Origin of the sequence: Pseudomonas sp. CNPSo 3701, from assembly GCF_028674975.1 — a bacterium.
GTDB classification, from domain to species: Bacteria; Pseudomonadota; Gammaproteobacteria; order Pseudomonadales; family Pseudomonadaceae; genus Aquipseudomonas; species Aquipseudomonas straminea.
The window spans coordinates 794,395-852,065 of record NZ_JAQZSI010000001.1 but is presented as its reverse complement, the minus strand read 5'-3'; the positions used below and the strand labels follow the sequence as shown (position 1 = coordinate 852,065).

Below are 57,671 nucleotides of genomic sequence, written 5' to 3'. Positions count from 1 at the left end.
ACGGCCGATCACCGGATCGAGCTTGCCCTCTTCAGCGCGCTTGGTCAGGTCGACGGTGTACTTGTCGAGCGCCTGGCGCGACTCTTCGATGTTCGGGTCGTTGACCGCATCGCCGCCGCGCAGGTTGTTCACCGCGTTTTCCAGTGCCTTGCGACTCACGCCCTGGGCGAGCAGTAGCTTGCCCAATTTGGTGTTCTCGTCCATGGCGGCGAGCAGCACCAGCTCGCTGGAGATGAACTGATCGCCCTTCTGCTGTGACAGGCGGTCGGCCTGGTTGAGCAGGCGCGCCAGATCCTGGGACAGGCTGACATCGCCAGTGGGGTTCTGGATCTTGGGCAGATGGTCGAGCTCTTTGCTGAGTGCCTGACGCAGGCCGTTCACATCGAAGCCCACCTGCATCAGCAGCGGACGAATGGAGCCGCCCTGCTGGTCGAGCAGCGCCTGCATCAGGTGCAGCGGCTCGATGGCGGAATGGTCGTGGCCGACGGCCAGGGACTGGGCGTCGGAAAGGGCAAGCTGCAACTTGCTGGTCAAACGGTCGATTCGCATGGCGTCATCCTTCCTTTAAAGGCAGGCCGGCGCGGTGCATGCGCCTGACGATAAAACCTGCCGAGATGGAGCATAGATGAGGCCGATTGTGCGGGTTTCAAGCGGAGAGGTTTTGCGGTGGATCAGGGGCTGCGTCGAAAGTGCCGCCCCTGATGACGCGCCGCTCGACAGCGGCGCCCGTGCTGACGATCACTTAGGACCTATTCAAGGTCTTTCGGCCCGACTTCAGTACCTTGTTCCGGCCACGGTCTTGTAGGAGCGGCTTTAGCCGCGAGCTCTTTAATTGTCCTGATAACAAGCTCGCGGCTAAAGCCGCTCCTACGCAATTGCTGAGTGTCTAGCGATCCGCCAGCCAGATCAGCGACGCGAAGCGCCCGGTCTGGGCCGCGCGTCGGTAGGAGTAGAAGCGCGAATCGCTGACCGTGCAGAAGCCGCCGCCATACACGGCGGTAACACCACGAGCCGCCAGGCGGATGCGCGCCAACTGGTAGATGTCGGCCATAAAGCGCCCGGCATTCTGGCTCGGCATAAAGGCACCAGCCGCCTGGGCATGCTGGCCGACGAAGGCTTCACGTACCTCGGCGCCCACCTCGAAGGCCTGGGGACCGATGGCCGGGCCAAGCCAGACGAGGATTTCCCCCGCGTCCAGCGCCAGCGCATCCAGCGTGGCTTCCAGCACGCCGTTGGCCAGGCCGCGCCAGCCAGCGTGAGCAGCCGCGACACGGCTGCCGGCCCGATCGCAGAACAGCACGGGCAGGCAGTCAGCGGTCATCACCGTGGCGGCGATGCCGGGCGTCGCCGTCCAGCTGGCATCGGCCTCGACGACGACTTCCGGGTCAGCTTCGGCGACAGCAACGCCGTGCACCTGTTGCAGCCAGGCCGGCCGGCAGCCGAGCTGGCTGACCAGGCGCTGACGATTCTTGGCCACCGCTGCCGGGTCATCCTCGACATGGGCGGCCAGGTTGAAGCTGTCGTAGGGCGCCTGGCTCACGCCACCGGCGCGGGTGGTCACGCAGGCGCGCACCCAGTCGGGCGCCGGCCAGTTGGGCGTCAGCCAGTCGTGGGCCTTGTCACTCATCCGATGAACGCCTCGCGATCCTGACGCAGGAGACTCAGCAACCAGACGAAGTCATCGGGCAGCGGCGACTGCCACTTCATGCGCTCACCGGTAATCGGGTGATCCAGCTCGAGGAAACGCGCGTGCAGGGCCTGGCGCGGAAACGCCTTGAGGTTCTGCACCATGGTCTGGCTGGCGGCCGGCGGAATGCGGAAGCGGCCGGCATACACCGGGTCGCCCACCAGCGGGAAACCGATATGGCTCATGTGCACGCGAATCTGGTGCGTGCGGCCGGTTTCCAGTTTGACGCGGGCGTGGGTGTGCGAACGGAAGCGCTCTAGCACACGGTAGTGGCTGACCGCGGGCTTGCCGCCATCGGTCACCGCCATGCGCTGGCGCTGGGACGAGCTGCGGCCGATGGGCGCGTTGATCTTGCCGCCCGAAGTGATCACCCCGATGACGATACATTCATAGATGCGACTGACGGTGCGCTTCTGCAACTGATCGACCAGGCGGGTCTGCGCTTCGATGGTCTTGGCGACCACCATCAGGCCGGTGGTGTCCTTGTCCAAGCGATGCACGATGCCGGCGCGCGGCACGTTGACGATGTCCGGCACGTGGTGCAGCAGCGCATTGAGCAGCGTGCCGTCGGCATGCCCGGCCGCCGGGTGCACGACCAGGCCGGCGGGCTTGTCGATCACCAGGATCTGCTCGTCCTCGTAAACGATGTTGAGCTCGATGTCCTGAGCGATCCACTCACCCTGGGCTTCCTGCTCGGCCGACAGCGCCAGCACGGCGCCGCCGTGGACGATATCGCGCGGGCGCAGCACCTGGCCGTCGACGGTCAGGTTGCCCTCCTTGATCCAGCCGGAAAGGCGCGAGCGCGAATGCTCGGCGAACAGCTGGGCGGCGACTTGATCGAGGCGCTGGCCGCCCAGATCGGCGGGGACCTCGGCGGTTAATTCAATGGCCTGCTTATTGATAGATGACATGCTCGGCAACGGCGGGGGCATAGCCTTTGGTTTCGGCTACACGCTTGTGGTTAAATACGGCGTCTTTGCCCCAGGGGTACCGGGGGCGCTCATCATAACAGGACGGCCCTGCCCAAGACAGCCGCCGTCCCAGGGACGCAAGCCGCCATGCCAGTGAAACACCTGCTGCTGATCGCCATCCTCGCACTTACCGCCGCCTGTTCCTCCAAGGAAGTCCTGGACGAAAACCTGAGCGAGGCAGAACTCTACCAGCAGGCTCAGCAAGACCTGGATAATGGCAGCTACACCAGCGCCGTCACCAAGCTCAAGGCTCTGGAATCGCGCTACCCCTTCGGCCGTTACGCCGAGCAATCCCAGCTCGAGCTGATCTACGCCAACTACAAGAACGCCGAGCCGGAAGCCGCGCGCTCCGCCGCCGAGCGTTTCATCCGTCTGCACCCACAGCACCCGAACGTCGACTATGCCTACTACCTCAAAGGCCTGGCCTCGTTCGACCAGGACCGCGGCATCGTCGCCCGCTTCCTGCCGCTAGACATGACCAAGCGTGATCCGGGCGCGGCCCGCGACTCCTATAACGAGTTCGCCCAGCTCACCAGCCGTTACCCAAACAGCCGTTACGCACCGGATGCCAAGCAGCGCATGATCTACCTGCGCAACCTCCTGGCCGCCTACGAAATTCACGTCGCCCACTACTACCTGCGCCGCCACGCTTACGTGGCTGCGGCCAACCGTGGCCGCTACGTGGTGGAAAACTTCCAGGAGACCCCGTCGGTCGGCGACGGCTTGGCCGTAATGGTCGAGTCCTACCAGCGCCTGACCCTGGACGACCTGGCCGCTACCAGCCTGGAAACCCTCAAGCTCAACTACCCCGATCATCCGAGCCTGGAAAACGGCGAGTTCGTGCCACAGGAAGAGGCCGCCGACGAACGCTCCTGGCTGGCCAAGGCTACCCTCGGCCTGATCGAAAGCGACGCGCCACCACCTCCAAGCCAGACCCAGGCCAGCCAGGACGTGCAGCGCCAGTACCAGGAAGCAGTCGACCAGATGCCGGCAGAGCTGAAATCCGGCGAGCAGGGCGAGGCGCAAGGCCGCAAACGCTCCTGGTTCAGCTACATGACATTCGGCCTGTTCGACTGAACTCTGTCTTCACGCCAGCCTGATCACGATGCCAGTCAATCGACTGGCATCGTGCTTTCTGGCCTGGCAAAAACGCGTGCCGGGTAACTGTGCGGGCAAGTCGTCGTTAGCTACACTGCCCCATCCCTCGACACGAAGAGAGCGCCATGGGCCTGTTCCGCCTGCTGTTCTGGATTGCCATCATTTTTGCCGTCATCTGGGTATGGCGGCGCTATGTCAGTGCCCCGCGCCAGCGCCAGAATGCAACCCCAACCGCAGACAGCCCGACGCCGATGGTGCGTTGTGCCCATTGCGGCGTGCACACACCGCAGCAGCACGCCCTACAGCTGGCGCAGCGCTGGTACTGCAGCCAGGCCCACCTGGAACAAGGCCCCAAGCCCGGTGCCCAATAGCGCGCTAGCGGTACGCGGCCCCCAGGGCCACCGTATCTTCCGGCTGTATCACCTCTATCGCCTGATCATCGGCGTGGTGCTGGTGCTGCTGGTTTCCGCGAACCTGGACTCCGAACTGCTGGAGCTGGCCCACGTGCCGCTGTTTCGCGGTGCCAGCTGGGTCTATTTGATTCTCAACATCCTGATCGCGCTGACGCTACACACGCCCAACCGCCTGCTGCCGGTATTCGCCGTGGCGCTGGGCGACGTGATCATGCTCTCGGCGCTGTTCTACGCCGGCGGTGGCACGCCAAGCGGCATCGGCAACCTGTTGATCGTCTCGGTCGCGATCGCCAATATCCTGCTGCGCGGACGCTTCGGCGTGCTGATCGCCGCCGCCGCGTCGATCGGCATGATCTACCTGACCTTCTACCTGAGCCTGCATCACTCACAGGCCAGCGCCCAGTACGTGCAGGTCGGCGCCCTGGGCGCCCTGAGCTTCGCCGCCGCGCTGTTCGTGCAAGGTGTGACCCGCCGCCTGCAGGCCAGCGAGAGCCTCGCCGAACAGCGCGCCGCCGATGTGGCGGATCTGGAAACTCTCAATAACCTGATTCTGCAGCGCATGCGCACCGGCATTCTGGTAGTGGACGAGCAGCGCCGCGTGCTGCTGGCCAACCAGGCAGCCCTCGCCCTGCTGGATCAGCAGAACCTGGCGGGCAAGATTCTCGACCCGCACTGCACTGAACTGGTCAAACGCCTGCAGCAGTGGCAGGAAAATAGCAGCCTGCGCCCTGCCAGCCTGCAGACGCTCAGCGACGGGCCGACCTTGCAGCCCAGCTTCATCCCACTGCAGCGCGGCGGCCAGCGGCACATTCTGATCCTGCTCGATGACATCTCGCAGATCGCCCAGCAGGCGCAGCAGCTTAAGCTGGTCGCCCTGGGACGACTCACCGCCGGCATCGCCCACGAGATTCGCAACCCACTAGGCGCCATCAGCCATGCGGCGCAGCTGCTGCAGGAATCCGAAGACCTGCAGGGGCCGGATCTGCGCCTGGCGCAGATCATTCAGGATCACTCGCGGCGCATGAACCTGATCATCGAGAACGTACTGCAGCTTTCGCGCCGCCGCCAGGCCGAGCCGCAACTGCTGGATCTCAAATACTGGCTGCACCGCTTCGCCGCCGAATTTCGCAGCACAGCGCCGGCCTCCAAGGTGCTACACCTGGCCATCGAAGGCAGCAGCATCCAAACGCGCATGGATCCCAACCAGCTCAACCAGGTCATCACCAACCTGGTGCAGAACGGCCTGCGCCACAGCGCCAAGATCAACCCACAAGGCCAGGTGTGGCTGAAGCTGTTCCGCGATCCGCGCAGCGATCTGCCGGTGCTCGAAGTGCTCGACGACGGCGCTGGCGTGCCGGCAGACCAACTGCATCACATCTTCGAGCCTTTCTACACCACGGAAAACAAAGGCACCGGCCTGGGCCTGTATATTTCCCGCGAGCTTTGCGAAAGCAACCAGGCTCATCTTCACTATCAACCACGCGAAGGCGGCGGCGCCTGCTTCCGTATCACCTTCGCGCATCCGCGAAAACTGAGCTGAACGACCTGATGAATCGCCAGAGAGCCCTGATCGTCGACGACGAACCCGATATCCGCGAACTGCTGGAGATCACCCTCGGGCGCATGAAACTCGACACCCGCAGCGCCCGCAACGTCAAGGAAGCGCGCGAGTGGCTGGCCAAGGAGCCGTTCGACCTGTGCCTGACCGACATGCGCATGCCCGACGGCACCGGGCTCGACGTCGTGCAGCACATCCAGCAGCGCTACCCGCAAACGCCCGTGGCGATGATCACCGCGTTCGGCAGCATGGATACTGCGATCAACGCCCTCAAGGCCGGCGCCTTCGATTTTCTGACCAAGCCGGTCGACCTCGGCCGCCTACGCGAGCTGGTCGATACGGCGCTGCGCCTGCGCAGCCCTGAAGATGAAGAAGCCCCCGGAGCCAGCCGGCTACTGGGCGAATCGCCACCGATGCGCGCCCTGCGTGCACAAATTCAGAAGCTCGCCCGCAGCCAGGCGCCGGTGTACATCAGTGGCGAGTCGGGCAGCGGCAAGGAGCTGGTCGCGCGGCTGATCCACGAACAGGGCCCGCGCCGCGAGCGCGCCTTCGTGCCGGTCAACTGCGGCGCGATTCCCTCGGAGCTGATGGAAAGCGAATTCTTCGGCCACAAGAAGGGCAGCTTCACCGGCGCCGTCGAAGACAAACAGGGCCTGTTCCAGGCCGCCAACGGCGGCAGCCTGTTTCTCGACGAAGTGGCCGATCTGCCGCTGACCATGCAGGTCAAGCTGCTGCGCGCCATTCAGGAAAAGGCCGTCCGCGCCGTAGGCGGCCAGCAGGAAGTGGTGGTCGACACCCGCATCCTGTGCGCCACCCACAAGGATCTCGCCGCCGAAGTGGCGGCCGGCCGCTTCCGCCAGGATCTTTACTACCGCCTCAACGTCATTGAGCTGCGCGTACCGCCGCTGCGCGAGCGCCGTGAAGACATTCCGCTATTGGCCGACGTGATGCTCAAACGCCTCAACGAAGGCATCGGCCTGCCGCCGGTCAAGCTCGACGGCCCCGCCTTGGAAAAGCTCAAGAGCTACCGCTTCCCCGGCAACGTACGCGAGCTGGAGAACATGCTGGAGCGCGCCTACACGCTGTGCGAAGGCGACGTGATCTGCGCCGACGACCTGCGCCTGGCTGACGCCGCGCCCGCTGGCGAAAACGGCGACGCCAGCCTGGCACAGATCGACAACATCGAGGATTACCTCGAAGACGTCGAACGCAAACTGATCATGCAGGCGCTGGAAGAAACCCGCTGGAACCGCACGGCAGCAGCGCAGCGCCTGGGCCTGAGCTTCCGTTCGATGCGCTATCGCCTCAAGAAACTGGGCATCGACTGAGAACGTAGCCTGCGGTTGAACCTCCAGTGAGCACACAGCCCTCGTAGCCTGAGGTTGAGCGAAGCGATACCCAGGTTCAGCGGCCCCGCCCCAAAGCACGTCGCCTACCTACAAACCCCCTGCCGGCGAGTAAGGCGCCGGATCAATGATCGGCTCACGCCCCAGCATCAGATCCGCCAGCAACCGGCAGGATGCCGGCGCCAGCACCAGTCCATTGCGGTAATGCCCGCAATTCAGCCACAAGCCCTGATGCTCCGGCACCTCACCGATAAAGGGAATGCCCTCGGGCGAGCCGGGCCGCAATCCAGCCCAGTGCCCTACCACTTCGGCGTCGCGCAATGCCGGCAGCAACGTTTCGGCAGACGCCCGCAAGCTGGCCAGCGCCTCGTCGGTCGGCGTCTTGTCGAACCCAGCATGCTCCAGCGTACTGCCTACCAGAATATGGCCATCACGCCTCGGAATCGCGTAACGCCCACCGGCCAGCACCATGCTGGGCAGAAAGTCCTCGGCGCACTTGAAGAGGATCATCTGCCCCTTGACCGGCTCCACGGGCAGACTCATTCCCAGGCTGTGCAATAGCTCGCCACTCCAGGCACCGGCCGCAACAACCACCTGCTCGGCCAACAACTCGCCCTCGGCAGCGCGCAACCCGGTTATTCGTGCACCATCGCGCACGAAATGCGAAACCGGGCTGTGCTCGAGCAGCGTGACGCTCGGCAACCGCTGCAAGGCGGCGCGCAACGCTTTGACCAGCCGCGGGTTGCGCACATTGGCCACGCCGGCCATATAGATGGCGCGCTCGAATCCCGCACCCAGTACGGGAACCTGCGCATAGGCAGTCTCGACCGGCACCTCTTGCAACGGCCGCCCCTGACGCTGCGCCCAGGCCAGCGCCTCGGCCTGGTCGTCCAGGTCCAACCAGTACAGCCCGGTCACATGCACTTCAGGGTCGATGTCAGTATCGGCCAACAACCGTTCGCCCAGACCCGGGTAGTAATCCTGGGACCAATGCGCCAGCGCCGTCACCGCCCGGCTGTAGCGCCAGGGATAGAGCGGCGACACGATCCCGCCCCCCGCCCAGGACGCCTCCGAGCCAACGGAGCCACGATCCAGCAAGGTGACCCGCTTGCCCGCCATCGCCAGCTGATAGGCCGACAACAACCCGATAACCCCGCCACCCACCACGATCACATCAGCACGCACAGCTCACCCCAGTAACGAAAACGGCAAGCCTTGACATCGACACCTCAGGGTCTAAACAGAAAAGGCAGGCCAGGAAGGCCGCCAATCATACGCGCATAGGGATATGCATCATGAATAGAGATCAACAGAAGGCCGTAGGCCTGGTGGAGTTGCTGTTTGTGGTTGCTCTACTGGGCATTTTGCTTAGCCTGGCCATTCCCGCTTTCGCTCGCTTCCAAGAAAACAAGCGCCACGAATCGACTCGCGACCTTCTCGCCAGCCATATTCAGAAAACTCGTACGAACGCCATAACTCAAGGTCGCCCACACAAACTATGCGGTTCGAGCGATGGCGCAATCTGTGACGGCGACTGGAGCAGCTATTGGCTTATCACAACGGCAGGCGATGAGCCGACGATATTGAGCCAACAGGCAGCCCCGACTGGGAATATTTGCAGGATAGGTTTCGGCAGCGACAGTGTCAGCTTTCATCCCAATGGAACCAGCTGGGTTAGCAACGGCACGATTTTCATATGCAACAGCAATGGGCCTCACCAACTGTTGACACTCAACCGCCAAGGGAGACTGAAACTTGGCACCAGTCACACTTCTCAATGCTGCTAGACCAGTCATCCGCACTTCAAGGCCGATCATCTACAGCCTGAAGACAGCTATCAGGGAAGCCGTCAGGATTTGCATGTCTTCCTGTATCTAGACTGGACAACCATGCCAAGACTCTCGGATAGCCTGCCATCGGCGTACTCGCATACGCAACGTGGCTTCACCCTGATTGAGCTGATGATCATCATCGCTCTGGTCGGGATAATCGCCGCCATCGCCATTCCGAACTTCACCCAATTCATCAATAAGAGTCGCACGCAGTCGCTGAACAACGAGATGCTGGCACTGGTGCAGTACGCACGCACTACTGCAGTCGAGCAAAAGACCTTCATGAGGGTTTGCAAGGAAAGCGGTCGCTGGACAGTGAAAAAAACCTGCACCGATGCAGCTGAAGTACAGCGAAGACTGGATATTCCGCCTGGCAGCACGGTGAATCCAGTTGTTACTTCCGTCACTGAAATACTGTTCAGGTACAACGGAACCAGTACCGATACGACTTTGCTTACCTGCCAAGGTACTGACTACGCCAACGGTTTTACCATCGACGTCAAAGCCAGCGGCAGCGTCCGAAGTTGGCCAAGAGGCATGACTAGTTCCACTACCAGCATGACAGCCTGTCAGTAGTACCGAGGAAAGGTGATGAAAAACGTGCAAAAGGGATTCAGCCTGATCGAAGTACTCGTAGCTTTGCTGCTAACCACCGTTGGAGTGCTCGGCATGGTCGCCCTACAAGGCCGCAGCGTGCAGTACTCGCAAGACTCCGTGCAGCGCAACGTGGCAGTAGATTTAGCTAATGAGCTAGTTGAAATCATCCGTGCCAACCCCAGCGAAACCTTTAGCAATGCAGCGCCGCAGTTCCCGATGAATAACGGGCTCAAGTCCAGTTCGATCTTCTATAAAGCCAAAGCGTCGGACTTCTCCAGCCCAGCCGATTGTGTCGCCAGCACTACCGTCGTGCCCAAGACCGCCGCCGAACAACGTGACTGCTGGGCCAGCAAAGCAAAGGCGTTACTGCCGGGCGGCTCGACCGTTTTCGTCAGCGACTCATATATCTGTCGTAGTAGCAGCGCCGGCAACTGTAATGGCCAAGGCTCCATGATCGAAATCCGTCTTGCCTGGCAAGTGCGTGAAGGCGCCTGCCTGGATGCGGCTGACACCAGCAATTCTTCGACCATCTGTACCTATACCGTGCGAGTGCAACCATGAATGACATGAAGCGCCAAAGCGGTTTGTCGATGATCGAACTGCTGATCGCGCTGGCGATCAGCAGCTTTCTGATTCTGGGTATCACCCAGGTATACATCGATAATCAGCGACATTATCTGTTTCAGCAGAGCCAAAGCGGCAATCTCGACAGTGGCCGATTTGCAGCGCTGTTGCTCGATCAATATCTGGGCAAGGCCGGCTATCGCCGCACTCCCTCAAGCCTTCTGGAAATGTCTTTCCCGGAGCGCGCAGCATCAGATGGCTGCATGGCCTTTAGCGCAGGTGCGTCAGTTACCAATTTGGCTACAACTGAAGGAATAGGCTTCTGCCTGCGTTACCAGCCTCAGGTAAGCGGCGACCTCGACTGCCAAGGCGTGGCAAGCAGCACCACATTCACACAAGCCTTTCCTTCGAACCTGACCTCAAGCGACCTGATCATTCTTGCCTTCAAATATGAGCCAGGGGCTTCGAACGCACTTCAGAACGGCAGGCTTCTGTGCAAAAGCCTGAACGCCACTACCCCTCAATTCACAGAGCAACTCACAGGCATCGCCGATATGCGCGTGGACTTTGGTGTTGGTAGCAGCGATGTGCTCTCCAAAGAGGTGACGTCTTACGTACCACAGAAAGACTGGACGACCAGCTCGGGAGCTATCCGCAGCGTGCGTTACTCCCTGCTGATGGCAAGTGCAACCGGGCAGCGGGATAGCGACGACTCCAAAGTACTTACCGATTGGCTCGCGGTGGCGCCTGACGCGACCAAAACGCGCCTGCAAACAGGCGACAACAAGCGTATTTACCAGGTCGTCGGAAGCACTCAGACCGTCAGGAATCTAATGCCATGACCCATCTATCTGATCGCCACTCACAAAACGGCGCTGTCCTGGTCGTCGCCCTGGTCATGTTGCTGGTACTGACACTGATGGCCGTAGGCAGCATGCGAGGCACCACGTTGGAAAGCCGCATCACGGCAAACCGCGCCCACGACACGCAACAGCAAAGTGCAGCTGATGCAGCGCTGCGTGAGGCAGAATTTCGCTACTACGGCCCGGCAAACCTAATCGATAAACTTGAAGGTAACGCAGCCAATTGCACGACAGCCAATACAATCAAGAGCAACGGCCTGAATAAACCGTGCTTGCTCGCAATCAACGATGGAAATCTGCTCAACTTCGTTGACAAACCTTGGTTGATCACATCAGCTTTTTTCAAAAGCGAGTCCACGAATAGCTTAGTGTGGATGCCTTATAGGGGTACGGATGCGGTAAACCAAACGACCGCTGGAAATAGAGAAATGGCCAACAATCAGACCACCCTTTGGAACAGCACTCGGGCGGTAACCGTCAGTAACAACGCGGTCAATGCAGAGTATGGGATGGTTGCCCAAGGCCAAGGCACCTACTACTACCTGAACAATTCCAAAGCTGACGATCAGGTCTATCTGCAGTCAACGCATGCCAATATATATATGGGCCTGAACAATTGAGATCCAGCATAATGAAAAGCAATCAGTACACCAAACTATTCTTTTACGGTGCGTTTAGTGCAACGCTACTGCACGGAGCCAATAGTTATGCTGCTGTCTCGCAAAGCCCATTAAGCCTCACAATTGGCGTTCCTCCCAACATGCTTCTGACGCTTGATGACTCAGGCAGCATGCGGTTTGGGTTTGCACCCGATGCTATTAGTGCAACATCAGCCACTCGACGCGCCAAATCCAGCGCATTCAACCCGCTCTACTACAACCCAACCGCAAAATACAAATCTCCCACGATTTTCAAAACAGATGGAACTGAGCAAGCACTAACAACAAGCTTCACCAAAGCTTGGCACAATGGATTCAACACCGATATCAACTCGATCGATCTAAGTAAAGCCGAATACCGTGCAGCTTGGGACGTACCTATTACAGCTCCGCCCAGCAACTACAGCTACAACAACTCCACAAACTATTCAGGCACCGGGGTAGTTAGCCGACTAAGTCAGAACCCTGACTCAGACTTTGAACTAACTTTCAACATGAACCGCGATGGCACCGAGATAAGAACGATCAGTGATAGCGGTATTACATTCACAGTTATTAGAACCACTGACCGTCGAAGCACAACGTGTAGCGCAACAGCCAGCCACACATCATTTGCATCGCCAATTACAGCAAGCTGCAGCGTAAATGGTGCAGCAACCACGGTAACCGCGAGCCTGACGAAACAGCCGGTGCCCGCATATTATTATATTTATGACACATCACTCGCCACCAACTGCAACTTATCAGTAGATGCCTGCTACAAACTGCGTTTTGTCGGTCCTAACGAACAGCAAAATTTTGCTAATTGGTATTCTTTCTATCGAAACCGCGCATTGGCGACCATTTCAGCTGCTGCGCTAGCGTTTTATGATGTTTCCCCGGCGGTCCGTCTAAGCTGGCAAGGACTGAACCGCTGTACAACATTCAACGGATCAGATGCTGATTGCGGCAATAACGCTTTCAAAGCCTACAGCCCGACTCACAAAGGCCAGCTTTACAACTGGCTTCGCACGATGACATTCGACAATGGCACTCCATTACCTGTAGCTATGCGAAGGGCTGGCGACTTTTACCAAACCGCTACCGCTTGGCAAGCGTTTCCCAATGCCGCGGGTAATACTACTCAGAACACCTATGCCTGCCGAGCCAGCTACCACATCATGATGACGGATGGCGTCTGGAATACCGCGGCATCGGCGCCTAGCGATTTCAAGGATGATGCGAGGACCTTCGAGCTCCCTGATGGTACAGCTTTTTCGCGAAGAGCCCCCTACTACGACAGCACCTCAAATACCTTAGCTGACTTGGCGATGCATTACTGGGCAACTGATCTTAATCCTAACCTGACTAATAAGCTGGCTGCCTATACCCCCTTCAAGAGTGGAAATAGCACGACTGATTATTGGGACCCGCGAAACGACCCCGCCACATGGCAGCATATGACCAATTTCACGATGGGCCTTGGTCTTACTCAGTCGCTTAATCAAAGCAATATTCCATGGGCAGGAAGTACGTTTGCCGGTACCGGATATAGCGCCCTGGCCGCAGGTACGGCGAATTGGCCCGCCGCCGGCCCCAATGCCACTAATGAAAACGTCTACGATCTTTGGCATGCGGCAATTAATTCCCGGGGTGAGTTCTTTAGCGTGGACAGCCCCGAAGATATGGTCCAAGCCTTTGCCGATATACTTTCACGCATCGCCGATCGCAAGTCCACAGCTGCACGCCCAGCGATTAACTCAGGGCAGGTTAGTGTCGATGAAAATAATAACGGCACAGTTAAAACAGTGTCGTATCAGACATCCTATGCCAGTGATGACAACTGGTCTGGTGATGTAAAGCGCTTCGAAAAAGGCTGGAACGCTCAAACCAGCACAATCGAGACCATGGAAGTTTGGAGCGCCAAAGCCAATGTCCCCGGCATCCGCAACATTAAAATTGCGGGAGCAGGAAACTTGGGGCTCGTGGACTTTAACGCTGAAAATGCAGCACTTACTAGCTACTCAGGTACTACGCTGCTCAACTATTTGAATAGAAATCCAGAAAGCGCTAACGTCGCCGACACTAAAGCTCCGGAACGTATCAATTACCTACGAGGTGATCGGACTGGTGAAGGCTCCACTTTCAGACGTCGAAGCGGGGTGCTGGGCGACTTCTACTCCTCCACACCTGCTGTGGTATTAAATACGCCACGTTATCTGGAGCAGTTTACCAATCGACTAGAAGGCAACCAAAAATATACTGAGTTCAAGAACGCCATTGCCAATCGTCCCTCCCGCGTATATGTGGGCGGCAATGACGGCATGCTGCATGGTTTTGATGCACAAACGGGGATCGAGAGATTCGCATTCATTCCTTCTGCAGTTTTCCCTAAACTCAACAAACTGACTGGCTCCAACTACAGCCACGAATTTTATGTCGATGGCTCCCCCACTGTTGCCGACGTTTACACTGGTACCGAATGGCGCACAATTCTGGTTGGCACGTTAAAGGCTGGTGGAAAATCTATTTTTGCACTTGACGTCACGACGCCGGGAGAAGAGAAGCTACTGTGGCAATTTGATGAGAACAGCATTACGGATGCTGAGAGAGTAAAGATGGGCTACAGTTTCTCGCAGCCTACGATTGCACGACTGCATACAGGAAAATGGGCAGTCGTATTCGGCAATGGTTATGAAAGCGCTAATAATACCAATGGCAAAGCTGCCTTATTCATTGTTGACGCGATGCAAGGGACCTTACTCAAAAGCCTGGAGGTACAGGGTGCCAACGGCGTTGCAAATGGGCTCTCAACACCGAAACTTGGCGATTTCAACGGAGACGGCACAGCTGACTACGCCTACGCGGGGGATTTGCAAGGCAATATGTGGCGCTTTGATCTCCTGCGTACAACACGTGATGCCGATGCTCCGTTCAAAGTCACGAACGATGTGCCTGTCAGTCAGTTCAGGGTAGGCTTCGGTGGTAACCCGCTATTTAAAGCTACCGCAGACAATGAGGGTATAAAACGTCAGCCCATCACCTCAGCCCCAAGCCTCATCACGCATCCAACAGGTCGCGGATACTTGGTGGTATTTGGTACCGGACGTTTCTTTGATACCGCCGATAAGGAAGGCGATAAAAGCATGTCCCAGAGCGCTTATGGAATTTGGGACAAACAAACGCTGGGAGAGATTGCTAATAATCCCAGTATTTCGCGATCAACACTACAAGCTCAGAGTATTACGAATAGCACCACAGTTTCAGCTGATGGACGGACGGCACAAGGCCGCGTCATCAGCAACAATGCTATTCGCTGGCAAGATACGACTAACTCGTCAGGCTCCACGCTGCCAGCTCAAAATGGTTGGTACCTGAACCTCGTACAAAATGATGGCGAGATGGTAGTGGAAAACATGTCCCAGTTGGGGCGAACAATATTCTTCCAATCCTTGGTTCCAAATACCGACCCTTGCGGCGACGGTGCAAGTAACTGGACTTACGCACTTAACCCCTTTACAGGCGGCCGAACGAATCAGAAAGCGTTTGACTATGCGCCAACATCTGACGTCGGCACGAAAATCATCTCTGCCGTTCGTCAGGACGGTGAGGGCGGCGGAACTCTTTCTCAGAATCCAGATAGCAGCTACCAGTACTGCACCGGCCAATCCTGCATCAGTATTTATCCAGACCCAACTAGCATTGGCCGCCAGGCATGGCGTCGCACGGAGGAAAAGGAATGAATAAGTTCACAAGCAACGCAAGGCTCTCCGCTCGCACCACCAGACAAACCGGCTTCACTTTGATCGAGATGATGGTCGTCGTCGCTATCATCGGCATATTGGCCGCCATCGCCTACCCGAGTTACACGGAATATGTAAAACGCGGTAATCGCACAGAGGGTCAGGCGTTACTAAGTGATGCGGCCGCTCGCCAGGAGCGCTATTTCAATCAGAACAATGCCTATGTGACGGCAGCGGCCGACATAGGAAAGCTGGGAATGAATCTTTCGAGCAACAAGTCAGCTACTGGAAAATATGTCTTTTCAGTAGGTAAGGCTGATGGTGACGGCGGCTATACCCTGACAGCCACCCAGCAGTTCAGCGATACAAAATGCGGTAATCTCACGCTTACCGCGAATGGTGTTAAAGGGGCTACTGCTTCAGGCGCTAGTGCGAGCGATTGCTGGCGTTAATTCAATAATCTGCAACTAAAAACCGCGCCTGGCGCGGTTTTTTTTGCCTACGATTTAGCAGGCGGGCCCTCTCGAAAAGCCAATGTGGCACTACTTGTGTTTAACAACATGAGCGAAACCTTGATGCGTGCCAGCCAGCCGAACGACGAGAGGTAGCCGAATTGGGCAGAACTATCTGCTCTAGGCACGACCGTATACATAAGGAGCATGAGCGAGGGAGAGCCGGCGAGATGAAGCGATTCACAACCATCTTCAATGTCAAAACGCTGCGCTACGCCGTGTTGAGCGTTGCATTATCGAGCACCACAAGCAGCTTGGCAGCCGTTTCGCAGAGCCCGCTGAGCCTTACAGTGGGCGTGCCTCCCAATATGCTGCTGACACTCGATGATTCAGGAAGCATGCGCTGGGGGTTTGCGCCAGATGGACTAAGCAGCGAGTCCGCAACTCGACGGGCTAAATCCAGCGCTTACAATCCGATCTACTACAATCCCAATGCCAATTACGCCGCTCCGGTGGTCTTCGATACAGCGGGCAATGAGCAGCAGCTGGCGACCACTTTCACTCAGGCTTGGCACAACGGGTTCAAAACCTCAGTAGGCTCGGCAAACTTGAGCGGTGCTGGCTATCGAGTGGCCTGGGACGTCCCCATAACCACCATTCCAGGAAGTACCAGCTACAACTACGGAGACGTCAGCAACTATGCCCAACCGACTGGCACGGTTTCACGGCTGGCTGATAACCCCAGCGCCGACTTCTCCGCCACGGTAAGCCTCAGTACACTCATTGCAACCCAAGCAAGCTCGCCCGGCGGCATCCAATTCACCATTACTCCGGTCCTCATAGGAGTGCTCGGCTGTACAGCGGTCGCCAGCTACCCAGGCATTTTTTCAGGCCTCACCGCGGACTGCAACAGAACGGCCAGCGGTTACACCGCTTCGCTGGTCAGGCGACCAGTACCGGCTTACTACTACATCTACGATCCAAGCAGAGTCGGCAATTGCACAACGGGCAACGACAATTGCTATACCTTGCGTTTCGTCGGTAGCAACGAACAGGCTAATTTTGCGAATTGGTATTCCTTCTACCGCAATCGCGCACTATCGACCATTTCCGCTGCAGCGCTGGCCTTCTATAACCTCTCACCCTCCGTCAGGTTGAGTTGGCAGGGATTGGGACGCTGCACCACTTTCGATGGTAGTGATACTACCTATTGCCGCAACAACGCGTTCAAGGCCTATACGCCCGCTCACAAAGGTCAGCTCTACGCATGGCTACAGAATATTGCGTTCGACCAGAGCACCTATCTGCCTGCAGCGATGAAGCGTGCTGGTGAGTTTTATAGAACGACGGTTCCATGGCAGGCATTTCCCAACGCGACCGGAACCAATACCACCCAGAACACCTACGCGTGCCGCGCCAGTTACCACATCATGATGACCGATGGGCAGTGGAACGAGGCGGCAAGCGCGCCAAGCAATTTCCGTCATGACGCGGCGTCCTTCACGCTCCCGGATGGCAGGGCGTTCACGCAGCGCGCTCCTTATTACGACAGTACGCCCAATACGCTAGCGGATCTGGCCATGCACTATTGGGCTACTGACCTGAACCCTAACCTAAGCAACAGCTTGCCCGCTTACCTGCCATTCAAAAGTGGCGATACGACAGCAGACTACTGGAACCCGCGCAACGACCCAGCGACCTGGCAGCACATGAGCAATTTCACCATGGGGCTCGGGCTGACCCAGTCTCTAACCCAGAGCAACATCCCATGGGGCGGCAGCACCTTTGCCGGAAGTGGCTACGCGGCGCTTGAGGCCGGCGCCGCATGGCCTGCGGCGGCAGCCAATGCCACCGATGCGAATGTCTACGACCTGTGGCACGCCGCAATCAATTCCCGGGGAGAATTTTTCAGCGTCGACAGCCCAGAGGCCATGGTGCAAGCCTTCGCGGATATCCTCTCGCGCATCGCGGATCGAAAATCCAGTGCCGCCCGCCCTGCGATCAACTCTGGCCAGATAAGCTCCGACGAGAGTACGACTCAAACGGTTTCCTATCAGACCTCGTATGCCAGTGACGATAATTGGTCCGGGGACGTAAAGCGCTTCGAAAAACGCTGGAATGCTCAAACCAGTACCATTGACACCGTGGAGGTTTGGAGCGCCAAGACCAAGGTCCCGGCTTGGTCGCAACGGCGAATAAAGATCGCCGCCCCAACGACTGCCAGTAACAACGGACTTCAGGATCTCACCTCTGCCAACGCGCTTCTCAGCCAATACGCTGGAACCACGCTGCTTGCCTATCTGACCAGAAACCCGGAAACCGGCCTTGTGGATAATCTGGCCGCTTCACGCGTGGACTATCTGCGTGGCAGTCGGACGGGTGAAGGCACCACGTTCCGTCGCCGTAGCGGGCTACTCGGCGACTTCTACTCATCCAGCCCCGCCGTTGTGTCGGGGGCGCGATACCTCGAACAGTTTTCCAATCGTCTGGAAGGCAATACGGCTTACACAAACTTCAAAACTGCCATCGCCAATCGCACTCCGCGCATCTATGTTGGTGGCAACGCCGGCATGCTGCACGGCTTCAATGCGCTTACGGGGGTCGAAGAATTCGCCTTCATTCCATCCGCTGTGTTTCCCAAACTGCATAAGCTGACAGGCGCCAATTATTCACACGAGTTCTATGTCGACGGTTCGCCTGTTGTTGGCGATGTCTATGACAGTGCTACACGGCAATGGCGAACCATTCTGGTCGGAACGCTCAAAGCGGGCGGCAAATCCATATTCGCGCTCGATGTCACCACACCTGGCAGCGAAAAGCTGTTGTGGCAGTTTGATGAGAACAGCATCGCTACGGCCAACGCCGCAAAAATGGGGTATAGCTATTCACAGCCCACCATCGCTCGCTTGCACAACGGCAAATGGGCAGTGGTTTTCGGCAATGGCTATGAAAGCGCGGGCAATACCAATGGCAAAGCAGCCCTTTTCATTCTCGATGCGATGCAAGGTACGCTGCTTAGGAGCCTTGAGGTTCAAGGCACGGCTGGCGTTGCCAATGGGTTATCGACGCCCAAGCTGGCTGACTACAACGCTGACGGTGTAGCCGATTACGCTTACGCGGGCGACCTGCAAGGGAATATGTGGCGCTTCGATCTGCTACGCAGCGGTCGTAGTAACACCAACCCCTTCACCACGGCCGACGACGGCGATTCCGCTGTCAGCGAATTCAAGGTCGGGTTTGGCGGAAGTCCTCTGTTCAGGGCTACTGCAGACAACGCGGGAACTCTACGCCAAGCCATTACATCGGCTCCCAACCTTGTAGCTCACCCAACTGGAACGGGCTACCTGGTGGTGTTCGGAACGGGTCGTTTTTTCGACAGCGATGACAAGGACGGTGACAAGAGTATGCCGCAGTCTGTCTATGGCATCTGGGACAAGCAGACCTTGGGCGAAATAGCTAACAACCCGTCAATCAACCGCAGCAGCTTGCAACAGCAGACTGTAACGGATTCGGTAACGGCGACTGCCGGCGATGGCACGACTCGCCAGGCTCGCGTCATAAGCAATAACACCGTTCGATGGCAGGCAACTACAGGGATCTCCGCACAACCGGCACAAAACGGTTGGTACTTGAACCTGTCTCAAACCGATGGAGAAATGGTGGTTGAAAACATGTCGCAGCTCGGCCGCACCATTCTTTTCCAGTCATTGACGCCCAATAGCGATCCCTGCGGAGACGGCGCCAGCAGTTGGAGCTACGCCATCAACCCCTTTACAGGAGGTCGAACCTCGCAGCGAGCGTTCGCTTATAGTGCATCGAACTCCTCTCTTGGCACTTCTATCATTTCAGCGGTACGCCAGGACGGTGAAGGTGGCGGCACGCTCTCCCAGAATCCTGATGGTGGCTACCAGTATTGTACTGGTCAGGGATGCGTCACCGTCTACCCAGACCCCTCCAGCATCGGCCGGCAAAGCTGGCGGCGGGTAGATCGACAGGATTGAAACTGAGCACTCAATAAAAAACGCCCCTCGGGGCGTTTTCTATTGCTCGCTTGGCTCAGCGCTTGGCGATGATGTAAACCGCATGAATGATGCCCGGGAAATAGCCGAGCAACGTCAGCAGGATGTTCAGCCAGAAGGCGCCAGCGAAGCCGACCTGCAGGAACACTCCCAGCGGCGGGAGGATAATGGCGATCAGAATGCGGATCAGATCCATGATGGTAGTCCTATGGTGAGGCCCAAGCGGGCGATACCCCATAATCGACTGACGCTGGCAAGCGGCGGTTCAGGGAAAATCGCCTTGCCAAGCCTCGCATGCAAGTGGACACAGTCAGGAAAGTTTATCGTCGCGCTACGGAGTCTATAGTGAGCAGGCCTGTCTATAACTGCTCCATCCCCGTTCAGGAGAGCTTCCATGAGCAAAACGTACAACGTGGCCGTACTGGTTGGCAGCCTGCGCAAGGCGTCGATCAACCGCAAGCTGGCATTGGCACTCGCCGATCTGGCGCCACAGCAGCTGAAACTGAATATCGTCGAGATCGGTGAGCTGCCGCTTTACAACGAAGACATCGACGTCGATCCGGCTCCAGCCGCCTACACCACCTTCCGTAACGCGCTCAAAGCCGCTGACGCCGTGCTGTTCGTGACCCCCGAATATAACCGCACGATCCCAGCGCCGATGAAGAATGCCGTAGACGTCGCCTCGCGGCCTTACGGGCAGAGCGCCCTGAGCGGCAAACCGGCCGGCGTCGTCAGCGCCTCGCCAGGTGCCATCGGTGGCTTCGGCGCCAACCATCACCTGCGTCAGGCTCTGGTGTTCCTTGACATGCCGGTGCTGCAACAGCCCGAGGCCTACCTGGGCGGTGCCGGTAACTTCTTCGATGAAAGCGGCAAGCTGAGCGACAGCATCAAGCCCTTCCTGCAGAAGTACATCGACACCTTTGCAGCCTGGGTAGAGAAGACGGCGAAGCCATAAGGCTGAGCCCGAGAGCCCGCCCAGCGGGCTCTAGCCGCGGTGCAACCAAACTGTTTTTGCCGCACAAAAAGAAAACCCCGCCGAGGCGGGGTTTTTCAGACTTGAACCTGACATCCTTGATCAATCCGCCATCCTGGCAGCGTCCCACGTATCCTTGTCTGTTCAGTGCGCTTCCTGCGCTAAGTCCGTGAAGTGAAGATTACGCCTGTGCCGCAGGTGGCCATAGTGGCTAAAGGCAGAACCGCGTGTAAGCAATAGCCTACACGCGGTTCACAGACTCAGAACTGCTCGGCGGCCAGCAGATACAGGCTGTCGCTGCCTGCGCCCACCGAGGCGTTCAGCGAGTGGATGCGCGGCAGCAGGCGGGCGAAGTAGAAACGTGCGGTGCCCAGCTTGCTGGAGTAGAAATCATCCTGCCCTTCCTTGCCCTGCGCCGCCTTCGCCATCATCGCCCACATGTAGGCGTAGGCGGTGTAGCCGAACAGGTGCAGGTACTCCACGGAAGCAGCCCCGATCTCATTCGGATTGCCTTGCGCACGTGCGAGCAGTGCTGCCGTCTGGGTTTCCAGAATCTCGACGGCCTCCAGCAGCGGCGCCCTGAATTCCTCGGCCAATGCAGCATCGCTGGCAAAGGCTCGCACTTCGTCGGTGAAATGCCGGCAGAAGGCTCCACCATTGCCGACGATCTTACGGCCGACCAGATCCAGTGCCTGAATGCCGTTGGTGCCTTCGTAGATCTGCGTGATGCGACAGTCGCGCACCAGCTGTTCCTGGCCCCACTCGCGCACGTAGCCGTGACCACCGAACACCTGCTGACCGTGGATGGTGGTCTCCAATCCCAGGTCGGTAAGGAAGGCCTTGGCCACCGGCGTCAGCAGTGCTACCAACTCTTCGGCGCGCTGGCGGATGGTTTCGTCCTCGCTGTACTTGGCGGTATCGAGTTGCAGAGCTACGTAGCTGGAGAAGGCACGGCCGCCTTCGTTGAAGGCCTTCATGGTCAGCAACATGCGGCGCACGTCCGGGTGCACAATGATCGGGTCGGCCGCCTTGTCCTTGGCAACCGCACCGGTCGGCGCACGGCTCTGAATGCGCTCGCGGGCATACTCGATGGCGCTCTGGTAGGAACGCTCACCGGTCGACAGCCCCTGGATGCCGACGCCCAGGCGCTCGTAGTTCATCATGGTGAACATCGCCGCCAGGCCGCGGTTCGGCGCATCGATGATGTAGCCGGTGGCGCCGTCGAAATTCATCACGCAGGTGCTCGACGCCTTAATGCCCATCTTGTGCTCGATCGAGCCACAGGACACCGCGTTGCGCTCGCCCAGCGAACCGTCGGCATTGACCATGAACTTGGGCACCAGAAACAGCGAGATGCCCTTGGGCCCGGCCGGTGCATCCGGCAGCTTGGCCAGCACCAGGTGGATGATGTTCTCGGTCAGGTCGTGCTCACCGCCGGTGATGAAGATCTTGGTGCCGCTGACCTTGTAGCTGCCGTCAGCTTGCGGCTCAGCCTTGGTGCGGATGATGCCCAGGTCGGTACCGGCGTGTGGCTCGGTCAGGCACATCGAGCCGGCCCAGACACCCGCGTACATATTGGGCAAATAGGTTTGCTTGAGCTCTTCGCTGGCGTGGGCGTTGATCGACAGGCAGGCGCCAGCGGTAAGCATCGGGTAGAGACCGAACGACAGGCTGGACGAGTTGACCATCTCTTCGACCTGGGCGGAGATAACCTTGGGCATGCCCATGCCGCCGAACTGCGGATCACCGCCCACGCCAACCCAGCCGCCCTCGGCGTAGGCCTGGTAGGCCTCGAGGAAGCCAGCCGGCGTGCGCACCTCGTGATTGCTCCAGGTGCAGCCCTCTTCATCGCTGGCGCGATTCAGGGGAGCGATCATGCCGGCGGTGATCTTGCCCGCCTCCTCGAGGATCGCATTGGCGGTTTCCTCGTCGACGATCTCGGCCAGGGCAGGCAGCTGCGCCCAGAGTTTGGAAACCTGGAAAACTTCGTTGAGCACGAAGCGCATGTCACGCAGGGGAGCTTTGTAGTCGGCCATGGGAAATCCTCGGTAGCACGGTCAGAAACCGAGTCTAGCGCAACAACTTTTCAGAGACATAGGGTCGTGTCGTGACCGGTCGACCACTGATCGGTCAGGCCGGGTCAGCCTTCACCTTTACCGCGCCGCGGCGGCGCTGCACCTGGCTGCTCACGCAGTTGCGCCCGGCGCTCTTGGCGCCATAAAGCGCCTTGTCGGCCGCCTTGAGCACCTCCTCCACACTGCGGTGCTCGTTGCTAGGCTGGGCCACGCCGATGCTGACCGTCACCGACACCTGGGATGCGCCTGAGCCGGCACGACGTTGGCGCCCTACTCTGTCGTCGACCGGGCGTAGTTGCTGATCACGCAGCTGAATCTGATAACGCTCGACCGCCTGACGTACCGCTTCCAGGTGAGGCAGACATTGCTCGACGTCCTTGCCGGGGAACACCAGGGTGAATTCCTCGCCGCCGTAACGATATACCTTGCCGCCACCACCGACCTTGCGCAGCTGGCTGGCCACCACGCGCAGCACCTGGTCGCCGGTATCATGGCCGTGGGTATCGTTGAATCGCTTGAAGTGATCCACATCAGCCATTGCGATCACGTAATTGCGCCCCAAGCGCTGCAGGCGCTCGTTCAAGGCACGGCGACCGGGCAATCCGGTCAACTCATCACGAAAAGCCATCTGGTAGGCCTCATGGGCCACGCCGACGACGATCATCAGCATCACCACACTGGACATTACCTGCAGTGCATGGGGCTGGATGAAGGTCTTGGGCAGCATCCAGAACAGCGCCAGGGCCCCGACCAGTTGCACGGCGTGTACAGGCCGGGGCTTGCGTAGGTACTGAACCAGCAAGGCGATGATCACCAGCAGGAATACTGGATAGGCCAGTTGCACTAGGTTCATCCACCCAGCGTGCAGCGACGGCCAGCGGATCACTGAGAGCCACTGCTCCAACTCAAGGGGATAACGCCGCGCCAACGCCGCAGCCACGCCGCCGACCGCAAGCAATACGGCCACACGCGCAACCAGATCCTGAATCAGATGGGTACGTTCGCGCCACATCGCGAACAGGCCGTAAAGCGCCGGCAACAGCAGGCTGCAGAGGTGGAAAACTAGAGCGGCGTCCTCGCGCACCCGGCCGAATTCACGGTAGTAATCGGCCTGTTCGTCGAGCAGGTAGTAGCCCAGATAGAGCACCAGCAACATGAATAGCTCACGCTGGCGGCCGTAAACCACGCAGAAGGTGCCACCTAGCAGCAGCAGCGAGGTGGGCAGCACGTTGAACAGCGAGGTGAAGAAGTCGGTCAGTGTCGGCAGTGTCGCGGCCAGCAAGCCGCCCCCAAGCAGGAGCAAGGCCGGCACGAAATGCCACAGGCGCAACGCGACTAAACGCGGCAAGGCGGGCTCCGCAATGGCCAAAGGAGGAAGCTGGCATTCTGCCTGTAATTAGCCGGCAACGCACGCCGGCACTCATAAGATCCTGTCCCATAAAAAACCGCGGCACTCAGGCCGCGGTTCATTTATCGCTGACGGATCAGTAGCTCAGCGCGAAATCTTCTTCGCTCATGTCCATCAGGTTACTGGCACCGGAAAGCATGGCCGCTACGTGAGTGCGGGTGCGTGGCAGGATCCGCGCGTAGTAGAACTGCGCAGTCTGCAGCTTGGCCTTGTAGAAGGCCTGGTCACCCTCGCCGGAGGCGATCTTCTCGGCCGCCACACGCGCCATGTCGGCCCAGAAGTAGGCCAGGCAGGCGTAGCCGGAGTACATCAGATAGTCGACCGAAGCGGCACCGACTTCCTCACGATCCTTCATGGCAGCCATGCCGATCTTCATGGTGACTTCGCCCCACTCCTTGTTGAGCTTGGCCAGCGGCTCGACGAATGCCTTGAGCGCATCAACGCCTTCATTGGCCTGACAGAACTTGTGGACGATCTTGGTGAAGCCTTTCAGCGCTTCGCCCTGGGTCATCAGCACTTTACGGCCCAGCAGGTCGAGCGCCTGAACGCCGGTGGTGCCTTCGTACATCATCGAGATGCGGCAGTCGCGCAGGTTCTGCTCCATGCCCCACTCGCTGATGAAGCCATGGCCGCCATAGATCTGCATACCGTGGGATGCCGACTCGAAGCCGACTTCGGTCATGAACGCCTTGGCGATCGGGGTCAGGAAGGCCAGCAGGCCGTCGGCCGCTTTCTTCTGCTCCTCGTCCTGAGCGTACTTGACGACGTCCACTTGCTTGGCAGTGAAGTAGACCATCGCACGGTTGCCTTCGGCGAACGCCTTCATGGTCAGCAGCATGCGGCGCACGTCCGGGTGCACGATGATAGGGTCGGCGGCCTTGTCCGGCGCTTTTGGGCCAGTCAGCGAACGCATCTGCAGGCGTTCACGGGCGTACTTGATGGCGCCCTGGAAGCCCAGCTCGGCGTGGGCCAGACCTTGCAGCGCGGTACCCAGGCGAGCGGTGTTCATGAAGGTGAACATGCAGTTCAGACCTTTGTTCGGCGGGCCGATCAGGAAACCGGTGGCCGAATCGAAGTTCATCACGCAGGTGGCATTACCGTGGATACCCATCTTGTGTTCGATGGATCCACAGCTCACGCCGTTGCGCTCACCCACGCCGCCTTCGGCATTGGGCAGGAACTTGGGCACGATGAACAGGGAGATCCCCTTGGTGCCAGCCGGCGCATCGGGCAGGCGGGCCAGGACGATATGGACGATGTTGTCGGCCATGTCGTGCTCGCCAGCGGAGATAAAAATCTTGGTGCCGGAGATGCTGTAGGAGCCATCAGCCTTTGGCTCGGCCTTGGTGCGCAGCATGCCCAGATCAGTGCCGCAGTGCGGCTCGGTCAGGCACATGGTGCCGGTCCACTCACCGGACACCAGCTTGGTCAGGTAGGTGTGCTGCTGCTCTTCGGTGCCGTGGGCAGAGATGGTATTCATTGCACCGTGGGACAGGCCTGGGTACATGCCCCACGACCAGTTGGCGGTGCCGACCATTTCGCTGACCGCCAGGCCCAGGGACTCAGGCAAGCCCTGACCACCGTGCTCGACATCGTGAGCCAGGCTCGGCCAGCCGCCTTCGACGAACTGCTTGTACGCTTCCTTGAAACCGGTCGGCGTCTTCACGCCGGACTCGCTCCAGGTGCAACCTTCGGTATCGCCCACGCGGTTCAGTGGAGAGAGCACCTGCTCGCAGAACTTGGCGCCTTCTTCGAGAATCGCGTCGACCATGTCTGGCGTGGCGTCCTGGCAGCCAGGCAGGCTCTGGTAATGCGCGTCATAGCCGAGCAGCTCGTCACGTACGAAACGGATATCGCGCAAGGGGGCCTTGTAATCAGGCATAGCGGGTACCTCTGCGGGTGGGCTCTTATGTTGGGAATGACCGATGGGCGGTCGTTTGCAGAATAGCCATGGGGAGAGCGTCGACGACACCCTCAAACACATGTTTGAAACATACGTTTACGCCCAATAGCTGTCAAGGCTGCTTATAGGCGTTCAGGCGCGAAGATCCACCAGCCCTGAAGACCGCTGCTCATCCGTGAACGCGGCATAAAGGCTGATGCCAGCTGGCACTGGCGGGCTCGCGACACTGTCGGCCGTGACTGACGGGTCGTCGCTTTTTTCGGCTTTTTCGTCGGCAGGTGCCTTGCCCTCTCCAGCTTCACCGCGCTGAGTGACCGCCAGCTCGGCACGCGCCGCCGCCAGTTGCGCCTGCGCCTGGCTGGCCACGCTGCGATCCTGACCAGAGGGCTCGGCAGGCGCCAGCGCGGCGCGAATGACGATTTCCATCTTGGTAATGGTGGCCTGGGGATCGTTAGCGACTGCGCCGACATCGATACCCACTTCTCCACCAGAGGCATAGCGCTTGCCGTCCGGCCCTTGGGTATAGGTGTAAGTGGGTGAGCCGGCATGTACACCGCCAACAGCGGCGTGTGCCTGTTCATGGGCACGCACTTCACGATCACGATTGGCCAGTTCAGCGATGACTAGCTGCAGCTTCTGCTCTTCCTGGGCTGTGCGTGGCTCGCCGGGCTTGGCGGGTGTGGATGAATCCTGAGATTTGCCCTGCTCTTCCTGGGAGCTGGCAGCGTTGGCACTATCGGCTTCGTTGCCGGCGGCTACGGGAGAGAAGGAGGCGCGGGCAAGCTCGGGCGAGCTGCTGGACTCAACCGGGCGCGGTGCAGAGGCGGCAGTTGAGTAAGCGGGAAAATAGGCGGAGGAAAAACCGGCAATCTGCATGGCGTGCTCCCTCCTGGAGTCGAGCGCCCGAACGGGCGCTGCGATTTAGGCGGTGACGTCGATCAAGGTGCCCAGCACCTTGTCTGCGGTTTCCACGACGCGAGCACCGGCCTGGGCTTCGTACTGGCCGACGCGCATCTCGACCATGCTTTCGGCCATGTCGGCACGCGCTGCGGAAGGCTCGTTGGCCTGGGCGCGCTCGGCAGTCACCGGGGCGCTGGCGATCTCACCGGCGGCCTGATCGACACGGCGCTGGCCGGACTGGATGGTATTGATACCGGAAGTGAAAGCACTGACGGACGAGATCTGCATGGGACGTCTCCTGCTGCAGGAACCTTATGACGCGCATTTAAGCAGAAGCCGGTTAAAAGATGTACAACCAAAAATGCTGCACGTGACCGGGTTCATAGCATCAATCGCGATAAATCGAGGTGCTGCGCCACCTGTTCAGCGGACACCGACGACAGAAATGGTACCTGTCCGATGCAGGGCGCCGGCAGCCGCTCGGCGAGCGTGGCGAGGTTGTCTTCAAGCCGCGCCGTGTTCGGGTCGACCACATTGGCAACCCAGCCGGCCAGCGGCAAGCCGTCAGCAATAATGGCTTCAGCGCTCAACACCGCATGATTGATACAGCCCAACCGCACGCCCACTACCAAGATCACCGGAAGCGCCAGAACACCTGCGAGATCTGCCAGCGTGGCCATACCGCCCAGCGGTACGCGCCAGCCACCGGCCCCTTCGACGAGGGTGAAGTCCGCACCTTTATCCAGAATCACCTGAACCGCCCCCTGCAAGGTCGACACATCGAGTGACACACCGATATCCCGAGCGGCCAGATGCGGTGCGATGGCGGGCGCGAACGCCAGCGGATTCACCTCGTCATAGCGCAACGGCAGCGTGCACTGTGCGAGCAGCGCCAATGCGTCGTCGTTGCGCAGGCCCTCGGCGGTCAGCTGGCAGCCGGAGGCGACCGGCTTGGCCGCCGCGGTCGACTGCCCGGCGATGCGAGCGGCGTACAGCAGGCCTGCTGCAATAGTGGTCTTGCCAATTTCGGTATCGGTGCCAGTGACGAAATAGGCAGCGCTCATGGTCGGGGCTCCTTTTGCAGTACGCCGTAGATGACCTGATAAGTGCACGGCAAACCCTCGGGCTGACGCTGCCGTTCATAGGCATCGGCCAGGGCCCGCAACCGTGCTCGGCCGGTCAGCCCTACGGGGCGGCCTTCATTGAGATTGTGCGCGCCGAGAGCCTTGAGGCTATGGGTAAGGCTGCGCAGCTCCGGATAATGCAAGCGATGGGCGCGCACCTGTAGCCGCTCCACCCGAAAGCCACTGGCGGCGCACAGCGCCTGATAGTCCTCAAGGCGGCGGAAACGGTTGATGTGCACGAAACCGTCCACCGCCTGCCAGCTGTCGCGAAGCTCCTGCAGGGTGCCGACACACAGGCTGCTGAACGCCAGCACGCCACCCGGGCGCAGCACCCGCTGCGCTTCACTCAGTACTGCGGCGAAGTCCGCACACCACTGCAGCGCCAGGCTGGAGAAGATCAGGTCACAACAGCTGTCGCGCAGCGGAAGCCGCTCGGCATCGCCGGCCACGAACGCCTGAGCACCGCCCAGCAGCCGAGCGTGCTGCAACATGCCCTCGGCGATGTCCACGGCGATGCCCTCGCCTTGCGGATACCAGTCCGCCAGCGCGCGGCTGAAAAAACCGGTGCCACAGCCCATGTCGAGCCAACGCTGTGGCTGCAGGTGCAGCGGCAAGTACCACAGCAGTTGCCGGCCGACGTCGCGCTGCAACTGCGCCACGCTGTCGTAGGTCTCAGCGGCCCTGGAGAAGGATGCCGCCACCTGGCGTTTGTCCGGGCGGGCGCTCATGGCTGCGCCTCCATGAAGCGCGCTATTGCGGCTGACACTTCGCCCACCTGCTCGATCACCAGGGCATGGCTTGCGCCTTCGATCTGACGCACATCGGCGACTGGCTGCAGCGCCCGGATGGCGACCGCAGCAGCGCCCGGCACCAGCGCATCGTCAGCGGCGAACAGATGAAGTTGCGGCCCGCTGAATTGCTGCAGCGCCTCCCGCGTATCGAGCGCGGCCAGCAGATCCAGGCCAGCCAGGGAATCGCTGCTATCGGCCTGCCCCAGCAGGCGGCGGGACAATCCACGAAAATCCACAGCCCCCTGGCTACAGAGCATGGCGAAACGCTTGAGCGTCGCGGCGGGGTTGAGCGTGTAGGCCTCGCGAAACGCCTCGAAGGTCGCAGCTGGCATCGCGGCAGGCCACGCCTCGCTGGCCGTGAAGCGCGCGTTGCTGGCTACAGTCAGCAGGCCCGGACAATCCGCGCCGCGGCGCGCCGCCAGCAAGGTGGCGAGCATGCCGCCCAAGGACCAGCCGCCCAGCCATACGCCGCGTGGCAGGCGTTCATCCAGAGCATCCAGCCAGCGCTCGCTATCGGCGTGCTCGAACGCTGGCAACGGCTCGATGGCGACCTGAGCCTGATCGGCCAGCGCCGCAGCCAAGGGCTGCAGCGGCGCATTGCCCAGCCCCCAGCCGGGCAGCAGAATAAGCGATGGACGCATCACCTTGTCTCCCCCGGCAGCTGCGCCCAGCACCGGGCCAGGGCGTCGAGCAGTTGATCGACCTGAGCCAGCTCATGGGCCGCGGACAGGGTAACTCGCAGGCGCGCGCTGCCCGCCGGCACGGTAGGCGGGCGAATCGCGGTGACCAGAATGCCGCGCTCACGCAGCGCCTGGGATAAAGCCATGGCGCGGCCGCTATCACCGATCAGGATCGGCTGGATGGCAGTGTCGCTCTCCATCAGCGTAAGCCCGAGCGTGGCGGCGCCTTGGCGAAAGCGCGCGATCAGCGCTGCCAAGTGCTCGCGGCGCCAGTGTTCGCTGCGCAAGAGTTCCAGACTCTTGAGGGTGGCGCAGGCCAGCGCCGGCGGTTGGCTGGTGGTGTAGATATACGGCCGGGCGAACTGCACCAGGGTGTCGATCAGTTCGTCGCTGCCCGCCACGAAGGCGCCAGCGGTACCGAATGCCTTGCCAAGGGTGCCGACCAGCACCGGTACCTCATCGATGCCCAATCCGAACTGCTCGACCACCCCGCCGCCGGTGGCGCCCAGGGTACCGAAACCATGGGCGTCGTCGACCATCACCCAGGCGTCGTGGCGGCGCGCCTCGGCGCACAGCGCCGGCAGGTCGGCCACGTCGCCATCCATGCTGAATACGCCGTCGCACACCACCAGGGTATTGCCCTCGACCTTGGCCAGGCGGCTGGCGAGACTCTGCGCATCGTTGTGCAGGTAGCGTGAGAAACGTGCGCCGCTGAGCAGGCCGGCGTCCAATAGCGATGCATGGTTGAGGCGATCCTCGAGCACCGAGTCGCCCTTGCCCACCAGTGCGGTGACCGCGCCCAGGTTGGCCATGTAGCCCGTGGAGAACAGCAGTGCGCGGGGCCGGCCGGTGAAGTCGGCCAGAGCTTCTTCCAGTTCATGGTGCGGCGTGCTGTGGCCGATCACCAGATGCGATGCGCCGCCACCGACGCCCCAGCGCTGGGCGCCGGCGCGCCAGGCTTCGATCACCTGGGGGTGGTTGGCCAGGCCCAGGTAATCGTTGGAGCAGAAGGCCAGCAATCGGCGGCCATCCACCTCCACTAGCGGTCCCTGAGGGCTGCTCAGCAGGGGGCGCTGACGATACAGATCGGCAGCGCGGCGCTCGGCCAGGCGAGCGGCAAGATCGAAACTCATGGGTTCACCCTAAGGCGCAGAGCGTCCAGCGCTTACCGGCTGTCACGGCTCACCGGCAACGGGCAGGCGCCGTCCTGGCGCCTGCAAGGGATCAAACGGCGGCGTCGTAGAACAGCCGCGAATCACGCTGCTCGACCAGCGCCTGCTCGATGGCGGCTTGGTGCACCTCGTCGGCGTGCTCTTCGCGGGCTTCGGGCTGGATGCCGAGGCGGGCGAACAGCCGCATGTCTTTGTCGGCCTGGGGGTTGGCGGTGGTCAGCAGTTTTTCGCCGTAGAAGATCGAGTTGGCGCCGGCGAAGAAGGCCAGGGCCTGCATCTGCTCGTTCATCGCCTCGCGGCCGGCGGACAGGCGCACGTGGGACTTGGGCATCATGATGCGCGCCACGGCCAGCATGCGGATGAAGTCAAAGGGGTCGACGTCTTCCTCATTGGCCAGCGGTGTGCCCTCGACCTTGACCAGCATATTGATCGGCACCGACTCGGGGTGCTCGGGCAGGTTGGCGAGCTGAATCAGCAGGCCGGCGCGGTCGTCCAGCGACTCGCCCATGCCGAGGATGCCGCCCGAGCAGATCTTCATGCCCGCGTCGCGCACGTAGGCCAGGGTCTGCAGGCGCTCGCTGTAGGTACGGGTGGTGATGATGCTGCCGTAGAACTCCGGCGAGGTATCCAGATTGTGGTTGTAGTAATCCAGGCCGGCCTCGGCCAGGGCGGCGGTCTGCTCCCTGTCGAGCTTGCCCAGGGTCATGCAGGTTTCTAGACCCAGAGCCTTTACACCCTCGACCATCTTCAGCACGTAAGGCATGTCCTTGGCGGACGGATGCTTCCAAGCAGCGCCCATGCAGAAACGCGTCGAGCCGATGGCCTTGGCCTCGGCCGCCGCTTCCAGCACCTTCTGCACCTCCATTAGCTTCTGCTTGTCCAGGCCGGTGTTGTAGTGGCCGGACTGCGGGCAGTACTTGCAGTCTTCCGGGCAGGCGCCAGTCTTGATCGACAGCAGCGTGGAGACCTGCACGCGGTTGGCATCGAAGTGCGCGCGGTGCACGGTCTGGGCTTGAAACAGCAGGTCATTGAACGGCTGCTCGAACAGCGCGCGAACCTCGGCGAGGCTCCAATCGTGACGCAGGGAGGTGGCGGTACTGGCGCTCATGGGGGCAAGTCCTTATCTACAGGCGGCCTGCTAGAGTCGAAGCAGGCCCAACACGGATGTGCGGCATAGTTAAGGAAGCCTTATGCACTGTCAACCACCAGCAAACCTCAAGGTTTACAATTGGCTAAAAATAAAACAAACCTGCTTGTTGTGTGATGAACGGGTAGATACGCGACTACCGCTCTGCGCCGAGTGTGACGCTGAGCTGCCGTGGCTCGGCCCCCATTGCCAGGTCTGCGCTCTGCCGCTGGCGGTCGATGGCCTGACATGCGGCAGTTGCCTGAAACGCCCGCCGCCGTTCAGCCGTGTCGAAGCGCCCTGGCGTTATGGATTTCCGGTCGATGCGCTGATCAATCGTTTCAAACATCAGGCCCGCTGGCCCATCGGGCGCCTGCTGGGCGATCTGCTCGCGCGCCATCTTACTCACGCCTTCAACGAGGGCTTGCCAAAGCCCGATTTGCTGCTGCCGGTTCCTCTGTCACCCAAGCGCCAGCGGCAACGCGGCTTCAACCAGGCGCAGCTGCTTGCCGAAGTGGCGAGTCACGCACTGCAGATTCCCCAACGCAGCGACTGGTTGCAGCGCAACGGCGACGCTCCCGCCCAGCAGAAACTCGATGCCGCCGCGCGACGCCGCAATCTGCGTGGTGCCTTTGCCCTGCGACTCACCGCCCAGCCTCGCGGCCTGCACTTGGCCTTGATCGACGATGTGCTGACCACCGGCGCAACGGCTCAGCAGCTGGCGCGCCTGCTGATGCGCGCGGGCGCTCTGCGAGTAGATGTGTACTGCCTGGCGCGCACGCCGGCTCCGGGCGACGATTGACGCCGCCTGGGAGCGTCACGCACAGTGGCCGACCGCCCTCATTCATCGCCTGCTGCCCATGTCCACCCTGTCCCTGCTCGCCCAACACGTTACCCGCCGCCCGCACCGCATCGCCCTGCTCGAGCAGATCGCCGAACAGGGCTCGATCACCCGCGCCGCCAAAGCCGCCGGCATGAGCTACAAGGCCGCCTGGGACGCCATCGACGAACTCAACAACCTCGCCGACCAGCCACTGGTGGCCCGCAACGTGGGGGGCAAGGGCGGCGGCGGGGCACGGCTCACGCCAAGTGGCGAGCGCCTGCTGCAATTGCACCAACGCCTGCTGGCGATTCAGGCCGAGGTGCTGCAGGCCGCCGACGATGACGCCGACCTGCAGCTGCTGGGCCGTCTGATGCTGCGCACCAGTGCGCGTAACCAGCTCAGCGGCCGGGTGCGTGCGATCCAGCCACAGGGCGGTAATGACCTGATCGACATCGAACTGCCCGGCGAAGTGGCGATCCAGGCGCAGATCACCCGCAGCAGCACCGCCCACCTGCAACTGCAGCCAGGCGTAGCGCTGCTGGTGCTGATCAAGGCTGGCTGGCTACAGCTCAGCGCGGTCAGCGAGGAGCCCGCCCCGGCACTCAACACCCTGCTCGGGCATATCGAACAGATTCAGGTCGAGGCCGACGGCCCCAGCGAAGTGCGCATCGGCCTGCCCAACGGGCAGACGCTGTGCGCCCAGGCGCCTGCCGAACAGCTTAGCGACCTGGGCCTGGTGGTTGGCAGCCCGGTACGCGCGCAGTTCGCCGCCTCTCAGGTACTGCTCGGCACTCAGGTCTAGGGCGAATAGTGCCCGTGCAGGCCGCGCCGAGGCGTTACACTCTGCGGCCAACCGCAGGAGCCGCCCATGACCCATCCCTTCGCCGCCCTCACCCCCGATCTGGTTCTGGATGCCGTCGAGAGTCTGGGCTACCTCAGCGATGCCCGTGTATTGGCCCTGAACAGCTACGAAAACCGTGTTTATCAAGTGGGCATCGAGGCCGAAACGCCGCTGATCGCCAAGTTCTACCGGCCGGATCGCTGGACGGACGAAGCGATTCGCGAAGAGCACAGCTTCACCGCCGAACTGGCCGAACGCGAAGTGCCGGTGGTGGCGCCGCTGCAGCGTGACGGCGAAACCCTGTTCGCGCACGCCGGCTTTCGCTTTGCGCTGTTTCCGCGCCGCGGTGGGCGCGCGCCAGAGCCGGGCAACCTGGATCAGCTGTATCGCCTAGGCCAACTGCTTGGCCGCCTGCACGCGGTCGGCGCGATGCGCCCCTTCAAGCACCGCGAATTGCTGCGGGTCGACAACTTCGGTCACGCCTCGCTGGCCACCCTGCTGGACGGCAACTTCATTCCCAAAAGCCTGCTGCCAGCCTACGAATCGGTGGCTCGCGACCTGCTCAAACGTCTCGATCAGCTGTTCGCCGCAAATCCTGCCAAGGCGATCCGCCTGCATGGCGACTGTCACCCCGGCAACCTGCTGTGCCGTGACGAGACCTTCCACATGGTCGACCTGGACGACTGCCGCATGGGCCCGGCCATTCAGGACCTGTGGATGATGCTGGCGGGGGAGCGCCACGAGCGCCTCGGGCAGATCGCCGAACTGGTCGACGGCTATCAGGAATTCCACGATTTCGATCCCCGTGAACTGCCGTTGATCGAAGGTTTACGCTCCCTGCGCCTGATGCATTACAGCGCCTGGCTGGCGCGCCGCTGGGACGACCCGGCATTCCCCCAGAGCTTTCCCTGGTTCGGCAGCGAGCGCTACTGGGGCGAGCAGATCCTGATGCTGCGCGAGCAGATCGCGGCGCTGGATGAAGAGCCGCTGAAGCTGTTCTGAAACCCACGGATTCGGCAAGAAAAAGCTGAACGCGCAGACAACTGCGCACTAGAATGATGCGCTTTCCCCACTGCCTCGATAAGGACTTACATGGCCACCGCAGATTTGCGCCGCGGCTACATCCTGGGCCTTTCCGCCTACGTCATCTGGGGCCTGTTCCCGATGTACTTCAAGGCGATCCAGGCCGTGCCCTCGCTGGAAATCATCGTTCATCGCGCCATCTGGTCGGCGCTGTTCGGCGCCTTGCTGCTGCTCGTATGGAAGCACCCGGGCTGGCTGCGCGAACTGATCGACCACCCCAAGCGCTTCGCGGTGCTGGCCCTGAGCGGCTCGCTGATCGCCGGCAACTGGCTGATCTACGTCTGGGCAGTGAACAACGGGCGCATGCTCGAGGCGAGCCTGGGTTATTACATCAACCCGCTGGTCAACGTGCTGCTCGGCATGCTGATTCTTGGCGAACGGCTGCGGCGCTTGCAGTGGGTCGCGGTGGCGCTGGCGGCGATTGGCGTCGGCCAACAGGTGTGGCAGGTGGGCAGCCTGCCCTGGGTGTCGCTGGCCCTGGCGTTGAGCTTCGCGACCTACGGGCTGATCCGCAAGAAAGCGCCAGTCGCCGCGCTGCCGGGGCTGGTGGTGGAAACCTGGATTTTGTTGCCACTGGCCATCGGCTGGATTGTCTTCCACCCAGACGCGATGAGCAGTCAGCCGGCGTTCTGGACTACAAGTGAGGCGCTGTGGCTGATGGCCGCCGGCCCGGTCACTCTGATTCCGCTGGTATGTTTCAACGCCGCTGCGCGGCATCTGCCCTTCGCCACCCTGGGCTTTTTGCAATACGTGGCACCGACCCTGGTGCTGCTGCTGGCGGTGTTCGTTTTCGACGAGCATTTCGACCCAGCGAAACTCATCTCCTTTCTGCTTATCTGGGCGGGGCTGGCGGTGTACAGCGTCGACGCCTGGCGAACCCTGCGCAAGCGCCCGGCAACCGTTTGAAAGCAAAGGCCGCTGATTCAGCGGCCTTGTCGTTTCTGGCGCCCAGGTTCAGTGACCTAGCAGACCGTTGAAAAACGTAGGCGAGGCCGCCAGTGCAAGGCAAAAACAACCGAAAAAGCGGAGTGTACGAGCTGTACATGAGCATTTTGAGGCTGTTTTTAACGCAGCGATGGCAACGTAGGTAGTTTTTCAACGGCCTGTTAGTCTTCCATGCGCAGCTTGAGCTCCACCATCAGGTCATCCGCCAGGCTTTCCAGCGAGGTCTGCAGGGTGCTCAGCGGCAGACCTTCCGGCACAGCCAGGGTCGCCTGGGCGTGGAACAGCGGCTCGCCGCTCATGGGTGCGGGCGTCACCTCGGTCACCAGGTTCTCCAGGTTGACGCCATTGGCGGCCAGCAGCCGGGTGATGTCGCGCACGATCCCGGCGCGGTCGTTGCCCAACAGATCAAGGTGAATGGACTTCCAGGTGCAGTCCGGCTCTGCGCCGGCCGAGGCGAGCTGCACGCGAATGCCCTGGGCGCTGAGCTCGCCTAGCGCCTCCATCAGCGCGCCATGGGAGGCGGCCGGTACATCGACGCGCAGGATGCCGGCGAACTGCCCGGCCATGCGCGACATACGGCTCTCCAGCCAGTTGCCACCGTGCTTGGCCACGCACTGGGCAACGCGCTCGACCAGGCCGGGCTGGTCCTGGGCGATAACGGTGAGTATCAGGTGATCCATGCTCATGTCCTCGTCGTGGGCGCTCAATTCAGGTCGAGCCAATAGGTCAGGTAAACCTCATCCCGAACATAGCCGAGACGTTCATAGAGAGACTGCGCCGCCAGATTGGTTCGCGCCGTTTCCAGCTGCAAGCCGCAGGCGCCGGTGGCCAGCGCATGCTGCCTGGCAGCCTCGAGCAGTTGCTCACCGATGCCCTGGCGCCGCGCGTGATCGGCGACGTACAGGTCGCTGAGCAGCAGGCTCGGGCGCAGCGCCAGTGATGCATAAAGCGGATAGAGCTGCACGAAGCCCTTGGCCGCGCCCTCTTCGCTACGGGCGACCAAGATCGTCGAGTCGCTGCGCTCCAGCCGCGCCAAGAGAAAATCGCGCACCTCCCGGGTGCTTTTGTCGACCTTGTAAAAGGTCAGATAGGCCGCGAACAGCGGCACCAGGTCATCGAGATCAGCAGTGGTCGCAGCGCGTGTCGGCATGTTGGCGTCCTCACAGGTGGTCTGCAGTATAGGCAGCGGTGCGCCAATCAGCTTCCTGGCAAGAATACGACCAAGGTCGCGGCGATCATTTCTGGACTGTTTTTCCCAATTCGTTCATGTAGTATCAGCCAAACCCCACTACATGAACCCAAACCCAGTCCTGCTGGTTGTGGAAAACCCCGCTCACGAAGCACCTCCAGACACGCCGCAACGCGGGCAGCCGTCGACCACGGCCCCAAGGCGATCGGTCTGCGCAGCATCGAGGGTTCCCGCCGTTACACAGGCTAAGCGAAGCAGAGAGGCGAGAGATGACTGAGCGTATTCGAGTCGGTGGCCTGCAGGTCGCCAAGGTGCTGTTCGATTTCATCAACAACGAAGCCATTCCCGGCAGCGGCGTGACCGCCGAGGCATTCTGGGCCGGTGCCGATGCCGTATTCGGTGACCTGGCGCCGAAGAACCGCGCACTGCTCGACAAGCGCGATCAGCTGCAGGCACAGATCGACGGCTGGCACCGCGAGCGGGCCGGCAAGCCACACGATGCGGCGGCCTACAAAGCCTTTCTGCAGCAGATCGGCTACCTGCAGCCACAGCCTGAGCACGTGCAGGCCAGCACCGAGAACGTCGACGACGAGATCGCCCGCATGGCTGGCCCGCAGTTGGTGGTGCCGGTGATGAACGCGCGCTTCGCGCTCAACGCCAGCAACGCCCGCTGGGGCTCGCTGTACGACGCGCTGTACGGCACCGATGCGATCAGCGAGGAAGGCGGCGCCGAAAAGGGCAAGGGCTACAACCGCGTTCGCGGCGACAAGGTGATCGCCGCCGCGCGCGCCTTCCTCGATGAAAGCGCGCCGCTGGCCACCGGCTCCCACGCCGAGGTCACCGGTTACCGCATCGAAGGCGACAAACTGCTGGTTACCCTGAGCAATGGGGACATCAGCGGCCTGCGCGACGCCGATCAACTGGTCGGTTTCCAGGGCGAGGCCGCCGCGCCCATCGCCGTCCTGCTCAAGCACAACGGCCTGCATTTCGAGATCCAGATTGACGCCGCCAGCCCGATCGGCAGCACCGACGCCGCTGGCGTGAAGGACGTGCTGATGGAATCGGCGCTGACCACCATCATGGACTGCGAAGACTCGGTGGCGGCGGTGGATGCCGACGACAAGACCCTGGTCTACCGCAACTGGCTGGGCCTGATGAAGGGCGACCTCAGCGAAGAAGTCAGCAAGGGCGGCAGCACCTTCACCCGTACCATGAACCCGGATCGCGTCTACACCCGACCGAACGGCGGCGAGTTGACCCTGCACGGGCGCAGCCTGCTGTTCGTGCGCAACGTCGGCCACCTGATGACCAACCCGGCGGTGCTCGACGCCAGCGGCAACGAGCTGCCCGAAGGCATCCTCGATGCGCTGTGCACCAGCCTCGCCGCGCTGCACAATCTCAACGGCAACAATAGCCGCGCCAACAGCCGCACCGGCTCGGTGTACATCGTCAAACCGAAGATGCACGGCCCCGAAGAAGTGGCCTTCACCAGCGGACTGTTCGGCCGTGTCGAGCAGATGTTGGGCCTGGCGCGCAACACGCTCAAGGTCGGCATCATGGACGAGGAACGGCGTACCACCGTAAACCTCAAGGCCTGCATCGCCGCGGCCAGCGAGCGTGTGGTGTTCATCAATACCGGTTTCCTCGACCGCACCGGCGACGAAATCCATACCTCCATGGAAGCCGGCGCCATGGTGCGCAAGGCCGCCATGAAGAGCGAGAAGTGGATCAGCGCCTACGAGAACAACAACGTCGACGTCGGCCTGGCCAGCGGCCTGCAGGGCCGTGCGCAGATCGGCAAAGGGATGTGGGCGATGCCCGACCTGATGGCCGCCATGCTAGAACAGAAGATCGGCCACCCGCTGGCCGGTGCCAACACCGCCTGGGTGCCCTCGCCGACCGCCGCCACCCTGCACGCGCTGCACTATCACAAGGTCGACGTGTTCGCCCGCCAGGCCGAGCTGGCCAAACGCGCCCCGGCCTCGCTGGACGAAATCCTCAGCATTCCGCTGGCGCCAGACACCAACTGGAGCGACGAGGAAATCCGCAACGAGCTGGACAACAACGCCCAGGGCATCCTCGGCTACGTGGTGCGCTGGATCGACCAGGGCGTCGGCTGCTCCAAGGTGCCGGACATCAATGACATCGGCCTGATGGAAGATCGCGCCACCCTGCGCATCTCCAGCCAGCTGCTGGCCAACTGGCTGCGCCATGGCGTGGTCAGCGAGGCGCAGGTGCTGGAGAGCCTCAAGCGCATGGCGCCAGTGGTGGATCGGCAGAATGCCGGTGACCCGCTGTATCGCCCGATGGCACCGGCGTTCGACGGCAACATCGCCTTCCAGGCGGCCGTGGAGCTGGTGCTCGAAGGCGCCAAGCAGCCCAACGGCTACACCGAACCGGTGCTGCATCGCCGTCGTCGGGAGCTAAAGGCCAGCCTGGCGCGCTAAGCGTCAACGCAAAAAAGAAAACCGCCGAGAGGCGGTTTTCTTTTATTCGCAGATTGGTTGGTGGGTTACGGCGCCACGAACGCCGTACCACGCCTCAACGGCGAAGCGGCGCCTTCACCCACCCTACGATTCGAAGAGACCATGCACCCCCTGTAGGGTGGCTGAGCGAGGCATGGCAGATCACGTCCTGACACCGCTGCTCCCCGCGTGTCCCATAACCCGTCAAGCGATCTCACCCCAGACACGATCAAGCGGCCGGCTGTGGCGATACGCGGCGTTGCTGCCAGCGGTAGACAGAGAAGCGTTTGGGCATTTCGTACAGCCAGTTAATGCCCAGCGCCTCGAGAATCTTCGCGGCAATCACTGGCAGCAGCACGCCGGCCAGGCAGCCGACGACGATATGCACGGTGTCGTCGTTGATGCCCAGAAACTTGTTGAGGATCACCCGCGCGCCGCTGCCGGCCAGGATGTGCATCAGGAAGATCGGCATCGACAGCGCGCCCAGGGTCAGCATCCAGCCCACCGGCCGACGCGCCAGCACCATGCAAAGGCTGACGGTGAACAGGATGCCGATAAAGGCCACCACCAGCGACGCCGCGCCGCGGTCGATGTAGGTCAGCCCCAGCACGCCGTGGAACACATACTGCGCCACCACGAAGGCCAGACCACTGCCCAATGCCACGCCCGAAGCACGAGATTCGATGCTGCCACGCACCTGGTTGAACCAGATGCCCAGAGCGAAGAACACGAAATTCTGTGCCAGGAATATCAGCACCCCGACACGTGGCGTCCACTGCTGCAGCAGGTAGAACAGCGCACTGAGCACCAACAGCGGCAGGAAGGCCCGCGTCGAGAAGCGGCGGTACAGCAGGATCGCCAGGCAGAACGCGGCGAATAGCGCGTACAGGAACCAGAACTGCGCCCGTGGCGACCACAGCAGCGTCAGCACCTCGCCCATGCTGACGCCGCCGTTGGTGTAGCGCGACAGCATCGCCTCGATGGTGCCCTGCAGCAGGGACCAGAGCACGAACGGATAGAAGATGGTATCGATCTTGTTGCAGAACAGGCCGACACCGCCGCGGTTGTTCAGCGAATGCCAGAAGAACAACCCGGACAGAAAGAAGAACAGCGGCATGTGGAAGGTGTAGATGATGCTGTCCACCAGCCAGTGGAAATCCACGTTCTCGGTGATGATGCCGCCGTTGAGCAAACCGCGCACCACATGGCCATAGACCACCAGGAGGATGCCGATGGCCTTGGCGTAATCCACCCATAGATTGCGGTTTTGCATGCGGGAATCCTTGAGATCGAGGTCAGCGTGAGGAGCGATGGCGGCGACTGGAGCGCCGCCACGCTGATCAGATCGTCAACCCGCGCGTCAGGTTCCCGGCCCGATGCTGGTGCAGTTGCCGCCGCCCAGGTACTTCTTCAGCACCGCCCATTGCGGACGGTCCACACCCTTGACCGGCTCGACGGACAGCTTGTTCTTGCCCCACGATGGCCCGGCTGCCCAGTAAGCGAACGGAATACAGTGCTTCTGCAGGTAGGCGAGCGTCTGATCCAGCGCCTTGAGGCCGCTTTCGTCCTCGGCCGGTACACCGAACTCGCCGATATGGCCCTTCTTGTTGTGCTCGATCAACCAGTTGACGAAGGGCTCCAGGCGTTTGACGCCGATCTGCGGATCCAGGTCGGTGGCCAGGGCGGTCTTGTAGAGGCCGCTGGCATCCGGATCGATGTACATGTGCGCCGAATAGATCAGCTTGTTGGCCGGGTCCTTCAGGTCGAGCAGGTTGTCGTTGAGCTTGGGCCAGCGCAATGCAGACGAATATTCGGCGCCTTCGACGTAGATATCGTTCTTCGAGTCGTGCTTGCGCACGCCGTTGATACCGGCCTGGGCCACCTGCGGCCAGTACTTGTTGGCCGCGCCGTGGGGCTCGTTCATCAGGTCGTAGGAATACACGGCCGGGTGGCTGCCCCAGCGCTTGGCGATGCGTTCCATGAGGTTCTGGTAGGCGGAAATCGGTACATCGTCAGTGCCAATGACCTTGCCGTAGTAGCGGCCATAGTTGTGCACGTCGAGCATCACCTCAATGCCGGCCTGCTGGGCTTCATCGAGGGTCTTGTCGATCAGCTTGGCGTAGGCCTCGTCGAACTCGCCATTGGCCTTGGGCTGCAGGCGCTCCCAGATGAAGGAGAAGCGCACCCAGCTGATGCCCTTCTGCTGCCACTTCTCGTAATAGCCTTTGGGCGGGAAGAAGAAGTTGGTGCCGTGCTTGCCGGGAAGCACCGAGCTGGCGAACCCTGCGCCCGCAACGTTGATGCCGATCAGCTCGACCGGCTTGGTTTGTGCGCTGGCGACGCCGCAACTGAGCAGGATGCTGGTGCCGAGCGCCACGGCGTGACGCAGAATGCTGCCACTCATAGGTGAGATCTCCTCTGTGCCTGAATGGGATGACTGCCTGAAAAACGCGTCTCAGACACATCAGGACGCCAATAGAGGTGAGAGGTTCACCGCAGGCCGGCATATTCATCCGCCAATCGCCTGGCCTAGACTTACGTCCTATGTCGATTCCCGGCCTGGCTCGCCACCATGCCGCTACAAGAACAAAAGGAACGCGCGCAATGAAACCAGCCGACGATTTCGTCCAGGCCGGCAAGACAGCGGTACGCCAGAACGTCCATGGCACCATGGAGTTTCTGCAGAAATTCCCGCCCTTCAACCAGATGGACGCGGCCCACCTCGCCTACCTGGTCGAGCACTGCCAGCTGCGCTTCTATGGCGAAGACGAGGTGATCATTCACCCCGATGACGGCCCGGTGCAGTACTTCTACATCGTCAAGCAGGGCCGCGTGCACGGCCAACGTCCGCACTCGGCGCGGCGTGGCACCGAGACCACCTTCGAGATCACCAGCGGCGAGTGCTTCCCAATGGCCGCGCTGATTGGCGAGCGCGCCACCCGCACCGCGCACCTGGCCGCCGAAGACACCTTCTGCCTGCTGCTCGACAAGGCCGCCTTCGCCCGCCTGTTCGCCCAGTCCACGCCGCTTCGCGACTTCGCCCTGCGCGGCGTCAGCAGCCTGCTCGACCAGGTCAACCAGCAGGTGCAGATGCGCGCCGTGGAAACTCTCGGCTCGCAGTATTCGCTCGACACCCGGCTGGGCGAGCTGGCCATGCGCCAACCGATTTCCTGCGCCCCCGAATTGCCCCTGCGCGACGCGGTACGGCAGATGCACGAACAGCAGGTCGGCAGCATCGTCATCGTCGATGCCGGCCTGCGTCCGCAGGGCATCTTCACCCTGCGCGACCTGCGCCGCGCGGTGGCCGACGGCAGCTCCCTCGACCAGCCGATCAGTGGCCTGATGACCCAGGCGCCCTTTCACCTGCCGCCGAGCGCCAGCGCCTTCGACGCTGCCATTGCCATGACCGAGCGGCATATCGCCCACGTCTGCCTGGTGGACCAGGGCAAGCTGTGCGGCGTGGTTTCCGAGCGCGACCTGTTCTCCCTGCAGCGCGTCGACCTGGTGCACCTGGCGCGCACCATTCGCCACGCCGGCCGGGTGGCAACCCTGGCCGCGCTGCGTGAAGACATACGCCAGCTAGTTGATCGCATGCTCGCCCATGGCGCCAGCTCCAGCCAGATCACCCATATCGTCACCCTGCTAAACGATCACATGGTCTGCCGGGTCATCGAGCTGACCATCGAGGACCTGGGCGACCCCGGCGTGCCCTTCACCTGGCTGTGCTTCGGCAGCGAGGGCCGCCGCGAACAGACCCTGCACACCGACCAGGACAACGGCATTCTTTTCGAAGCCAGCGATAACGTCGAAGCCGCCCAGCTGCGCGGCCGACTGCTGCCGCTGGCCATGGAGATCAACGGGCGCCTGACGCGCTGCGGCTTCACCCTTTGCAAAGGCGATATCATGGCCGGCAACCCGCAGCTGTGCCTGTCGCGCCAGGAATGGTCGCGGCGCTTCGCCGGGTTCATCCGCGAGGCCTCGCCGGAAAACCTGCTGGCCTCGACCATCTATTTCGACCTGCGCACGGTGTGGGGCGACGCCAGCGGCTGCGAGTCCCTGCGTGACGAGCTGCTCGGGCAGATCGCCGACAACCGCCTGTTCCAGCGCATGATGGCCGAGAACGCCCTACGCCAGCGCCCGCCGGTGGGCCGCTTCCGAGACTTTGTGGTGGCCAGGCGCGGCGCCGAGAAGGACACACTGGATCTCAAATCCCAGGGTCTCACCCCCTTCGTCGACGGCGCCCGCCTGCTCGCCCTGGCCAACGGCATCAAGGCCTGCAACACCCAGCAGCGTCTGCGCGAACTGAGCGAGCGCGGGATTATCGACAAACTCGATGGCGCCGCCTATGAAGAGGCCTACCACTTCATCCAGCAAACGCGCCTGCAGCAGCACCAGCTGCAGGCACGCCAGGCCCAGCCGTACTCCAATCGCCTCGACCCGGACAGCCTCAACCACCTGGACCGGCGCATCCTGCGCGAATCCTTCCGTCAGGCCCAGCGTCTGCAAACCAGCCTGGGGTTACGTTACCAACTATGAATGCCTTTTCCTGGCTGACCCGCCGCCGCAGCGCCCTGCCCGCCGACCAGCAACGCCGCTGCGCCGCCTTGCCCGTCCCACGCGCGGCGGACGACACACCGCTCGCCGGGCAACGCCTGGTGGTGCTCGACCTGGAAACCAGCGGCCTGGACACCAGGCGCGACGAGGTGCTGTCGATTGGCGCCGTGGTCATCGACAACGGCGCCATCCAGCTCGGTGAACAATTTGAATGCACCCTGCACCGCGACGGCCACACCGTCAGCGCCAGCGTGCTGATCCACGGCTTGGCGCCCAGCGACATCGCCGCGGGCATCGAGCCGGCCGAAGCGCTGCTGGCGTTCATGGAGTTTCTCGGTGACAGCCCGCTGCTGGCCTTTCACGCCGGCTTCGACCAGCGCATGCTGGCCCGCGCCCTCAAGGACACCCTCAACCTGCGCCTGCGCCACCCCTTCTACGACGTCGCCGAACTGGCACCGATGCTCTGCCCGCAAGCGGAGATCCGCAACGGCGGCCTGGACGACTGGACCGCGCACTTTGGCCTGCAGGTCGGCCAACGCCACCACGCCAGCGCCGACGCTCTGGTCACCGCCGAACTGGCCCTGATCCTGTTCAGCCGCGCCCGCAAGCAACAGGCCGACAGCCTCAAGGCACTGGAGCAGCGGCTGAAGAGCTGGCGGCAGCGGTTGCAGGGGCATTCGCTCTAGTCACAAATCGTCTCGGGTTACGAATCCAGGGACAATGCCGTAGCCCGGATTGAGCGAAGCGAAGCCCGGGAAATCAGTCCCGTAGCCTGCGGTTGAGCGCAGCGATACCCAGGAAGGGCGACGCCGAACTACAGGTCACGCATCAGCAGCGCAAAGCGCAGATCCACCTCGGGCGGCACCGGCAGGTACACCACATGGCCGTCGCCGGGCGCCACGCCGATCGACTCGCTGGCGCGATTTTGCAGATATTCCAGGGTGAAATGCAGGTTGCCGTTGGGCGTCATCAGCTCCATGCCGTCGCCGACGGCAAAGCGGTTCTTCACCCGCACTTCGGCGAGATCACCACGGCGCTCACCGGTCAGTTCACCGACGAACTGCTGGCGATCCGAGACCGAGCTGCCGTGCCCGTAATTCTGATACTCGTCATGCACGTGGCGACGCAGAAAGCCTTCGGTGTAACCGCGGTTGGCGAGCGACTCCAGATTGGCCATCAGGCTGCGGTCGAATGGGCGGCCGGCCACCGCATCGTCGATGGCCTGGCGATACACCTGGGCGGTGCGGGCGCAGTAGTAATGGCTCTTGGTGCGCCCTTCGATCTTCAGCGAATGCACGCCTATCTTCACCAGCTGCTCGACGTGCTGCACGGCGCGCAGGTCCCGGGAGTTCATGATGTAAGTGCCGTGCTCGTCCTCGAACACCGGCATCTGCTGTTCGCCATCCTCGAGCACGAACACCTGTTCGCTCGGCGCGCCAATACCCAGCGTCGGCTCGACCACCCGGACGATCTCGCCGAGTTCGTTCTCGCCCGCCGTCTTGAGGTCGTACTGCCAGCGGCAGGCATTGGTACAGGCGCCCTGATTGGGATCACGGCGATTGAGATAGCCGGACAGCAGGCAGCGCCCCGAATAGGCCATGCACAGCGCGCCGTGGACGAACACTTCCAGCTCTATCTCCGGCACCTGGGTGCGGATTTCCTCGATCTCGCCGAGGGACAATTCGCGCGAGAGGATCACCCGCTCCAGGCCCTGCCCCTGCCAGAACGCCACGCTTGCCCAGTTCACCGCATTGGCCTGCACCGAGAGGTGGATGGGCGTCTGTGGATAACGACCACGCACCAGCATGATCAGCCCCGGGTCGGACATGATCAGCGCATCCGGCGCCATGTCGATCACCGGCTGCAGGTCGTCAAGAAAGGTCTTCAGCTTGGCGTTGTGCGGCGCGATGTTGACCACCACGTAGAAGCGCTTGCCCAGCACATGGGCCTCGCGAATGCCCTGGGCCAGGTTGGCGTGGTCGAACTCGTTGTTGCGCACCCGCAGACTGTAGCGGGGCTGTCCCGCGTATACCGCATCAGCGCCGTAGGCGAAGGCGTAGCGCATGTTCTTCAGGCTGCCGGCCGGTGATAGCAGTTCGGGGCGAAACGGTTGGCTGGACATGATGCAACGGACTCGCGGGAAAACAGGGCCGGCGATTCTAGAGAGGCCGGCCCGCCCAACCATTGATCCAGGTCTATGGCGGCGCGTGTCCGGCCTGCCGTGCGGATCGGCGGCCCTCGCCGCCTGGCCAGCGTGCGGGAAACAGCCCGGCGATGCTGCGAGCCAGCTGTTGCCGCGCCACACGCTCCTCGCGTAACCCAAGCCGCCCACTCATCGCCGATACCACAGACGGAAGAAGCCCAGGGCGAACAACAGGGCGATCTGCGCCATGGCCACGCACAGTTGCAGGAACGACTGCACCGAGTGGTTGGCGGCGGCATCGGCCACGCCAGTCAGGCCGTTCCAGAACGCCTCCGGCAGCAGCTGCAGGCTCAGGGTGGCGACCGGCCAGCCGCTGAGCATAAGCGCCTCGATCCAGTCGAAGCGGCCGACGAACATCATGCCGATCAGCAGTACACCGGCGATGCACAGGCCGAGGGCGAAGCAGGCGGAAAATTGCATCAATACTCGCATGGCGATCTCCAAGGGGCGTGCACTGTGGCACGCCCCGGCAAAGGGTCAGGACGTGAAGGTGTCGCTGGTGGCCGGGCGGCCGACGCCGTACCAGTCGAGTTTGCGGGTCAGCACCATCACGCATCCCAGCACGCCGAACACCAGCAGCGAGCCCATCAGCAGGGCGTAGTCCTCGGCGCTGAGCAGGCCGTAGAGCAGCCCGTACAGGGCAGCCAGCAGGCCGCCGAAGGCCGTCCCGCGCAACCAGCTGCGCAGCACGCTGCTGACGTAGAAGCTGTTCAGCGCCACGCATCCCAGGGCGGACAGGCCGTAGGCGACGGCGAAACCCAGGTGCTCGGAGAGCGACAGCAACAGCAGGTAGAACAGCGCCATGGACAGGCCCACCAGGGCGTACTGCACCGGGTGCACGGCCATGCGCTTGAGCACTTCGAACAGGAAGAACACGGCGAAGGTCAGGCTGATGAACAGCAGCGCGTACTTGATCGCCCGATCGGCCTTGAGGTACTGGTCCACCGGGTCGATCAGGCTCACGCCGAAGGCGCGGCTCTGCATGGCGGCGCAGGAGCCGCTGACGCAACTGCTCAGTGCATCCTGCATATCGGTGGCGAAGAAGCTGGTCTGCCATTTGGCGGTGAAGCCCTGCTGTGTCACCTCCCGTTGACTGGGCAGGAACTCGCCGATAAAGCTCGGATGCGGCCAGTCCGAGCGCAGGGTGACCTGGCTCTCGCGGCCCACCGGGGTGATGCTCAGCTGCTCGGTGCCTTGCAGTTTGAGGTCGAAGGCGAAGCTATAGGCCTGCTCGGTGCGGGTATCGCGAGGCGGCAGCGCCACGTGCACGCCGCTACCGAAGTTGTCGTCGCCGCTGCCCGGCTCGAAGCTCAGGCTGGCACCATTGAGCTGCAGCTTGAGATCGTTGCCGATGCCGCGCACATCGCTGATGCCAACGGCGATAAAGGGCTCGCCGAACGAGTAGGCGTCGACATCGTTGATGCCGTAGTTGGCCGGCACCGCAAACTCGCCGCTGACCTGGCTATCGCTGTGGTACAGACGCGCCTGATAGATGCCGCGATAGCGCAGCTCGGTACGCACGTCGCCATCGAGGGCGAAACGTTCGGGCAGAAAATAAAGGCGGCCCTGCTCGATGGACTCCTCTTGATAACGCTCATCGCTGTCCTTGCGGGTTTTCCAGGTCAGTACCTTCTTGCGGTACGGCACCACCAGAATCGGCCCGATGATCTGCTGGGCGTAGCTGGAGCTGCGGGCGATATCGCGCAGCACGTCGTCGCGCGCGCCCTGGCGCTCGCTGACCAGGCCGTCGATCAGCAACAGGGGAATCATCAACAACAGAATCAGCAGGGCAATGGCGCCCAGTTTGAACAGCAAGCTTCGGTTCATGGCACAGCGCTCCGTGCAGTTGGGATGCACGCAGTTTCGTCAGGCCAAGTGGAGCCAATATGGGCCACAGATGGAGTTTATGTGGGAATTGCGAGGTGTCGCTGCTGCGGGTGGACGGTGCTGTCACCCGCGCGGCGCTCGAGGCGAAATGGCTGCGGGCGCAGCCATCGTCATTCGCCGCGGATGTACTGTTCTAGATGCTGGATAAGGTTTTCTTGGTGGCTGATGATGTCCTTGACCAGGTCACCGATTGAAAGCAGGCCGACCAGGCGGCCATCTTCGACGACGGGCAGGTGGCGCAGGCGACCGTTGGTCATCAACTCCATGCAATGGCGGGCATCTTCGCCCGGCTCCACGGTAATGACCTTGCAGGTCATGATGTCGCTGACCTTCATATTGGCCGGCGAACGCTCCTGAATTGCCACCTTGCGCACGTAGTCACGCTCGCTGACGATGCCGGCCAGCTGCTCGCCTTCGAGCACCACTAAAGCACCGATGCCTTTTTCGGCCATCAGCTTCATCGCCGCGAACAGGCTGCTGTCGGGCGTCACGCTGTACACATTGGATATGGGCTTGCCCTTGAGTACGTCGGCCACGGTCGTTTTCATGCAGATCCTTCCTGTCCGGTTGATTGGCGACTCCGACAGAATAACCAAAGTCGGGCGATCTGTACCCCTCGTGATTGCGGCAAGTCGCCGCCGGCAACGGCGACGTCGCCAGAGCTATTCAACGGGGGAAGCGCAGACAGACCTCGACGCCGCCTTCGACGTTGGCGATATCCAGACTGGCGCCATGCAACTGCGCCACTTCCTGCACGAAGTTGAGGCCCAGGCCGGTGCTCTTGCGACCGGTGGCCGGTCGCGCGAGGGAATAGAAGCGCTCGGTCAGGCGCGGCAAGGCGTAATCGGGAATCGCCGGCCCCTGGTTGAACAGACGCAGTTGCACGGCATCGTCATCGGTCTCGCAGGTGACTCGGATCAGATCGCCAGGCGCAGTGAAATCCAACGCATTGTCGAGTAGGTTGCTCAGCGCCTGACGCAGCAAAAAGCGCTCGCCGGACACGCACTGGACGGCGTCGACATGGTTATCCACTTGCACCTGGCGCTGCTCGATGCGCGCCATCTGGGCGTGCACCAGCTCGTCGATCATCGGCTGCAACGGCACAGCGACGCGTTCTTCGAGGCCCTGGCGCTGCTCGACCTGGGCCAGGTGCAGCAGGCGCTCGATCAGGTTCTGCAAGCGCTCGCCTTCTTCGCTGATATTGGCCACGAAGCGCTGGCGCTGGGCTTCGGGCATCTCGCCTTCCAGCAGCTCGGCAGCACCACGGATCGCCGCCAGCGGGCTCTTCAGCTCATGGGTCAGGGTGTGCACGTAGCGCTCGACATAGGCCTTTCCCTCCAGCTCGGTGCGCATGCGCTCCACCGCCTGGGCCAGTTGGCCGAGTTCGCCGCCGCGCACCTGGGGCAACTCGGCGCGCTGGCCCTCGCTTACCGCCTGTGCATAACGGGTCAAACGACGCAGCGAACCGCTCAGCCACCAGCTGAGCAAACCGCCGACCAGCAGGCCCAGGCCGATCAGCCCGGCGCCCAGCCAGCCGAGGCGGCGTTGCGAGCGCTCGATATAAGGCTGCAACGTGCGGTTGGGCTTGGCCACCGACACCACACCGAGAATGCGCCCGTCATCGATGATCGGCGCTGCCACGTACATCACCGAGGAGTCCGGGTCGTTCGGGTCTTCACGGGTCGAGCGCACACCATAGCGACCGCGCAGGGTCAGGTACACGTCGTTCCAACGCGAGTAATCCTGCCCGACCGCCAGACCGCTGGAGTCGAGCAGCACGACACCGTTGGCGTCGGTAACGTAAATGCGGTGGTTGACCTGATTCTTCGCCACGCCCCAGATCTGCGCGCCGGGCTGGCGTTGGCCGTAGGCCTTGAGCAGTTCGGGCAGCTGCCCCTGGGCGAGGCGGCCATCGCGTACATCCTCGCGCAGCAGCACCGCCAGCAGGTGCGCGGTATCGACCAGGGTTTCCTCGGTGGACTGGCGCACGCCGGGACGGATCTCGTCCATCACCGTACTCAGCACGAACCAGCCGGACAGCCCGACGAACAGGAAGTAAGCCAGAAAGATACGGACTCCGAGCGGCATCAGCAGGCCTCCTGAAGGCAGGGCATGGCGCTATTCAAGGCGCAGGCTGTAGCCCAGGCCACGGTGGGTCTGGATCGGCTCGGCCTGGGGCGCGACCTGGCGCAGCTTGGCGCGCAGGCTTTTGATGTGACTGTCGATGTTGCGCTCGTAGCCGGCATCGGCCGGCACGCCCAGGGCGTCGAGCAACTGCTCGCGGCTGAACACCCGCTCGGGCTGGCCGAGCAGGCACTGCAGCAACTGGAACTCGAGGCGGGTCAGGCTCAGGGGCTGGCCATGGTAGTCGATGCGCACGCGCTCGCTGTCGAGATGAAACGGGCCTTCATTGAGCTTGGCGAGCGCGGGTTCGCGGGGCGCCACGCGCTTGAGGATGGCCTTGACCCGCGCTGCCACCTCCCGCGGGCTGAAGGGCTTGACCACGTAATCGTCGGCGCCGATCTCCAGTCCCACAACGCGGTCGATCTCGTCGTTGCGCGCGGTCAGGAACATCACTGGCACTTCGGAAAACCGCCGCAGCCGCTTGCAGGCCTCGAAGCCACTGATATCGGGCAGGCCAACGTCGAGAATCACCAGGTCGCAAACCTCGCGTTCCAGCAGTGCCAGCGCCTCGCCGCCAAGGGTCGACCAGCGGGTGACGAAACCTTCGGCCTGCAAGGCATAAACCAGGGTATCGGCGATTGCGGTTTCATCTTCGACGATCAGGATGGTCGCCATGGTTGGCATCCTTGCGGCACGTGGGTTGCGGAGCCTGCGCGAGGCAGTTGTCAGCGTCAATAGCGCGGAGCGTCACCACTCGTGCACAAATCAGGTGGATCATTATGTGGATAAGCTTGGAGCGAAACGCTGAACACCACTGAAAATGCGCCTTAGGGCCAATCGATCATTATTTGACCAGAACTTTATTCACAGATGAAAACGTGCCAAACCGTTGTTACTAAAGAAATTTTGTAAAGCCTCGTGAGTACACCAGCATACTGGGGACAATACACAACTTGAGTGCAACACTTTGTGGATAACCTTTGCATGGCCGGCTACAGGCCATGACAAACGGGTGCTCCAGCGCACTGATCATTTACTGAGCAATGACCAGAGTTGATAAAAATATTCGCGCTTTGAACGAATAGGCGTTGTCATCCACAAAAATCTCCTTCAGGGCGGTTCGCTATGCACAATAGCCGTGGAAGATTCTGTGGATAAGCCTGGTATCGAACCATAGAGGCCACACCATACGCGGCATTCGGACGCCTGATCAGTTATTGATCAGATCCATCTACATGCGCCCCAACCTACTGTATTGCTTGACTTTATTGAATTCAGCAGGCCCTGAGTTCGGGCGCAGCAGCAAACGAGCTTTCATGCACAATGGCCGTGCATGAGCCTGTGGACAACCTGGAGATCATCCCCTGCAGGCCAATGGAGTCGCGGCCTGCAAGAGATCGTTCACTTATTGATCAGCCGCTCATTCCACCCGGAAACGGCCGGTATTACGCGACAGGGTTTCGCTGCCACGGCGCAGTTGTTCACTGGCGTCGCTGACCATGCGCGCGCCGTCGAGCAACTCGCTGGCCGCCTGGTCGACCTGCTGGATATTGCCGCTCACCTCGTCAGCGGTCGCAGCCTGCTGCTCGGCAGCGGTGGCGATCTGCGCCAGGCGGTCGCTGACCCGTTGCACCGACTCGACGATGCCGTCGAGATCCGCACTCATCGCCAGCACGTTACCCACATCGCCTTCGGCCTGGTGCATGGCCTGTTCCATTTCGGCGACGGACTGCCCCACCACCTTGTGCAGATCGCCAACGGTCTGGGCGATTTCCGCCGTGGAGTTCTGGGTCCGCTGCGACAGGGAGCGCACCTCATCGGCGACCACCGCGAAGCCACGGCCCTGCTCGCCGGCACGCGCCGCTTCGATGGCCGCATTAAGTGCCAAGAGGTTGGTTTGCTCGGCAATGCCCTTGATGACGTCGACCACTCGGGTGATCTGCTCGGTCTGCTGGCGCAGCTTCTGCAGCGTCTGCGCGCTGCCGGCCAGGCGCTCGCTGAGCTCACGCATACTGGCACTGGTCTTGGCACTGCGTTGATTGCTCTGGTTAGCGATCTCGCGGGTCTGCCCGGCTTCCTGGGCGGCCTGCTCGCAGCTCTGCGCCACGCTCAGGGCGGTGGCGGCCATCTGCGTGGCAGCGGTAGCGATCTGGCTCATCTGCGCCTGTTGCTGTTCGACCGCGCTCAGCGATCCCGCGGCCTGACTCCCCAGGCTACGCACGGTCTCATCGAGGCTCTGCCCTTCGCGGCCGACGCCCTGCATGGAATCGCGCAACTGGGCGACCGCGGTATTCAGTGCGCTGGAGATCGCCGCCAAGTCATCGGCGCCGTGCACCTGCATACGTACCCGCAGATCACCGTCACGCAGGCCTTCAGCGGCCTGGATGATGCCGGCGGTGCTGCGGCGAATGGAGGCGTGCAGGCACAACAGCAGGTACAAGGCGAGCAGGGTCAGCACGCCGAAGATCAGCGAAGTGCGCAGCATGTCCTGGCGAGCTGCACTCTGGTACCCGGAAATATTGCTGTTGAACTGCTCGAACACCGCCTGGCGCAAGGTCTGCACGTTCGCCTGCAAGGTCTGCACCTGCTCCACGAAGCGGGCTGGCTGCAGCACCATGGGGTTGGCCTCGAACATGTCGCGATCCACTTCGGCGAGGAACTGCTTGAGCCCTTTATCGACCTGTTCATAGGCCTTTTCCAGGTTGCTCATGGTCGCAGGCGAGGCCTGCTGCAGGGCATTGCGCGACTTGGCCAGCTGCGCGCCGGTCTGTTCGAGAGCGCGACGAAGATCACGCACGGTCAGCCGGTTCTGCAGGGTGAAACGCTGAGCCACCAGCGGGTCGTAGCCCTGGCTGGCGAAGCTGCCAATACCATCGGCCAGGCGGGGCAGAATCAGCGTCATCTGCTCCATCATCAGGTAGGTATCGAGGAAGGGATCAAGTATCAGGCCGCTGTCGGTCGCGACCTGATCACGTAACACGGTCAGGGTCGAGAGTGTGCTCTGGTAACGCTCAAGAGCATCGGGCAGTCCCAATTTACCCAGCGCGGCCATGTCCAGCCCGGTGACCGACGCCTGCAATGCCTCGATTTGCCGGGCAGTATGCTCACTGGGCGTCAGCTTGATCTCGTCGTCGGCCTCGGCCAGCGTTTGGCCGAGCTTGCCGTTGCTCTCACGCAGCGGGGTTTCAGCTGGCTTGTCGTTGCTCTTCCAGCGCGCCAGCAACAGGCGCTGATCGTGCAGCTGCGACTCGACTGCACCCAGGGCGTGAATGCCCTGCATGCCGTCCACCTCCATGGCGAGCACCTCGACACGCTCCTGGGCACCACTCAGCATCACCCAGAGCGCATAGGCCATTGGCGCGACAAAAAGCACGAACAGCAGCTGAAACTTGCGGGCGAAACTGACACGTTCCAGAACGCGCACACCCGGCTTGAGCAATCCCCACATACCTCACCTCGAACAAGCACCCACACAACGTGGCAATCTGCTATTTCAAGGCAAGAATCACACCGCTACGCATGAAAAGGAAGCGCAGCGGTGGCAAATCAACAGCTAGGCTGCTCGGCGGTATAGCGATTGGATGGATCGATGGCCGCATCCAGCTTGCGGATGGCACTGGCGCCGATCAGCAGCGGGTAGTCGAAGTGGCTGCGGTCAGTGAGGTTGACCTCGATGGTACGCAGCTCCTCGCCCAGGCAGATATCCATATTGACCACCGGGCGTGCGGAATAGGACGGTTTGGCAGAGCTGCCCTCCTCGGCGCGATTCTTGATCTCGGTGACACGAGCCAGGGGCTTCTCGAAAACTTGATCGTCCGCATCGTCTACGGCCAGACGGAACCGCACCCAGTCCTCGCCATCACGCTCGAACTGCTCGATGTCACGGGCCGACAGCGAAGCGGTCATCGCGCCAGTGTCCATCTTGGCCTTGAGGGTCTGGCCGAGCTGGGGCAGCTGAATGTATTCGTAGCGACCGTAGAGAGTCGGCTGGTCGGCCATCGCCGGCAGAGCGAAAGCAGCGGCAAGCAGGGCTAGAACGGTTTTCACGCCTTGAGGTCCTCGTTTGAAATGGAGAACGTTGGGACTTGGCCGTGCATAAATGGTTCTGAAGAACTGCCGGGGCGAAATTTTGCAAAATGGTGCAGGAGTGCCGGAATCGTCTCTGTGGGAGCGGCTTTAGCCGCGAGCTCTTTATTTGCCTCGATAAAAAGCTCGTGGCTAAAGCCACTCCTACGCGTTACGCGAACGGCGCGACCCAGACCTGCTTGTTACAACACCTGCCGCAAGAACGCTTGGGCCCGCGGATCCTTCGGCTGGGCGAAGAACTCGGCGGGCGGCGCATCTTCAAGCAGCTTGCCGTGATCGAAGAACAAGACGCGGTCGGCCACTTCGCGGGCGAAGCCCATCTCGTGGGTGACGCAGACCATGGTCATGCCTTCGAGCGCCAGCTGCTTCATCACGTCGAGCACTTCGCCGACCATTTCCGGGTCGAGGGCCGAGGTGGGCTCGTCGAACAGCATCACCTTGGGGTCCATGCACAAGGCGCGGGCGATGGCCACACGCTGCTGCTGGCCGCCAGAGAGGCGCGACGGAAACTCGCCAGCCTTCTGGCCGATGCCGACCTTGTCGAGCAGCGCCCGCGCCTTGGCTTCACGCTCGGCCTTGCCGCGCTTGCGCACCACCTTCTGGGCCAGGCATAGATTTTCCAGCACGGTCATGTGCGGGAACAGGTTGAAGTGCTGAAACACCATGCCGACTTCACGGCGGTAGGCGTTGATATCGGTCTTGGGGTTGGCCAGATCCAGGCCGTCGATGCTCACCGAGCCCTCGTCCAGTTCTTCCAGACCGTTGAGGCAGCGCAGGAAGGTCGACTTGCCGGAGCCGGACGGGCCGATCACCACCAGTACCTCACCGCGCGCTACCTGGGTGGTGACGCCGTCGACGGCGCGCATCTGCTGGCCGCGGGCGTCGAACACCTTGATCAGATCACGGACTTCAATCACTTTGCGCGAGCCTCCGTTCCAGGCTGTTGGCGATCTGCGACAGCGGCAGGTTGATCACCAGGTACAGGGCCGCCACGCAGAACCAGATCTCGAAGGTGGAAAACGAGGTGGTGATGGCTTCACGGCCGCTCTTGGTCAGCTCGGTGATGGCGATCACCGAAACCAGCGAAGTGTCCTTGACCAGGCTGATGAATTGCCCGGCCAGCGGCGGCAGCACACGCTTGAACGCCTGCGGCAGGATCACGTAACGCATCGACTGCGAGGCGCTCAGGCCCAGCGAGCGGGCCGCTTCATCCTGGCCGCGAACGATGGACTGCACGCCGGCACGCACGATCTCGCCGACATAGGCGCCGGTAAACAGGGCCAGCGCTGCCACACCGGCGAACTCGCGGGACAGGTTGAGCACCGTGCCGATGAAGAAATAGAAGATGAAGATCTGCACCAGCAGCGGCGTGCCGCGCACCAGCTCGACGTAAAGCGTCGACAGGTGGCGCAGCGTTGGGTTGCCGGACAACCGGCACAGGCCGGTGACCAGGCCGATCAGCAAACCGAACACGCCCGCCGCCACGGAGATCCACAGCGTGGTCCACAGCCCCCAGAGCAGCGGACCAGCGGCCCAGTGACGGGTGACGCCGATGACATCGCCCTCGGCCACGTCGTCGCCTTCGCTGAGCTGCAGGCTGTCGCTGGCCACGGTGAGCTGCTGCTGTTCGCCACCTTCACCGGTCAGGGTAACCAGGGCGTCGCTGCCCTGACGGCTGATGCTCTCGACGCTGCCGTAGTCAGCCGCACGCTGCGCTTCTTCGGCGTGGTAGGCGAAGTACTGGGGAACGCGATTCCAGCGCCATTCGTAGGAAATCAGCGAGGTGGAATACCAGATCGCCAGGATACCCAGGACCAGGATCAGCCCGGTCAGCAGGTGCCAGGGCCACTGGGCTTTCTTCTGTTTAGCCACGGTGAGTGTCTACCCCTTGAGTTGCCAACATGACAGCGCGCGGACTAGCCGCGCGCCGGGTGTAGCGAAGTGAAGCGCGAATGCGCTTACTCCATCTCTTTCAGCCAGTTAGTGCTCTTGAACCACTTGGCGTGGATTCGATCGTAGGTACCGTCTTCGCGGATCTGGTGCAACCAGTTGTTGATCCAGTTGATGCTGTCGTAGTCACCCTTCTTCAGGCCGAAGGCCAGGGGTTCGAAAGTGAACGGCTCATCGAGAAAAACCAGCTTGCCGGCACCGGCCTTGTTCACCGCCACGACGTTGTACGGCGCGTCGTAGATAAAGGCATCAGCCTTGCCGTTGACCACGTCCATCACCGCTTCCTGCTCGTTGTCGAAGCCGCTGTACTTGGCCTGGGCGATCAGCTTCTTGGCGACCATCTCGCCGGTGGTGCCGATCTTCGAGGTGATGCGGTAGTCCGCGCTGTTCAGGTCCTTGTAGCTCTTGACCTTGTCAGCCAACTCCTTGCGGATCAGCAGGGTCTGGCCGACCACGATGAAGGGCTCGGAGAAGTTGATGCGCAGGTTGCGCTCCTGGGTCAGGGTCATGCCCGAGCCGATCATGTCGAACTTGTCGGTCAGCAGGGCCGGGATGATGCCGTCGTAAGAGGTGGAAACCAGCTCCAGCTTGACGCCCATGGCCTTGGTCATCGCCTTGAGCAGGTCGACTTCGAAGCCGATGATCTCACCGCGCTTGTTGGTCATCTCGAAAGGCATGTAGGTCGGGTCCATGCCCACGCGCAGGGTACCGCGCTTGACCGCGTCGTCGATGACGCCAGCCTGGGCGAGGCCGGTGAAGGCGCAGACGGATAACAGCAGTGAGGCGACAAGCTTTTTCATTCTTGCTCCTGAAAGGCAGACGATTATGGGGCTAGCTCAAGCTCGTGCACCGGCACGGTGCAAGCGGCAGACCCTTCGATAAGGCGGCGCGGCATGCTAACCGTGATCGCCGCCGTTGGCGAGAGATACGCGCCGGATCAGCGACAAACAGCAGCATGGGGCAGCCTCCGAGAAGGCAAGAAGCAGGCCAGTGAACGGCCCCGATCAGGTTTCCAGCAGAAAGGTGACCGGGCCATCGTTGACCAGATGCACCTGCATGTCGGCACCAAAACGCCCGCTGGCGACCTGCGGATGTTGCGCACGTGCCTGTTCGAGCAAATGGTCGAACAACGCTTCGCCCAGCGCAGGCGGTGCCGCGGTGGAGAAACCGGGGCGCAGGCCGCTACGGGTATCGGCGGCAAGGGTGAACTGGGAAACCAGCAACAGGCCGCCGCCGATGTCCTTGAGCGACAGGTTCATCTTGCCTGCATCATCGCTGAACACGCGGTAGTTGAGCAGCTTGTGCAGCAGCTTGGCACAACTGGCCTCGTTGTCCTGCGGCTCGACGCCAACCAAGACCAGCAGGCCCTGATCGATGGCGCCCACGGTATCACCGGCGATATCCACACGGGCGCTGGAAACGCGCTGCAGCAGCGCCTTCATGCTTCGTCCGGCGCCAGGTCGAGCAGGCGATGGGCGATCTCGTCGGCGGCGCGCACCAGGGCATCGGCGATACCTGGCTCGGCGGCCGAATGGCCCGCCTCGCGGATGATCTGCAGCTCGCTGTTGGGCCAGGCCTGATGCAGCGC

The 57,671-nt window shown here is 61.7% G+C and carries 52 protein-coding genes (2 of these 52 only partly in view); 20 read left to right on the top strand and 32 right to left on the bottom strand.

The window, feature by feature from the left end:
- From clpB to rluD, 3 genes are all read right to left on the bottom strand, one after another.
- On the bottom strand, positions 1–549 hold the 5' end (the start) of the coding sequence (clpB, locus tag PVA39_RS03865) for an ATP-dependent chaperone ClpB (RefSeq protein ID WP_274122906.1). Its footprint begins 2,016 nt before the window's first position; only the first 549 of its 2,565 coding nucleotides appear in the window; its start codon is at positions 547–549; its stop codon lies beyond the left edge, outside the window.
- A gap of 337 nt (positions 550–886) precedes the next feature.
- The gene (gene pgeF / locus PVA39_RS03860) at positions 887–1,627 is read right to left on the bottom strand and encodes a peptidoglycan editing factor PgeF (protein ID WP_274122905.1); all 741 of its coding nucleotides are present in this window, start codon (positions 1,625–1,627) and stop codon (positions 887–889) included.
- Positions 1,624–2,598 carry a 23S rRNA pseudouridine(1911/1915/1917) synthase RluD gene (rluD, locus tag PVA39_RS03855; protein ID WP_274122904.1) on the bottom strand — a complete coding sequence of 325 codons (975 nt, stop codon included), beginning with the start codon at positions 2,596–2,598 and terminating at the stop codon, positions 1,624–1,626. The genes pgeF and rluD overlap by 4 nt, the downstream gene beginning before the upstream one ends.
- Before the next feature lie 147 nt (positions 2,599–2,745).
- Here rluD and PVA39_RS03850 point away from each other — a divergent pair, with 147 nt between their 5' ends.
- From PVA39_RS03850 to PVA39_RS03835, 4 genes are all read left to right on the top strand, one after another.
- A complete protein-coding gene (locus PVA39_RS03850) occupies positions 2,746–3,735 on the top strand; it encodes an outer membrane protein assembly factor BamD (RefSeq protein WP_093499936.1) in 990 nt (329 codons plus the stop codon).
- Between the two features lie 146 nt (positions 3,736–3,881).
- Positions 3,882–4,127, top strand: a complete 246-nt coding sequence (locus PVA39_RS03845; protein ID WP_274122903.1) for a PP0621 family protein — start codon at positions 3,882–3,884, stop codon at positions 4,125–4,127.
- Positions 4,117–5,709, top strand: a complete 1,593-nt coding sequence (locus PVA39_RS03840; protein ID WP_274122902.1) for a sensor histidine kinase — start codon at positions 4,117–4,119, stop codon at positions 5,707–5,709. The genes PVA39_RS03845 and PVA39_RS03840 overlap by 11 nt, the downstream gene beginning before the upstream one ends.
- Before the next feature lie 8 nt (positions 5,710–5,717).
- Positions 5,718–7,055: a sigma-54-dependent transcriptional regulator gene (locus PVA39_RS03835; RefSeq protein WP_274122901.1), complete on the top strand. Its 1,338-nt coding sequence runs from the start codon at positions 5,718–5,720 to the stop codon at positions 7,053–7,055.
- A 108-nt stretch (positions 7,056–7,163) separates the two neighbouring features.
- Here PVA39_RS03835 and thiO read toward each other — a convergent pair whose 3' ends face one another.
- A complete protein-coding gene (thiO, locus tag PVA39_RS03830; protein ID WP_274122900.1) occupies positions 7,164–8,258 on the bottom strand; it encodes a glycine oxidase ThiO in 1,095 nt (364 codons plus the stop codon).
- A 110-nt stretch (positions 8,259–8,368) separates the two neighbouring features.
- Here thiO and PVA39_RS03825 point away from each other — a divergent pair, with 110 nt between their 5' ends.
- From PVA39_RS03825 to PVA39_RS03790, 8 genes are all read left to right on the top strand, one after another.
- A complete protein-coding gene (locus PVA39_RS03825; protein WP_147174734.1) occupies positions 8,369–8,860 on the top strand; it encodes a GspH/FimT family pseudopilin in 492 nt (163 codons plus the stop codon).
- A 102-nt stretch (positions 8,861–8,962) separates the two neighbouring features.
- Complete coding sequence (locus PVA39_RS03820) at positions 8,963–9,481, top strand: GspH/FimT family pseudopilin (RefSeq protein WP_274122899.1); 519 nt, start codon at positions 8,963–8,965, stop codon at positions 9,479–9,481.
- A gap of 15 nt (positions 9,482–9,496) precedes the next feature.
- Positions 9,497–10,063 (top strand): type IV pilus modification protein PilV, encoded by a 567-nt coding sequence (gene pilV / locus PVA39_RS03815; RefSeq protein WP_274122898.1) that lies wholly within the window; start codon positions 9,497–9,499, stop codon positions 10,061–10,063.
- Positions 10,060–10,908 carry a PilW family protein gene (locus PVA39_RS03810; protein WP_274122897.1) on the top strand — a complete coding sequence of 283 codons (849 nt, stop codon included), beginning with the start codon at positions 10,060–10,062 and terminating at the stop codon, positions 10,906–10,908. The genes pilV and PVA39_RS03810 overlap by 4 nt, the downstream gene beginning before the upstream one ends.
- Positions 10,905–11,549: a PilX N-terminal domain-containing pilus assembly protein gene (locus tag PVA39_RS03805; protein WP_274122896.1), complete on the top strand. Its 645-nt coding sequence runs from the start codon at positions 10,905–10,907 to the stop codon at positions 11,547–11,549. Before PVA39_RS03810 ends, PVA39_RS03805 begins: the two co-directional genes overlap by 4 nt.
- A gap of 11 nt (positions 11,550–11,560) precedes the next feature.
- Positions 11,561–15,310 (top strand): pilus assembly protein, encoded by a 3,750-nt coding sequence (locus PVA39_RS03800; RefSeq protein WP_274122895.1) that lies wholly within the window; start codon positions 11,561–11,563, stop codon positions 15,308–15,310.
- Positions 15,307–15,762, top strand: a complete 456-nt coding sequence (locus tag PVA39_RS03795; protein WP_274122894.1) for a type IV pilin protein — start codon at positions 15,307–15,309, stop codon at positions 15,760–15,762. The genes PVA39_RS03800 and PVA39_RS03795 overlap by 4 nt, the downstream gene beginning before the upstream one ends.
- Positions 15,763–15,992: 230 nt before the next feature.
- Positions 15,993–19,763 (top strand): pilus assembly protein, encoded by a 3,771-nt coding sequence (locus PVA39_RS03790; RefSeq protein ID WP_274122893.1) that lies wholly within the window; start codon positions 15,993–15,995, stop codon positions 19,761–19,763.
- A 55-nt stretch (positions 19,764–19,818) separates the two neighbouring features.
- On the opposite strand, the gene PVA39_RS03785 is transcribed toward PVA39_RS03790, so the two are convergent.
- Positions 19,819–19,977, bottom strand: a complete 159-nt coding sequence (locus PVA39_RS03785) for a YqaE/Pmp3 family membrane protein (protein ID WP_013792916.1) — start codon at positions 19,975–19,977, stop codon at positions 19,819–19,821.
- A gap of 198 nt (positions 19,978–20,175) precedes the next feature.
- Here PVA39_RS03785 and PVA39_RS03780 point away from each other — a divergent pair, with 198 nt between their 5' ends.
- Positions 20,176–20,736, top strand: a complete 561-nt coding sequence (locus tag PVA39_RS03780) for an NADPH-dependent FMN reductase (protein ID WP_093499961.1) — start codon at positions 20,176–20,178, stop codon at positions 20,734–20,736.
- 278 nt (positions 20,737–21,014) lie between these two features.
- Here the strand turns inward: PVA39_RS03780 and PVA39_RS03775 are convergent, their stop codons facing one another.
- From PVA39_RS03775 to bioB, 10 genes are all read right to left on the bottom strand, one after another.
- Positions 21,015–22,790 (bottom strand): acyl-CoA dehydrogenase C-terminal domain-containing protein, encoded by a 1,776-nt coding sequence (locus PVA39_RS03775; protein ID WP_274122892.1) that lies wholly within the window; start codon positions 22,788–22,790, stop codon positions 21,015–21,017.
- A gap of 94 nt (positions 22,791–22,884) precedes the next feature.
- A complete protein-coding gene (locus PVA39_RS03770) occupies positions 22,885–24,177 on the bottom strand; it encodes a GGDEF domain-containing protein (protein WP_274122891.1) in 1,293 nt (430 codons plus the stop codon).
- 136 nt (positions 24,178–24,313) lie between these two features.
- A complete protein-coding gene (locus tag PVA39_RS03765) occupies positions 24,314–26,119 on the bottom strand; it encodes a phenylacyl-CoA dehydrogenase (RefSeq protein ID WP_274122890.1) in 1,806 nt (601 codons plus the stop codon).
- 153 nt (positions 26,120–26,272) lie between these two features.
- The gene (locus PVA39_RS03760; protein ID WP_274122889.1) at positions 26,273–27,016 is read right to left on the bottom strand and encodes a putative metalloprotease CJM1_0395 family protein; all 744 of its coding nucleotides are present in this window, start codon (positions 27,014–27,016) and stop codon (positions 26,273–26,275) included.
- A gap of 45 nt (positions 27,017–27,061) precedes the next feature.
- Complete coding sequence (locus tag PVA39_RS03755; protein ID WP_274122888.1) at positions 27,062–27,328, bottom strand: hypothetical protein; 267 nt, start codon at positions 27,326–27,328, stop codon at positions 27,062–27,064.
- Positions 27,329–27,420: 92 nt separating this feature from the next.
- On the bottom strand, positions 27,421–28,104 hold the full coding sequence (gene bioD, locus PVA39_RS03750) for a dethiobiotin synthase (protein ID WP_274122887.1): 684 nt from the start codon (positions 28,102–28,104) through the stop codon (positions 27,421–27,423).
- Complete coding sequence (gene bioC, locus PVA39_RS03745) at positions 28,101–28,892, bottom strand: malonyl-ACP O-methyltransferase BioC (RefSeq protein WP_274122886.1); 792 nt, start codon at positions 28,890–28,892, stop codon at positions 28,101–28,103. Before bioC ends, bioD begins: the two co-directional genes overlap by 4 nt.
- Positions 28,889–29,596, bottom strand: coding sequence for an alpha/beta fold hydrolase (locus PVA39_RS03740; protein ID WP_274122885.1), 708 nt, complete (start codon positions 29,594–29,596; stop codon positions 28,889–28,891). The genes bioC and PVA39_RS03740 overlap by 4 nt, the downstream gene beginning before the upstream one ends.
- Positions 29,596–30,768, bottom strand: coding sequence for an 8-amino-7-oxononanoate synthase (bioF, locus tag PVA39_RS03735; protein ID WP_274122884.1), 1,173 nt, complete (start codon positions 30,766–30,768; stop codon positions 29,596–29,598). Before bioF ends, PVA39_RS03740 begins: the two co-directional genes overlap by 1 nt.
- A 91-nt stretch (positions 30,769–30,859) precedes the next feature.
- On the bottom strand, positions 30,860–31,915 hold the full coding sequence (gene bioB, locus PVA39_RS03730) for a biotin synthase BioB (RefSeq protein WP_274122883.1): 1,056 nt from the start codon (positions 31,913–31,915) through the stop codon (positions 30,860–30,862).
- Between the two features lie 82 nt (positions 31,916–31,997).
- On the opposite strand from bioB, the gene PVA39_RS03725 reads away from it, so the two are divergent.
- The 4 genes from PVA39_RS03725 (at position 31,998) to rarD (ending at position 35,586) form a co-directional block, all read left to right on the top strand.
- Positions 31,998–32,735, top strand: coding sequence for a ComF family protein (locus tag PVA39_RS03725; protein WP_274122882.1), 738 nt, complete (start codon positions 31,998–32,000; stop codon positions 32,733–32,735).
- Between the two features lie 58 nt (positions 32,736–32,793).
- Positions 32,794–33,558, top strand: coding sequence for a TOBE domain-containing protein (locus tag PVA39_RS03720; RefSeq protein ID WP_274122881.1), 765 nt, complete (start codon positions 32,794–32,796; stop codon positions 33,556–33,558).
- Positions 33,559–33,624: 66 nt separating this feature from the next.
- Complete coding sequence (locus PVA39_RS03715) at positions 33,625–34,599, top strand: serine/threonine protein kinase (RefSeq protein ID WP_274122880.1); 975 nt, start codon at positions 33,625–33,627, stop codon at positions 34,597–34,599.
- A 90-nt stretch (positions 34,600–34,689) separates the two neighbouring features.
- The gene (gene rarD / locus PVA39_RS03710; RefSeq protein ID WP_093499985.1) at positions 34,690–35,586 is read left to right on the top strand and encodes an EamA family transporter RarD; all 897 of its coding nucleotides are present in this window, start codon (positions 34,690–34,692) and stop codon (positions 35,584–35,586) included.
- Between the two features lie 200 nt (positions 35,587–35,786).
- On the opposite strand, the gene PVA39_RS03705 is transcribed toward rarD, so the two are convergent.
- Positions 35,787–36,305, bottom strand: coding sequence for a glycine cleavage system protein R (locus PVA39_RS03705; RefSeq protein ID WP_013792932.1), 519 nt, complete (start codon positions 36,303–36,305; stop codon positions 35,787–35,789).
- A 23-nt stretch (positions 36,306–36,328) separates the two neighbouring features.
- The gene (locus tag PVA39_RS03700) at positions 36,329–36,775 is read right to left on the bottom strand and encodes a GNAT family N-acetyltransferase (RefSeq protein WP_274122879.1); all 447 of its coding nucleotides are present in this window, start codon (positions 36,773–36,775) and stop codon (positions 36,329–36,331) included.
- A gap of 308 nt (positions 36,776–37,083) precedes the next feature.
- On the opposite strand from PVA39_RS03700, the gene PVA39_RS03695 reads away from it, so the two are divergent.
- Positions 37,084–39,261, top strand: coding sequence for a malate synthase G (locus PVA39_RS03695; RefSeq protein WP_274122878.1), 2,178 nt, complete (start codon positions 37,084–37,086; stop codon positions 39,259–39,261).
- Positions 39,262–39,508: 247 nt separating this feature from the next.
- Here PVA39_RS03695 and PVA39_RS03690 read toward each other — a convergent pair whose 3' ends face one another.
- Both PVA39_RS03690 and PVA39_RS03685 read right to left on the bottom strand, forming a co-directional pair.
- Positions 39,509–40,552, bottom strand: a complete 1,044-nt coding sequence (locus PVA39_RS03690; protein WP_274122877.1) for an acyltransferase family protein — start codon at positions 40,550–40,552, stop codon at positions 39,509–39,511.
- Between the two features lie 87 nt (positions 40,553–40,639).
- Positions 40,640–41,683: a glycoside hydrolase family 5 protein gene (locus tag PVA39_RS03685; RefSeq protein WP_147174717.1), complete on the bottom strand. Its 1,044-nt coding sequence runs from the start codon at positions 41,681–41,683 to the stop codon at positions 40,640–40,642.
- Positions 41,684–41,883: 200 nt separating this feature from the next.
- Here PVA39_RS03685 and PVA39_RS03680 point away from each other — a divergent pair, with 200 nt between their 5' ends.
- On the top strand, positions 41,884–43,815 hold the full coding sequence (locus PVA39_RS03680; RefSeq protein ID WP_274122876.1) for a putative nucleotidyltransferase substrate binding domain-containing protein: 1,932 nt from the start codon (positions 41,884–41,886) through the stop codon (positions 43,813–43,815).
- Complete coding sequence (locus PVA39_RS03675) at positions 43,812–44,519, top strand: 3'-5' exonuclease (RefSeq protein WP_274122875.1); 708 nt, start codon at positions 43,812–43,814, stop codon at positions 44,517–44,519. Before PVA39_RS03680 ends, PVA39_RS03675 begins: the two co-directional genes overlap by 4 nt.
- A gap of 128 nt (positions 44,520–44,647) precedes the next feature.
- Here PVA39_RS03675 and trhP read toward each other — a convergent pair whose 3' ends face one another.
- From trhP to pip, 13 genes are all read right to left on the bottom strand, one after another.
- Positions 44,648–45,955, bottom strand: coding sequence for a prephenate-dependent tRNA uridine(34) hydroxylase TrhP (trhP, locus tag PVA39_RS03670; protein ID WP_274122874.1), 1,308 nt, complete (start codon positions 45,953–45,955; stop codon positions 44,648–44,650).
- Positions 45,956–46,165: 210 nt separating this feature from the next.
- A complete protein-coding gene (locus PVA39_RS03665) occupies positions 46,166–46,468 on the bottom strand; it encodes a hypothetical protein (protein ID WP_274122873.1) in 303 nt (100 codons plus the stop codon).
- 45 nt (positions 46,469–46,513) lie between these two features.
- Complete coding sequence (gene creD, locus PVA39_RS03660) at positions 46,514–47,863, bottom strand: cell envelope integrity protein CreD (protein WP_274122872.1); 1,350 nt, start codon at positions 47,861–47,863, stop codon at positions 46,514–46,516.
- Between the two features lie 170 nt (positions 47,864–48,033).
- Positions 48,034–48,471 (bottom strand): CBS domain-containing protein, encoded by a 438-nt coding sequence (locus PVA39_RS03655; protein WP_274122871.1) that lies wholly within the window; start codon positions 48,469–48,471, stop codon positions 48,034–48,036.
- A 118-nt stretch (positions 48,472–48,589) separates the two neighbouring features.
- Positions 48,590–50,011: a two-component system sensor histidine kinase CreC gene (creC, locus tag PVA39_RS03650; protein WP_274122870.1), complete on the bottom strand. Its 1,422-nt coding sequence runs from the start codon at positions 50,009–50,011 to the stop codon at positions 48,590–48,592.
- 30 nt (positions 50,012–50,041) lie between these two features.
- Positions 50,042–50,722 carry a two-component system response regulator CreB gene (gene creB / locus PVA39_RS03645; protein WP_274122869.1) on the bottom strand — a complete coding sequence of 227 codons (681 nt, stop codon included), beginning with the start codon at positions 50,720–50,722 and terminating at the stop codon, positions 50,042–50,044.
- A 745-nt stretch (positions 50,723–51,467) separates the two neighbouring features.
- On the bottom strand, positions 51,468–52,058 hold the full coding sequence (locus PVA39_RS23355) for a methyl-accepting chemotaxis protein (protein WP_443200941.1): 591 nt from the start codon (positions 52,056–52,058) through the stop codon (positions 51,468–51,470).
- Between the two features lie 1,535 nt (positions 52,059–53,593).
- On the bottom strand, positions 53,594–54,094 hold the full coding sequence (gene rloA2 / locus PVA39_RS03635) for a retropepsin-like aspartic peptidase RloA2 (RefSeq protein WP_274122867.1): 501 nt from the start codon (positions 54,092–54,094) through the stop codon (positions 53,594–53,596).
- 221 nt (positions 54,095–54,315) lie between these two features.
- Positions 54,316–55,050 carry an amino acid ABC transporter ATP-binding protein gene (locus tag PVA39_RS03630; protein ID WP_274122866.1) on the bottom strand — a complete coding sequence of 245 codons (735 nt, stop codon included), beginning with the start codon at positions 55,048–55,050 and terminating at the stop codon, positions 54,316–54,318.
- Entirely contained in the window at positions 55,043–56,005 is a 963-nt protein-coding gene (locus tag PVA39_RS03625) for an amino acid ABC transporter permease (protein WP_274122865.1), read from the bottom strand. Before PVA39_RS03625 ends, PVA39_RS03630 begins: the two co-directional genes overlap by 8 nt.
- A gap of 86 nt (positions 56,006–56,091) precedes the next feature.
- Positions 56,092–56,883 carry a transporter substrate-binding domain-containing protein gene (locus PVA39_RS03620; RefSeq protein WP_249909433.1) on the bottom strand — a complete coding sequence of 264 codons (792 nt, stop codon included), beginning with the start codon at positions 56,881–56,883 and terminating at the stop codon, positions 56,092–56,094.
- Between the two features lie 204 nt (positions 56,884–57,087).
- Entirely contained in the window at positions 57,088–57,525 is a 438-nt protein-coding gene (dtd, locus tag PVA39_RS03615) for a D-aminoacyl-tRNA deacylase (RefSeq protein WP_274122864.1), read from the bottom strand.
- Positions 57,522–57,671 carry the 3' end of a prolyl aminopeptidase gene (pip, locus tag PVA39_RS03610; protein ID WP_093500027.1) on the bottom strand. It continues 822 nt past the right edge of the window, so only the last 150 of its 972 coding nucleotides appear in the window; its start codon lies off the right edge, out of view; its stop codon occupies positions 57,522–57,524. Before pip ends, dtd begins: the two co-directional genes overlap by 4 nt.

Excerpts from the sequence above, each read along its gene's own strand:
- pgeF (WP_274122905.1), bottom strand. The coding sequence starts at position 1,627 with ATGAGTGACAAGGCCCACGACTGGCTGACGCCCAACTGGCCGGCGCCC.
- rluD (WP_274122904.1), bottom strand. The coding sequence starts at position 2,598 with ATGTCATCTATCAATAAGCAGGCCATTGAATTAACCGCCGAGGTCCCC.
- PVA39_RS03850 (WP_093499936.1), top strand. The coding sequence starts at position 2,746 with ATGCCAGTGAAACACCTGCTGCTGATCGCCATCCTCGCACTTACCGCC.
- PVA39_RS03845 (WP_274122903.1), top strand. The coding sequence starts at position 3,882 with ATGGGCCTGTTCCGCCTGCTGTTCTGGATTGCCATCATTTTTGCCGTC.
- PVA39_RS03835 (WP_274122901.1), top strand. The coding sequence starts at position 5,718 with ATGAATCGCCAGAGAGCCCTGATCGTCGACGACGAACCCGATATCCGC.
- PVA39_RS03825 (WP_147174734.1), top strand. The coding sequence starts at position 8,369 with ATGAATAGAGATCAACAGAAGGCCGTAGGCCTGGTGGAGTTGCTGTTT.
- PVA39_RS03820 (WP_274122899.1), top strand. The coding sequence starts at position 8,963 with ATGCCAAGACTCTCGGATAGCCTGCCATCGGCGTACTCGCATACGCAA.
- pilV (WP_274122898.1), top strand. The coding sequence starts at position 9,497 with ATGAAAAACGTGCAAAAGGGATTCAGCCTGATCGAAGTACTCGTAGCT.
- PVA39_RS03810 (WP_274122897.1), top strand. The coding sequence starts at position 10,060 with ATGAATGACATGAAGCGCCAAAGCGGTTTGTCGATGATCGAACTGCTG.
- PVA39_RS03805 (WP_274122896.1), top strand. The coding sequence starts at position 10,905 with ATGACCCATCTATCTGATCGCCACTCACAAAACGGCGCTGTCCTGGTC.
- PVA39_RS03800 (WP_274122895.1), top strand. The coding sequence starts at position 11,561 with ATGAAAAGCAATCAGTACACCAAACTATTCTTTTACGGTGCGTTTAGT.
- PVA39_RS03795 (WP_274122894.1), top strand. The coding sequence starts at position 15,307 with ATGAATAAGTTCACAAGCAACGCAAGGCTCTCCGCTCGCACCACCAGA.
- PVA39_RS03790 (WP_274122893.1), top strand. The coding sequence starts at position 15,993 with ATGAAGCGATTCACAACCATCTTCAATGTCAAAACGCTGCGCTACGCC.
- PVA39_RS03785 (WP_013792916.1), bottom strand. The coding sequence starts at position 19,977 with ATGGATCTGATCCGCATTCTGATCGCCATTATCCTCCCGCCGCTGGGA.
- PVA39_RS03780 (WP_093499961.1), top strand. The coding sequence starts at position 20,176 with ATGAGCAAAACGTACAACGTGGCCGTACTGGTTGGCAGCCTGCGCAAG.
- PVA39_RS03775 (WP_274122892.1), bottom strand. The coding sequence starts at position 22,790 with ATGGCCGACTACAAAGCTCCCCTGCGTGACATGCGCTTCGTGCTCAAC.
- PVA39_RS03765 (WP_274122890.1), bottom strand. The coding sequence starts at position 26,119 with ATGCCTGATTACAAGGCCCCCTTGCGCGATATCCGTTTCGTACGTGAC.
- PVA39_RS03760 (WP_274122889.1), bottom strand. The coding sequence starts at position 27,016 with ATGCAGATTGCCGGTTTTTCCTCCGCCTATTTTCCCGCTTACTCAACT.
- PVA39_RS03755 (WP_274122888.1), bottom strand. The coding sequence starts at position 27,328 with ATGCAGATCTCGTCCGTCAGTGCTTTCACTTCCGGTATCAATACCATC.
- bioD (WP_274122887.1), bottom strand. The coding sequence starts at position 28,104 with ATGAGCGCTGCCTATTTCGTCACTGGCACCGATACCGAAATTGGCAAG.
- bioC (WP_274122886.1), bottom strand. The coding sequence starts at position 28,892 with ATGAGCGCCCGCCCGGACAAACGCCAGGTGGCGGCATCCTTCTCCAGG.
- PVA39_RS03740 (WP_274122885.1), bottom strand. The coding sequence starts at position 29,596 with ATGCGTCCATCGCTTATTCTGCTGCCCGGCTGGGGGCTGGGCAATGCG.
- bioF (WP_274122884.1), bottom strand. The coding sequence starts at position 30,768 with ATGAGTTTCGATCTTGCCGCTCGCCTGGCCGAGCGCCGCGCTGCCGAT.
- bioB (WP_274122883.1), bottom strand. The coding sequence starts at position 31,915 with ATGAGCGCCAGTACCGCCACCTCCCTGCGTCACGATTGGAGCCTCGCC.
- PVA39_RS03725 (WP_274122882.1), top strand. The coding sequence starts at position 31,998 with ATGCACTGTCAACCACCAGCAAACCTCAAGGTTTACAATTGGCTAAAA.
- PVA39_RS03720 (WP_274122881.1), top strand. The coding sequence starts at position 32,794 with ATGTCCACCCTGTCCCTGCTCGCCCAACACGTTACCCGCCGCCCGCAC.
- PVA39_RS03715 (WP_274122880.1), top strand. The coding sequence starts at position 33,625 with ATGACCCATCCCTTCGCCGCCCTCACCCCCGATCTGGTTCTGGATGCC.
- rarD (WP_093499985.1), top strand. The coding sequence starts at position 34,690 with ATGGCCACCGCAGATTTGCGCCGCGGCTACATCCTGGGCCTTTCCGCC.
- PVA39_RS03705 (WP_013792932.1), bottom strand. The coding sequence starts at position 36,305 with ATGGATCACCTGATACTCACCGTTATCGCCCAGGACCAGCCCGGCCTG.
- PVA39_RS03700 (WP_274122879.1), bottom strand. The coding sequence starts at position 36,775 with ATGCCGACACGCGCTGCGACCACTGCTGATCTCGATGACCTGGTGCCG.
- PVA39_RS03695 (WP_274122878.1), top strand. The coding sequence starts at position 37,084 with ATGACTGAGCGTATTCGAGTCGGTGGCCTGCAGGTCGCCAAGGTGCTG.
- PVA39_RS03690 (WP_274122877.1), bottom strand. The coding sequence starts at position 40,552 with ATGCAAAACCGCAATCTATGGGTGGATTACGCCAAGGCCATCGGCATC.
- PVA39_RS03685 (WP_147174717.1), bottom strand. The coding sequence starts at position 41,683 with ATGAGTGGCAGCATTCTGCGTCACGCCGTGGCGCTCGGCACCAGCATC.
- PVA39_RS03680 (WP_274122876.1), top strand. The coding sequence starts at position 41,884 with ATGAAACCAGCCGACGATTTCGTCCAGGCCGGCAAGACAGCGGTACGC.
- PVA39_RS03675 (WP_274122875.1), top strand. The coding sequence starts at position 43,812 with ATGAATGCCTTTTCCTGGCTGACCCGCCGCCGCAGCGCCCTGCCCGCC.
- trhP (WP_274122874.1), bottom strand. The coding sequence starts at position 45,955 with ATGTCCAGCCAACCGTTTCGCCCCGAACTGCTATCACCGGCCGGCAGC.
- PVA39_RS03665 (WP_274122873.1), bottom strand. The coding sequence starts at position 46,468 with ATGCGAGTATTGATGCAATTTTCCGCCTGCTTCGCCCTCGGCCTGTGC.
- creD (WP_274122872.1), bottom strand. The coding sequence starts at position 47,863 with ATGAACCGAAGCTTGCTGTTCAAACTGGGCGCCATTGCCCTGCTGATT.
- PVA39_RS03655 (WP_274122871.1), bottom strand. The coding sequence starts at position 48,471 with ATGAAAACGACCGTGGCCGACGTACTCAAGGGCAAGCCCATATCCAAT.
- creC (WP_274122870.1), bottom strand. The coding sequence starts at position 50,011 with ATGCCGCTCGGAGTCCGTATCTTTCTGGCTTACTTCCTGTTCGTCGGG.
- creB (WP_274122869.1), bottom strand. The coding sequence starts at position 50,722 with ATGGCGACCATCCTGATCGTCGAAGATGAAACCGCAATCGCCGATACC.
- PVA39_RS23355 (WP_443200941.1), bottom strand. The coding sequence starts at position 52,058 with ATGCGTGAGCTCAGCGAGCGCCTGGCCGGCAGCGCGCAGACGCTGCAG.
- PVA39_RS03620 (WP_249909433.1), bottom strand. The coding sequence starts at position 56,883 with ATGAAAAAGCTTGTCGCCTCACTGCTGTTATCCGTCTGCGCCTTCACC.
- dtd (WP_274122864.1), bottom strand. The coding sequence starts at position 57,525 with ATGAAGGCGCTGCTGCAGCGCGTTTCCAGCGCCCGTGTGGATATCGCC.